The organism is Paenarthrobacter sp. YIM B13468 (assembly GCF_042788025.1).
In the GTDB taxonomy this organism is placed as follows: domain Bacteria; phylum Actinomycetota; class Actinomycetes; order Actinomycetales; family Micrococcaceae; genus Arthrobacter; species Arthrobacter aromaticivorans.
The window spans coordinates 171,155-228,825 of sequence record NZ_JBHZPI010000001.1 but is presented as its reverse complement, the minus strand read 5'-3'; the positions used below and the strand labels follow the sequence as shown (position 1 = coordinate 228,825).

54 protein-coding genes, 1 tRNA gene, 1 other RNA gene and 1 riboswitch (2 of these 57 running past the window's edge) are annotated in these 57,671 nt (G+C 61.5%); of the genes, 23 read left to right on the top strand and 33 right to left on the bottom strand.

The window, feature by feature from the left end:
* The 16 genes from atpE to argS all read right to left on the bottom strand — a co-directional run.
* Positions 1-27, bottom strand: partial view of an ATP synthase F0 subunit C gene (atpE, locus tag ACFX4T_RS01035; RefSeq protein WP_009356484.1) — the beginning only. The gene continues 177 nt to the left of window position 1, outside the view; the window shows 27 of its 204 coding nt (coding positions 1-27); its start codon is at positions 25-27; its stop codon lies off the left edge, out of view.
* A gap of 77 nt (positions 28-104) precedes the next feature.
* Entirely contained in the window at positions 105-905 is an 801-nt protein-coding gene (atpB, locus tag ACFX4T_RS01030; protein WP_216923956.1) for a F0F1 ATP synthase subunit A, read from the bottom strand.
* Between the two features lie 81 nt (positions 906-986).
* A complete protein-coding gene (locus ACFX4T_RS01025; RefSeq protein WP_377650510.1) occupies positions 987-1,322 on the bottom strand; it encodes a hypothetical protein in 336 nt (111 codons plus the stop codon).
* Positions 1,309-1,800 carry a hypothetical protein gene (locus ACFX4T_RS01020; protein WP_216923958.1) on the bottom strand — a complete coding sequence of 164 codons (492 nt, stop codon included), beginning with the start codon at positions 1,798-1,800 and terminating at the stop codon, positions 1,309-1,311. The genes ACFX4T_RS01025 and ACFX4T_RS01020 overlap by 14 nt, the downstream gene beginning before the upstream one ends.
* A gap of 113 nt (positions 1,801-1,913) precedes the next feature.
* On the bottom strand, positions 1,914-3,032 hold the full coding sequence (locus ACFX4T_RS01015; RefSeq protein ID WP_216923959.1) for an MraY family glycosyltransferase: 1,119 nt from the start codon (positions 3,030-3,032) through the stop codon (positions 1,914-1,916).
* 282 nt (positions 3,033-3,314) lie between these two features.
* Positions 3,315-4,271, bottom strand: a complete 957-nt coding sequence (locus ACFX4T_RS01010; RefSeq protein WP_377650509.1) for a glycosyltransferase — start codon at positions 4,269-4,271, stop codon at positions 3,315-3,317.
* A complete protein-coding gene (locus ACFX4T_RS01005; protein WP_377650508.1) occupies positions 4,272-5,057 on the bottom strand; it encodes a WecB/TagA/CpsF family glycosyltransferase in 786 nt (261 codons plus the stop codon).
* Entirely contained in the window at positions 5,054-5,896 is an 843-nt protein-coding gene (locus ACFX4T_RS01000; protein ID WP_377650507.1) for an L-threonylcarbamoyladenylate synthase, read from the bottom strand. Before ACFX4T_RS01000 ends, ACFX4T_RS01005 begins: the two co-directional genes overlap by 4 nt.
* Positions 5,897-5,908: 12 nt before the next feature.
* Positions 5,909-6,781 carry a peptide chain release factor N(5)-glutamine methyltransferase gene (gene prmC, locus ACFX4T_RS00995; protein WP_377650506.1) on the bottom strand — a complete coding sequence of 291 codons (873 nt, stop codon included), beginning with the start codon at positions 6,779-6,781 and terminating at the stop codon, positions 5,909-5,911.
* A gap of 59 nt (positions 6,782-6,840) precedes the next feature.
* Entirely contained in the window at positions 6,841-7,914 is a 1,074-nt protein-coding gene (prfA, locus tag ACFX4T_RS00990) for a peptide chain release factor 1 (protein WP_216923964.1), read from the bottom strand.
* Positions 7,915-8,152: 238 nt separating this feature from the next.
* Positions 8,153-10,342, bottom strand: coding sequence for a transcription termination factor Rho (rho, locus tag ACFX4T_RS00985; protein ID WP_377650505.1), 2,190 nt, complete (start codon positions 10,340-10,342; stop codon positions 8,153-8,155).
* Between the two features lie 307 nt (positions 10,343-10,649).
* Complete coding sequence (thrB, locus tag ACFX4T_RS00980; RefSeq protein WP_216923966.1) at positions 10,650-11,624, bottom strand: homoserine kinase; 975 nt, start codon at positions 11,622-11,624, stop codon at positions 10,650-10,652.
* Positions 11,625-11,626: 2 nt separating this feature from the next.
* A complete protein-coding gene (thrC, locus tag ACFX4T_RS00975; protein ID WP_216923967.1) occupies positions 11,627-12,730 on the bottom strand; it encodes a threonine synthase in 1,104 nt (367 codons plus the stop codon).
* A complete protein-coding gene (locus ACFX4T_RS00970) occupies positions 12,731-14,047 on the bottom strand; it encodes a homoserine dehydrogenase (protein ID WP_216923968.1) in 1,317 nt (438 codons plus the stop codon).
* Entirely contained in the window at positions 14,040-15,524 is a 1,485-nt protein-coding gene (lysA, locus tag ACFX4T_RS00965; RefSeq protein ID WP_377650504.1) for a diaminopimelate decarboxylase, read from the bottom strand. The genes ACFX4T_RS00970 and lysA overlap by 8 nt, the downstream gene beginning before the upstream one ends.
* 4 nt (positions 15,525-15,528) lie before the next feature.
* Positions 15,529-17,178 carry an arginine--tRNA ligase gene (gene argS / locus ACFX4T_RS00960; RefSeq protein ID WP_377650503.1) on the bottom strand — a complete coding sequence of 550 codons (1,650 nt, stop codon included), beginning with the start codon at positions 17,176-17,178 and terminating at the stop codon, positions 15,529-15,531.
* Between the two features lie 229 nt (positions 17,179-17,407).
* Between argS and ACFX4T_RS00955 the strand changes: the two genes are divergently transcribed.
* The 6 genes from ACFX4T_RS00955 to ACFX4T_RS00930 all read left to right on the top strand — a co-directional run bounded on the left by ACFX4T_RS00955 (position 17,408) and on the right by ACFX4T_RS00930 (position 22,064).
* Entirely contained in the window at positions 17,408-17,884 is a 477-nt protein-coding gene (locus ACFX4T_RS00955) for a hypothetical protein (RefSeq protein WP_377650502.1), read from the top strand.
* A 5-nt stretch (positions 17,885-17,889) separates the two neighbouring features.
* A complete protein-coding gene (locus ACFX4T_RS00950; protein WP_377650501.1) occupies positions 17,890-18,762 on the top strand; it encodes an FAD:protein FMN transferase in 873 nt (290 codons plus the stop codon).
* Positions 18,759-20,261, top strand: coding sequence for an FAD-dependent oxidoreductase (locus tag ACFX4T_RS00945; RefSeq protein WP_223946382.1), 1,503 nt, complete (start codon positions 18,759-18,761; stop codon positions 20,259-20,261). The genes ACFX4T_RS00950 and ACFX4T_RS00945 overlap by 4 nt, the downstream gene beginning before the upstream one ends.
* Positions 20,262-20,381: 120 nt before the next feature.
* A tRNA-Arg gene (locus ACFX4T_RS00940) sits at positions 20,382-20,454 on the top strand.
* Between the two features lie 207 nt (positions 20,455-20,661).
* Complete coding sequence (locus ACFX4T_RS00935; RefSeq protein ID WP_377650622.1) at positions 20,662-21,678, top strand: M4 family metallopeptidase; 1,017 nt, start codon at positions 20,662-20,664, stop codon at positions 21,676-21,678.
* 83 nt (positions 21,679-21,761) lie between these two features.
* Positions 21,762-22,064, top strand: coding sequence for a protealysin inhibitor emfourin (locus ACFX4T_RS00930; protein WP_216923975.1), 303 nt, complete (start codon positions 21,762-21,764; stop codon positions 22,062-22,064).
* Here ACFX4T_RS00930 and ACFX4T_RS00925 read toward each other — a convergent pair.
* On the bottom strand, positions 22,061-23,029 hold the full coding sequence (locus tag ACFX4T_RS00925; protein WP_377650500.1) for a GlxA family transcriptional regulator: 969 nt from the start codon (positions 23,027-23,029) through the stop codon (positions 22,061-22,063). The genes ACFX4T_RS00930 and ACFX4T_RS00925 overlap by 4 nt on opposite strands.
* Positions 23,030-23,110: 81 nt before the next feature.
* Here ACFX4T_RS00925 and ACFX4T_RS00920 point away from each other — a divergent pair, with 81 nt between their 5' ends.
* A complete protein-coding gene (locus tag ACFX4T_RS00920) occupies positions 23,111-23,281 on the top strand; it encodes a hypothetical protein (RefSeq protein ID WP_223946385.1) in 171 nt (56 codons plus the stop codon).
* Positions 23,282-23,516: 235 nt separating this feature from the next.
* Positions 23,517-27,512, top strand: a complete 3,996-nt coding sequence (gene hrpA / locus ACFX4T_RS00915; protein WP_377650499.1) for an ATP-dependent RNA helicase HrpA — start codon at positions 23,517-23,519, stop codon at positions 27,510-27,512.
* Positions 27,513-27,515: 3 nt separating this feature from the next.
* On the opposite strand, the gene ACFX4T_RS00910 is transcribed toward hrpA, so the two are convergent.
* Genes ACFX4T_RS00910 through ACFX4T_RS00900 form a run of 3 tightly spaced genes read right to left on the bottom strand, consistent with a single transcriptional unit; the run spans position 27,516 to position 30,087 of the window.
* Positions 27,516-27,944 (bottom strand): HIT family protein, encoded by a 429-nt coding sequence (locus tag ACFX4T_RS00910; protein WP_377650498.1) that lies wholly within the window; start codon positions 27,942-27,944, stop codon positions 27,516-27,518.
* A complete protein-coding gene (locus ACFX4T_RS00905) occupies positions 27,941-29,161 on the bottom strand; it encodes an NAD(P)-dependent alcohol dehydrogenase (protein ID WP_377650497.1) in 1,221 nt (406 codons plus the stop codon). Before ACFX4T_RS00905 ends, ACFX4T_RS00910 begins: the two co-directional genes overlap by 4 nt.
* The gene (locus ACFX4T_RS00900; RefSeq protein WP_377650496.1) at positions 29,158-30,087 is read right to left on the bottom strand and encodes a sulfurtransferase; all 930 of its coding nucleotides are present in this window, start codon (positions 30,085-30,087) and stop codon (positions 29,158-29,160) included. The genes ACFX4T_RS00905 and ACFX4T_RS00900 overlap by 4 nt, the downstream gene beginning before the upstream one ends.
* Before the next feature lie 97 nt (positions 30,088-30,184).
* Between ACFX4T_RS00900 and ACFX4T_RS00895 the strand changes: the two genes are divergently transcribed.
* Complete coding sequence (locus ACFX4T_RS00895; RefSeq protein WP_377650495.1) at positions 30,185-31,267, top strand: PLP-dependent cysteine synthase family protein; 1,083 nt, start codon at positions 30,185-30,187, stop codon at positions 31,265-31,267.
* Here the strand turns inward: ACFX4T_RS00895 and ACFX4T_RS00890 are convergent.
* Positions 31,264-31,941 carry an MBL fold metallo-hydrolase gene (locus tag ACFX4T_RS00890; protein WP_216923982.1) on the bottom strand — a complete coding sequence of 226 codons (678 nt, stop codon included), beginning with the start codon at positions 31,939-31,941 and terminating at the stop codon, positions 31,264-31,266. The two genes, ACFX4T_RS00895 and ACFX4T_RS00890, sit on opposite strands and share 4 nt — an antisense overlap.
* A gap of 94 nt (positions 31,942-32,035) precedes the next feature.
* Here ACFX4T_RS00890 and ACFX4T_RS00885 point away from each other — a divergent pair, with 94 nt between their 5' ends.
* The gene (locus ACFX4T_RS00885; protein ID WP_216923983.1) at positions 32,036-32,503 is read left to right on the top strand and encodes a Fur family transcriptional regulator; all 468 of its coding nucleotides are present in this window, start codon (positions 32,036-32,038) and stop codon (positions 32,501-32,503) included.
* Here ACFX4T_RS00885 and ACFX4T_RS00880 read toward each other — a convergent pair.
* The 5 genes from ACFX4T_RS00880 to ACFX4T_RS00860 all read right to left on the bottom strand — a co-directional run bounded on the left by ACFX4T_RS00880 (position 32,500) and on the right by ACFX4T_RS00860 (position 37,917).
* Complete coding sequence (locus ACFX4T_RS00880) at positions 32,500-33,390, bottom strand: metal ABC transporter permease (protein ID WP_216923984.1); 891 nt, start codon at positions 33,388-33,390, stop codon at positions 32,500-32,502. The genes ACFX4T_RS00885 and ACFX4T_RS00880 overlap by 4 nt on opposite strands.
* Positions 33,391-34,224 carry an ABC transporter ATP-binding protein gene (locus ACFX4T_RS00875; protein ID WP_216923985.1) on the bottom strand — a complete coding sequence of 278 codons (834 nt, stop codon included), beginning with the start codon at positions 34,222-34,224 and terminating at the stop codon, positions 33,391-33,393.
* Positions 34,225-34,388: 164 nt separating this feature from the next.
* Positions 34,389-35,339 (bottom strand): metal ABC transporter solute-binding protein, Zn/Mn family, encoded by a 951-nt coding sequence (locus ACFX4T_RS00870; RefSeq protein WP_377650621.1) that lies wholly within the window; start codon positions 35,337-35,339, stop codon positions 34,389-34,391.
* 155 nt (positions 35,340-35,494) lie between these two features.
* Positions 35,495-36,568 (bottom strand): hemolysin family protein, encoded by a 1,074-nt coding sequence (locus ACFX4T_RS00865; protein ID WP_216923986.1) that lies wholly within the window; start codon positions 36,566-36,568, stop codon positions 35,495-35,497.
* Entirely contained in the window at positions 36,565-37,917 is a 1,353-nt protein-coding gene (locus ACFX4T_RS00860) for a hemolysin family protein (protein WP_377650494.1), read from the bottom strand. Before ACFX4T_RS00860 ends, ACFX4T_RS00865 begins: the two co-directional genes overlap by 4 nt.
* Positions 37,918-38,403: 486 nt before the next feature.
* On the opposite strand from ACFX4T_RS00860, the gene ACFX4T_RS00855 reads away from it, so the two are divergent.
* The 5 genes from ACFX4T_RS00855 (at position 38,404) to ACFX4T_RS00835 (ending at position 44,675) form a co-directional block, all read left to right on the top strand.
* Entirely contained in the window at positions 38,404-42,222 is a 3,819-nt protein-coding gene (locus tag ACFX4T_RS00855; protein WP_216923988.1) for a multifunctional oxoglutarate decarboxylase/oxoglutarate dehydrogenase thiamine pyrophosphate-binding subunit/dihydrolipoyllysine-residue succinyltransferase subunit, read from the top strand.
* A 141-nt stretch (positions 42,223-42,363) separates the two neighbouring features.
* Positions 42,364-42,963 (top strand): GDSL-type esterase/lipase family protein, encoded by a 600-nt coding sequence (locus ACFX4T_RS00850; RefSeq protein WP_216923989.1) that lies wholly within the window; start codon positions 42,364-42,366, stop codon positions 42,961-42,963.
* Positions 42,964-43,046: 83 nt separating this feature from the next.
* A complete protein-coding gene (locus tag ACFX4T_RS00845) occupies positions 43,047-43,895 on the top strand; it encodes a DUF4097 domain-containing protein (RefSeq protein WP_377650493.1) in 849 nt (282 codons plus the stop codon).
* Complete coding sequence (locus tag ACFX4T_RS00840; RefSeq protein WP_377650492.1) at positions 43,895-44,509, top strand: PadR family transcriptional regulator; 615 nt, start codon at positions 43,895-43,897, stop codon at positions 44,507-44,509. Before ACFX4T_RS00845 ends, ACFX4T_RS00840 begins: the two co-directional genes overlap by 1 nt.
* Before the next feature lie 91 nt (positions 44,510-44,600).
* A complete protein-coding gene (locus tag ACFX4T_RS00835; RefSeq protein WP_369299106.1) occupies positions 44,601-44,675 on the top strand; it encodes a 50S ribosomal protein bL37 in 75 nt (24 codons plus the stop codon).
* A gap of 115 nt (positions 44,676-44,790) precedes the next feature.
* Here the strand turns inward: ACFX4T_RS00835 and rsrA are convergent, their stop codons facing one another.
* Positions 44,791-45,051, bottom strand: coding sequence for a mycothiol system anti-sigma-R factor (gene rsrA, locus ACFX4T_RS00830; RefSeq protein ID WP_216923992.1), 261 nt, complete (start codon positions 45,049-45,051; stop codon positions 44,791-44,793).
* Complete coding sequence (locus ACFX4T_RS00825; RefSeq protein ID WP_377650491.1) at positions 45,048-45,860, bottom strand: sigma-70 family RNA polymerase sigma factor; 813 nt, start codon at positions 45,858-45,860, stop codon at positions 45,048-45,050. Before ACFX4T_RS00825 ends, rsrA begins: the two co-directional genes overlap by 4 nt.
* A gap of 192 nt (positions 45,861-46,052) precedes the next feature.
* On the opposite strand from ACFX4T_RS00825, the gene ACFX4T_RS00820 reads away from it, so the two are divergent.
* From ACFX4T_RS00820 to ACFX4T_RS00790, 7 genes are all read left to right on the top strand, one after another.
* Positions 46,053-46,568, top strand: a complete 516-nt coding sequence (locus tag ACFX4T_RS00820) for a DoxX family membrane protein (RefSeq protein WP_216923993.1) — start codon at positions 46,053-46,055, stop codon at positions 46,566-46,568.
* A gap of 6 nt (positions 46,569-46,574) precedes the next feature.
* The gene (aroA, locus tag ACFX4T_RS00815; protein WP_377650490.1) at positions 46,575-47,963 is read left to right on the top strand and encodes a 3-phosphoshikimate 1-carboxyvinyltransferase; all 1,389 of its coding nucleotides are present in this window, start codon (positions 46,575-46,577) and stop codon (positions 47,961-47,963) included.
* A gap of 2 nt (positions 47,964-47,965) precedes the next feature.
* Positions 47,966-49,081 carry a ribosome small subunit-dependent GTPase A gene (rsgA, locus tag ACFX4T_RS00810; RefSeq protein ID WP_377650489.1) on the top strand — a complete coding sequence of 372 codons (1,116 nt, stop codon included), beginning with the start codon at positions 47,966-47,968 and terminating at the stop codon, positions 49,079-49,081.
* Positions 49,082-49,135: 54 nt separating this feature from the next.
* The gene (gene hisN / locus ACFX4T_RS00805; protein ID WP_216923996.1) at positions 49,136-49,948 is read left to right on the top strand and encodes a histidinol-phosphatase; all 813 of its coding nucleotides are present in this window, start codon (positions 49,136-49,138) and stop codon (positions 49,946-49,948) included.
* A 181-nt stretch (positions 49,949-50,129) separates the two neighbouring features.
* Positions 50,130-50,243: riboswitch (SAM riboswitch) on the top strand.
* A 31-nt stretch (positions 50,244-50,274) separates the two neighbouring features.
* On the top strand, positions 50,275-51,684 hold the full coding sequence (locus tag ACFX4T_RS00800) for an aminotransferase class V-fold PLP-dependent enzyme (protein WP_377650488.1): 1,410 nt from the start codon (positions 50,275-50,277) through the stop codon (positions 51,682-51,684).
* 196 nt (positions 51,685-51,880) lie between these two features.
* Entirely contained in the window at positions 51,881-52,636 is a 756-nt protein-coding gene (locus ACFX4T_RS00795; protein ID WP_377650620.1) for a class I SAM-dependent methyltransferase, read from the top strand.
* A 9-nt stretch (positions 52,637-52,645) separates the two neighbouring features.
* Entirely contained in the window at positions 52,646-53,359 is a 714-nt protein-coding gene (locus ACFX4T_RS00790) for a metal-dependent transcriptional regulator (RefSeq protein WP_216923998.1), read from the top strand.
* A 46-nt stretch (positions 53,360-53,405) separates the two neighbouring features.
* Here ACFX4T_RS00790 and ACFX4T_RS00785 read toward each other — a convergent pair whose 3' ends face one another.
* Complete coding sequence (locus ACFX4T_RS00785) at positions 53,406-54,854, bottom strand: MFS transporter (protein ID WP_377650487.1); 1,449 nt, start codon at positions 54,852-54,854, stop codon at positions 53,406-53,408.
* A gap of 94 nt (positions 54,855-54,948) precedes the next feature.
* Between ACFX4T_RS00785 and ACFX4T_RS00780 the strand changes: the two genes are divergently transcribed.
* Positions 54,949-55,278 carry a hypothetical protein gene (locus tag ACFX4T_RS00780; RefSeq protein WP_216924171.1) on the top strand — a complete coding sequence of 110 codons (330 nt, stop codon included), beginning with the start codon at positions 54,949-54,951 and terminating at the stop codon, positions 55,276-55,278.
* Positions 55,279-55,302: 24 nt separating this feature from the next.
* Here the strand turns inward: ACFX4T_RS00780 and ACFX4T_RS00775 are convergent, their stop codons facing one another.
* The 4 genes from ACFX4T_RS00775 to ACFX4T_RS00760 form a co-directional block, all read right to left on the bottom strand.
* Positions 55,303-56,316, bottom strand: coding sequence for a S1C family serine protease (locus tag ACFX4T_RS00775; RefSeq protein ID WP_377650486.1), 1,014 nt, complete (start codon positions 56,314-56,316; stop codon positions 55,303-55,305).
* A 178-nt stretch (positions 56,317-56,494) separates the two neighbouring features.
* Positions 56,495-56,863: a transfer-messenger RNA gene (ssrA, locus tag ACFX4T_RS00770) on the bottom strand.
* A gap of 126 nt (positions 56,864-56,989) precedes the next feature.
* Positions 56,990-57,460, bottom strand: a complete 471-nt coding sequence (smpB, locus tag ACFX4T_RS00765) for an SsrA-binding protein SmpB (RefSeq protein WP_026540087.1) — start codon at positions 57,458-57,460, stop codon at positions 56,990-56,992.
* 85 nt (positions 57,461-57,545) lie between these two features.
* Positions 57,546-57,671, bottom strand: partial view of a peptidoglycan DD-metalloendopeptidase family protein gene (locus ACFX4T_RS00760; RefSeq protein ID WP_377650619.1) — the 3' end only. The gene runs 1,290 nt beyond the window's last position; 126 of the gene's 1,416 nt are visible here — the last part of the coding sequence; its start codon lies off the right edge, out of view — the gene reads right to left on this strand; the stop codon is at positions 57,546-57,548.

Here is a 57,671-nt window from a genome sequence, read left to right as displayed (position 1 = left end):
ACCTACGAGGTTGAGATTGCCTTCCATTTTTTTCCTTTCAAGATGCCACCCATGTGGCAGGTTGTTTGGTTTACTTCAATCCCCTCAAGGGGAAGTTTTTGAGCCTAGTGGCTGTCGGCGTGCAGGGCGCCTTCAATGTAGATCGCGGTCAGCAAGGTGAACACGTAGGCCTGCAGGGCCATGATCAGGGCCTCGAGCATGTACATGGCAATAGCGCCAACAAGGACGAGAACCGAGGTGCCCTTCAAAAGGACGTTCTCCTGCATGATCAGGAACTCAATACCGGAGCCGGCGAGCATGACGATCAGGTGGCCGGCCAGCATGGTCGCGAACAGACGGAGGCTGTGCGTAACGGGGCGGACCAGGAAGTTGGAGATGATTTCGATCGGAACAACGATCGGCAGGATGTACCACGGGACACCGGAGGGAACGGTTGCGAGCTTGAAATACTTCAGCCCGTTCTTCTTGATGCCGATGATGATCCAGGTGAAGTACACGATGCCGGCCAGCACGTACGCGCCGCCAACGTGGGAGAAGCTCGGGAGCTGGATCACGGGGATAGCGCCGTAGATGTTGTTCACCAGAATAAAGAAGAACAAGCTGAACAACAGCGGGACGTACTTGATGAAGTCCTTGCCGCCGATGATGTCCTTGGCGATGCTGTTGCGGACGAAGCCATAGGCCATTTCGCCTGCGAACTGCAGCTTGCCGGGAACCAGCTGCTGCTTACGCGCAGCGAGGATGAAGAATGTAGCGATAATGACGACCGAAAGGATCACCAGCAGCATCTGCTTGGAGAAGCCATCGTGCGCACCCCAAGGCAGGATTGCCGGCAGGTGCATTTCGTCGATTCCGGGTGGGGTGAATGACCCCGAATCCTGGGCGGGGAGCGCAAGCGCGATCAACGCGTTTCCTCTCTGCTGTGTCCATCATTGGGCATTGGTTGGAAGCCGGACGCGCTCGACGCATCCATATTCCGTGTGAAATTATTTGGCATCACTGTCCCCGTCCGTGGACGGACCGCTGTCTGCGTTGCTCTCGCCAGAAGAAGAGCTTTGCCTGGTGAGGCCGTGCATATGGGAAAGATAGAACCCTCCTGCGGCTCCCAGCAGAGCGCCAAGGAGCACAATCCAGCGGGTCCCCCACAGATTATCCAAACCCCAGCCTATCAAACTCCAGACAATGATCCCGCCAACGATGTAGCTGAAGACGGCGATGCCGGCGTTGTATCCACCGTCGTTTCCGGCGTCGGCAGAATCGTTGGCGGCACCTTGGGATGGAGTGTGGCTCGACAGCTGGGAATTACGCTTACGCAGAGACATCCGTACCGCCCTTCTCATCCGCAGGATCGTTGTAGATCTGCAGGCGGGCTTTGCTGAAACCGTAAATCTCCGCAGCCTGCCAAAGGACGACGGCCACAACTGCGCCGATGATGAACCATCGGCCGTGCAACCAGGCGGGAGTACCGATAACAAAGAGGACCACTGCAAATCCGACGACTTTTACGAAGTACGTCGCTACGAACAGGCCGACAGCGCCGGAAGGATTATTGCGGCCAACAAAATGACCGATCAGAAGGCTGATCGCAAAGAAGAGCATGACCAGCGCGGCACCGAATGCTGCTGAAAGCGCGCCTAGGCCACCATTCAGGAACGCTGCGACGATACTCGTCACGATCAATCCGGCCAAGGCAGCTGCGGAGCTCAAGAGCAGCAAGCGGAGCCACAGGTTGGATGTCTCCCCGGAAACTCCAACAACACGTTTACCGGACGGGCGTCCGGAATCGGCGTTGGATGTCATGGGGATACCAATCCTCGTGGCACGGGTGCCATATTCTCAAAGTGGGGTTACGGGCGAGTGACTGTCCGCAGAAAGAATTCTACATGAGATAGAACTGTGACCATAACCGAAAGTCATGAGCGCTCCCCCGGCCCCGCCGTGTTCCGCGTGAAGTACGGCCATGCCGTAACGGCGGCCATGACGAGAGCAGCTACGACCACCACGATCAACACAATCTGCCAAGGGAACACCGCGAACGCCACACCGCCGAACGCCAGGATGCACGTCCAGACATAAAGCATGACGACGGCGGTGCGGTGCGAGTAGCCGAGGTCCACCAGCTTGTGGTGGAGGTGCCCACGGTCTGCGGACCAAGGAGACTGTCCCCGGGCGGTCCTGCGAACCACAGCCATCCCGAAATCCAGGAGCGGAAGGGAGAGGACGGCGAAGGGCAGGAGGATCGGAATGATCGTCGGAATGCCGTTGGCGCGGTCGTAGAGCCCAGACCCGATTTGCCCCGTGGCCACTACGCCGGCTGAAGCCATGAGGAGACCGATGAGCATGGCACCGGAGTCCCCCATGAAGATCTTGGCTGGAAACCAGTTATGCGGCAGGAATCCGATGCAGCCACCCACCAGGATCGCCATCAGGAGTGTCGCAAGGTCTGAATTGTCCGTGGATGGGTTGTTCCGGTGCACCCAGTACGCCGTGAGGAAGAACGCACCGCCTCCGATGGTGGCTACACCTGCAGCCAGTCCATCCAGCCCATCAATGAAATTGACGGCGTTCATGGTGGTAACAATCAGCCCTGCTGTCAGGACAATCTGGACGAGTTCGGAGTCAATCAGGATCGGTTCGGGGATGAACGGAACCACAGACATCCTCACGCCCCAAATGGCGACGATGAAAGCCGCTGCTGCCTGTCCCAGGAGCTTGATCCACCAGCGGATGTCCAGGATGTCGTCCGCGACTCCCACTGCGACGATCACTACTGCACCGGCCAATATGCCCCACGGAGCATCGTTATGCCTGAAAATGTCCTTGACGAAGAACGAGTTGCTTGCCACGACAAGTGCAACAAAAAAGCCTGCAAAGATGCCAAGCCCGCCCAGTTTTGAGATGAGTGCGGAGTGCATGTCCCTGCTGCGGATGGGACGGTAAAGCCGTAATTTGTTCCCGAGTACGCGGGCTCCCCATGTTCCGGCATAGGACACCAATGCAGCGGTGAGCGCCATCAGCAGGTACATAATCATGACGCGGCTCCTGAAAGCAGCGCAATGCCGGAATCAGCTACACGGACCAAGGGATGCAGCCGGTGCATCGCTGAAAAGCCGTGTAGTTCCGGGCAGGTCAAGGTGTGGATTTCTGTCTGTCGATAAATGGAACTACTCCGTCGCCATGCCTGCACCGGCTGTGCCAAATGATGCTGGGATTTCTGTGGACTCTAGTCACGATACTAATGCCAACGGTCGTGACCACCGGCGTGACGCAGCCGCAAAGCTACAGCTGATGTGCTGCAGCCAAGCGGCTGCCTTCTACTTGGCAGGCTCCTGGACGTTTCGCAGGGCGTAGATCCCCTTGAGCACTTCGGCGTTGGACCGGGGCGCCTTCAAACTGTGGCGCAGGCCCTTGAACAAGCCCTCCAGCAGGATTTTGCGGTTTGACGACGCAGCAATGGTCTTGGCCCAATTACGCAGCGAAGCTCCGGTAAAGAGGACCTTCTCCCAAGGGGCCAAGGCGTTGGATCTGGTGTAAACCCAGAGCTTGTTACGAACTTCGTAGTAGAAACGAGGGCCGGGGTCCGCCCCTGCATCTCCAAACACTTTCGTGTGATGATTGGCTACCGACGCACTGGTAGCCAGGGCAGTTCCCCGGCGCGAAACCCTTGCCGTGTATTCGAGGTCATCGTTCCAGATGAAGTAGTCGGCTATGGGCAGTCCGTGACGCCGGATCTCCTCAGCGCGAATCAGGACAGAGACGAAGGATGCGCTGCGGATCTGAACCGCCCCGATCCTGGCAGCGGTGCTGCGCGCCGCCTCACTGGCACCGATACGTGGACGCATGCGATTCATGGGGTGGTCGCGCCCATCCGTCCACACTACCCGGCTGGCGATGAACGCAGGAGCTTCCCCGGTCTCCTGTTCATAAGCCTCGGACACATCCAGCGCCTCACGAAGTGCCCCAGGCTGCGGTTCGGTGTCGTCGTCCATGATCCAGACGTGGTCGGCACCGTGGTCCAGGACTGCACGCTCCATACCCACAACGAATCCCCCGGCGCCGCCCACGTTTGCATTGAGCGTCACAACGTCCGTGGGAACAGCGCCCCGATAGGTCCTGAGGAATTCCGCAGTTTCGTCTGTGGACGCATTGTCCACGACGACGACGGCGTCCGGCACCTCGGTCCCGGCGGTAATGCCGGCCAGGGTGGTCTCAAGGAGTTCACGCCGGTTAAAGGTCACCACAACGGCGACCACAACGGGTTTGGACGTCATTTACTTGCCTTTGGTCTGGGATGGCTGGAAGTGGCGCCGAACCAGCAGGCCCGCCAGCTTCCACGGTTCAACAAAAACTCTGTAGGCAACACGGCCGGGATGGAGAACCAGGCGCCACGCCCATTCGAGCCCAAGGCGCCCGAGCCAACGCGGCGCAAGCTTCTGGACGCCGGCCACCTGTTCAATGGCACCGCCAACGGCACAATACACGGCGGGTGGAAACTGGGTGAGTCGTCGATGCAGGACCGTCTCCTGGAGCGGCATGCCAAGGCCCAGCAGCACCAGCTGAGGACGGAAGCGGTCCAACCACTCCACGACAGCCATTTCCAACGCCTCGTCCCATCCTTCGCCGGGCATACCATCTACCGTTGCATCCGGAATAATCGTGCGCAGCCGGGCCACCGCTTGCGTATTTGCAGCCCGTCCGGCACCGATCACGGCCACCCGTTCCAGCCCCTTCACCCCTCCAAGAGCCGGGATCCAGTCCATGGATCCAAGCCGGTAGGCCATGGGGCCTTGTCCCAGGGGCTTCAGTTGCCGTTTGTGGGCCAATCCCCAAAGCATGGCTACAGGAGCGCCGTCAAGGAGGACGATCGAGCTTTGATCGTAAAGTGAACGGAAATCTGCACACGAGTGGAACAGCGTAATGCTGTGAAGATTGTGGCCGAGCACAGTACGCGTGGTTCCGGCGGAGATGAGTCCGTCCAGGGCATCGATCAGTTCATTGACGCGCAGCGGAGTCGCGTCGACGTCTAGGACGGGGACGCGCTGGCGGTCCGGAATCATTCGGGTTTGGCTTCACGTGGGGCGTCGGGTGCCGATGCTGGTACAGCAGGCGCCGGATCCTCGACGGCGGGTGCTTCCGTTACTTCGATGGGTGCGTCTTGCGCCGCGGCCACTTCGGAGACAGGGTTTTCCTGTGCTGCTGCTTCGGTTTCTGCTGCCGGAGCAACGGAAGGTGCAGTCTCGCCAACGCCAAGGACGGAAGGAACAATTTCACGCAAGCGTTCCAGGGAGATGGCCCCCTGACGAACCACCCGGAAGGGTTCGGAGGTTGCATCCACGATGGTAGAAGGCAGTGCAGCAGTACCCTTCAGAGGCCGGAAGCCGCCTTCAAGGTAAACCTCCACGGAATCTGCCAGCTGGAGCCGCGCCTCGGACGCGGTCTGCGCTGCTTCCTGGCCCGTGCGGTTGGCCGATGACACAGCCAGCGGCCCGGTAAGGCCCAGAAGCTCCAGTGCGAGTTCGTCGTCAGGCATCCGCAGGGCCACAGTGCCCTTGGTATCACCCAGATCCCAATCCAAAGACGGCTGGGCGTGGAGGATGAGCGTCAAGCCACCGGGCCAGAACGCCTGTGCCAAGGCCCTGGCGTCGGAGGATACATCGCTCGCGAGTCCGTCCAGGGCGTTGATGCGCGGAATCAGGACCGGTGGGGGCATTTGCCGGCTACGTCCCTTGGAAGCCAACAACATTGTCACGGCCAAGGGGGAAAACGCGTCAGCTGCAATCCCGTACACGGTGTCCGTCGGCAGCACGATGCACTTCTTTTCGCTGATGGCACGCTGCGCGTGTCGAAGTCCTTCAGCCCGCTGGTCATCGGAAGTGCAATTGTAGGTTGTGGTCACAGCGCTATTCTTTCACTCATCAGGAGCCTTGTTTGCCAGCACAGCGCTCGTGGCCCGTTCCTTGCCGTTGAGGTCAAAGTGCGTGGTGATGTCCTGCCAACGTCCTGCTCGACGCAGCATGCCGCTGATCCAGTCCGCCTGGACTTCTGCGTGTTCCATCACGAAGTAGCCGCCAGGTTTCAGGAGACGGCCCGCAGTGGCTGCTGCCGCCGTCGGGAGTTCCATGCCATCCGCTCCCCCGCCGTACAGTGCTTCGGGCGGATCATGCAGCGCAACTTCCGGCTCGTTCGGGATTGCTTCTGCGGGGATGTACGGAGGATTGGACACCACAACGTCAAAGGAGCCGTTGTGTTCGGGCAAGGCATCCCTAAGATCACCCTGGATCAGCAAGACGCCCAGCGGTTCAAGGTTCCTGATCGCCCAGGCATGGGCGAGAGTGCTGAACTCCACGGCATGGACTTCAGCTCCGGGAACCTCGTGGGCGATTGAACCGGCAATGGCCCCGGAACCGGTACCGAGGTCCACGATCTTGGGGTGGGACATGCCGGCCACGTGGTCGATGACAAGCTGGACAACGGATTCCGTCTCGGGCCTGGGAATGAATACGCCGGGCCCCACCCGCAGTTCAAGATGGCGGAAATACGCGACGCCGGTGATGTGCTGAAGCGGTACGCGCCCGGCACGCTCAGCCACCAGTTCGGCGTAGCCTTCAGGGGCGGGCGAATCACCAAGGAGCATAGCCCGCAACCGGCCCAGCCCCACGCCCAACAGGTGCTCCGCAAGAAGTTCGGCATCGACGCGCGGGGTAGGGACTCCGGCGTCGGATAGAACCGCGGTGGCCTCGCGAACGGCGTCCGCGAGGCTTTGGCCTGGGAAAATCGTCATATCTGTACCCCGAATTCTGTACCCCGATAGCTGGAAATCGGCAGGCTTGTGGGGCCCTGCTATTCGCCCAGAGCGTCCAGACGCGACTGCTCGTCGGCTTCAATTGCCGACTGGATGACGGGTTCCAGATCACCATTCATGACGGCGTCGAGGTTGTACGCCTTATACCCGGTGCGGTGGTCCGCAATGCGGTTTTCCGGGAAGTTGTAGGTGCGGATGCGCTCCGAGCGGTCCATCGTACGGATCTGCGACTTGCGCTGTTCGGAGTTGGCGGCGTCGATCTGTTCCTGCTGGTGGGCCAGGAGCCGGGCACGAAGCACGCGCATACCGGCTTCGCGGTTCTGCAGCTGCGACTTTTCGTTCTGCATGGCCACCACGATGCCCGTAGGCAAGTGGGTGATGCGAACGGCGGAGTCGGTGGTGTTCACGGACTGGCCACCGGGACCGGAGGAACGGTAGACGTCGATCTTGAGGTCGTTCTGGTTGATTTCAAGTTCTTCGGGTTCATCCACTTCGGGAAGCACCAGGACGCCGGCCGCGGATGTGTGGATACGGCCCTGCGACTCTGTCACCGGAACGCGTTGTACCCGGTGCACGCCGCCTTCGAACTTCAACCGCGCAAAGACGCCCTCTGCGGGGTCGTTCGAGTTGCCCTTGATGGCCACCGATACGTCCTTGTAGCCACCCAAGTCAGACTCCGTGGCGGAAATCATCTCGGTCTTCCAACCCCGGGATTCGGCGTAACGCATGTACATGCGCAGAAGGTCACCGGCGAACAACGCAGCTTCGTCGCCACCTTCGCCACCCTTGACCTCAAGGATGACGTTGCGGGCATCGTCAGGATCACGGGGAATCAGCAGACGGCGCAACTTCTCCTGGGCAGCAGGAATCTGCTCCTGCAGCACTTCTACCTCTGCGGCGAAATCGGGATCCTCGGCAGCCATTTCCTTGGCGGCTTCGAGGTCGTCATTGAGTGCGCGCCACTTGTTGTACGCCTCCACAATGCCCTGGAGCTGGGCAGAACGCCGCCCCAATTTCCGGGCAGCAGACTGATCGGCATAAACAGCAGGATCACTCAACTGCGCCTGGATAGCAGCATGCTCATCAAGCAATCCCTGTACGGACTCAAACATTTTCAAACAACCTTTCAACGCTGCGCACAAGTTTAGTGGCGCAAACAGCGGAAGGTGACACGACCGCCGTCGGGTAATTTTGCCAGCCCGCGAAGGCGAGCCGAAAACGGAACGAGCCGCTGATTCTGCTGCCCCGGGAGTGGCTTCGGGCCTGCCGGAGCGTGGTGGTCAAGTCCGAAGGGACTTGGCCGCCACGCGTAGGGGCGGGGGCAGCAGAATCAGCGGCTCAGTAAAGCAGCTATTTGTCGTTGTCCGACTTCGCTCCAAGGGTTGTCTTCTGAACCTGCATGAGGAACTCGACGTTGCTTTGCGTCTCCCGGATCTTGTTCGTCAGCAGCTCAAGGCTCTGCTGCTGCTCAAGGCCTGAAAGGACCCTGCGCAGCTTCCACATGATCTTGACTTCTTCCGGCGAGAGCAGGTTCTCTTCGCGACGTGTGCCGGACGCGTTGACGTCCACGGCCGGGAAGATTCGCTTGTCTGCCAACTGGCGGGACAGGCGGAGCTCCATGTTGCCGGTGCCCTTGAACTCCTCGAAGATAACCTCGTCCATCTTGGAGCCGGTCTCGACGAGCGCCGTTGCCAGGATGGTGAGCGAGCCACCGTTTTCGATGTTGCGGGCAGCACCGAAGAAGCGCTTCGGCGGGTAGAGCGCTGCGGAGTCCACACCACCGGACAGGATGCGGCCGGAGGCCGGTGCTGCCAGGTTGTAGGCGCGGCCCAGGCGGGTCATGGAGTCCAGGAGGACCACCACGTCCATGCCCATTTCAACGAGGCGCTTGGCGCGTTCGATAGAGAGCTCGGCAACCGTGGTGTGGTCGTCTGCGGGACGGTCGAAGGTGGAGGCGATGACCTCACCCTTGACGGTGCGCTGCATGTCCGTGACTTCTTCGGGACGTTCGTCAACCAACACCATCATGAGGTGGACCTCAGGATTGTTGGTGGTGATCGCGTTCGCAATGGACTGCAGAATGAGCGTCTTTCCGGCCTTGGGCGGGGAGACGATCAGGCCACGCTGGCCCTTGCCGATCGGAGCCACGAGGTCGATGACACGCGGACCGATCTTCTTGGGGTCGGTTTCCAGGCGCAGGCGCTCAGACGGGTACAGCGGCACGAGTTTGGCGAACTCGACGCGGTCCTTCAGCTCTTCAGGAGTCTTGCCGTTGACTGAAGTCACACGAACAAGGGCGTTGAACTTCTGGCGCGAAGACTGCTGATTGCGGTCTTCACCTTCGCGTGGTGCACGGATGGCGCCAACGACGGCGTCTCCCTTGCGGAGGTTGTACTTCTTGACCTGTGCCAGCGAAACGTAGACGTCGTTCGCACCGGGGAGGTAGCCGGAAGTCCGGATGAATGCGTAGTTCTCCAGGACGTCCAGGATGCCCGCTACGGGGAGCAGGACGTCATCTTCGGTAACCTCGATGTCGTCAACATCCGGCCCCTGCGCACGGCCACGGCGGCGTTCATTGCGGTCGCGGAAGCGGTCGCTGCGGGTGTTGCCGTCCCGGCTGTCCTGGCCGCCACGACGGTCGCTGCGCTCGTTCTGATCGTTGCGATCACGGCGGTTCCTGCGGTTGCGGCGATTGCCCGTATCTTCGAGGTCGTTGTTGTCCTCGCGGCGGCCGCGTGAGTCACGACGTTCACGCGTCTGATCGCCGGACTCGGCCTGATCGCGCTGTTCAGTACGCTGTTCAGTGCGTTCGCCGCGCTGTTCACGCTGTTCGGTACGCTCGGCACGCTGTTCAGTGCGTTCGCCGCGCTGCTCACGCTGCTCAGTCCGCTCGCCGCGCTGCTCAGTCCGCTCGGCGCGCTGCTCACGCTGCTCAGTCCGCTCGGCGCGCTGTTCACGCTGCTCGGCGGCCGGTGCTTCTACGCTTTCGTCCGGAGTTGCAGCAGTCTCGCTGCGACGACGGTTACGGGTGCGGGGCTGGCGACGCTCGGTGGCGGCTTCGCTGCCTTCCGGCGCTGCCTCGGGCTCTGCAACCGGCGCAGCGGGTGCTTCGGCAGGTGCAGCGGCCTCTGCGGCGGCCACAACACCATCGCTGGTGGCGCGGCGGCTACGGCCACGTCCACGTCCACGAGGGGCTTCCTGGGCCGGCGCTTCAGTGCTTTCTTCAGTGGCAGGAGCGCTCTTCTCCGCAACCTTGACCTCGGCAGCAGGCGCTGCCTTCGGCGCGGTGGCAGCCTTCGTCGATGCCTTGGCCGGGGCCTTGGCGGTAGAAGTCCCGGCACGATGGGCGGAAATGGCTGTAACCAAGTCCCCCTTACGCATACGGGACCCACCGGAGATCCCCAGCTGGCTGGCAAGAGCCTGGAGCTGGGCGAGCTTAAGGCCTGCAAGGCCGCTGCTCTTGGTGGTTGCTGCTGTTGACGACTCAGCAGCAGAAGTTGTTGTGTCCACAGCTGAAGCCAGCTCAGTGGTTTCTGTCACGAAGGATCCTTCCCCCTCGACGGCGTCCAGAGCGAGAGCTGGACGCGATGATTTGTTCTGGGCTGCAGTTCAGATCTGCAGCCGGTGATTTCGGCCGTGCCTGATGGATTGTGGCCAACAGGGCCGGATACTGATCGTCTTCACTGAACCCAGTTGCCCGGACAGCCGACTGAATTTTCAGGGAACAGAGAGAGTTCTGCGGCACCTGAGACAGGCCGGAAGGAGACGGCACCGCCAGACGTTGGCGCAGTTGACGAAAGGAACAGCGAAACCGCCAAGATCCAAAATCAGGGAACTGCCCGCGGCTTTACCGCCGGTGCACTTCCACTCTAGCACCTTCAACGTCCACAGCCAGCGTCATCACACGCCAACCGACGTTGGGTGTGTTGGCGGCAGTAAACGCCTCGATGAATTCGGCAACAGTTGCTGCTTCGCCGGGTCCGTTGGCGAGGACCATGACAGTAGGACCGGCACCGGAAACCACGGCAGCGTGACCGGCCGTCCGTAGGGCCGCAATAAGGTCCGCGCTGGGCCGCATCGCTTCGGCCCGGTAGCTCTGGTGCAGGTAGTCTTCGGTACCGGGCAGCAAAAACTCCGGCTGCGTGGTCAGCGCGTGGATCAGCAACGCTGCACGTCCGGAGTTCATCGCGGCAGCATGGTGACCCACAGACGCGGGCAAGAGTCCGCGGGCAGTTTCGGTGGAGAGTTCATAGTCTGGAACCGCCACCACAGGAACGACGGATTGGGCTACTTCAGCACGCGTACTGCTGTACTGCTCGCTGTCCTGCCATGACAGCGCCAGCCCGCCGAAAATGGCGGGGGCGACGTTGTCCGGGTGGCCTTCCATTTCGCTGGTCAGCTGCAGGATCCAGTCGAGATCCTGCTGCGCCTCTTTGGGAACCAAGGAATTAGCTGCAGTGACGGCTGCGACAACTGCGGAGGCTGAGGAGCCTAGCCCCCGTCCATGCGGATTAACGTTATCGGCCGTGATCCTTAGGCCGGAGTGCCGGAAACCCAAACGTTCCAGGGCAAGGTCGATCGCGCGCACCACCAAGTGGCTGGAGTCGCGCGGAAGGGTATCGGCGCCCTCACCGGAGAGCTCGAATTCGAGCTCTCCGGTGGTGAGCGTTTCCACCGTCAAGGTGTCATAAATGGATAGGGCCAAGCCGAGGCTGTCGTAGCCGGGACCCAGGTTGGCGCTCGTACCGGGGACCTTGACGGTCAGCCGCTGGCCTGCCGCGACGAGTTGACGATCGGTCGCGGTGGGCTGCGTTTGTTCCACTCTTACTTTTCTTCCAGTCCCAGTTCCGCGGCAACGGTCACGACGTCATTGGAAACCTTGACCGGCTGGACATCGCTACCGTCCTCCGTGCGGAGGGCCCACTGCGGGTCTTTCAGTCCGTGGCCGGTAACGGTGATGACGATGGTCTTGCCGGACGGAACCTCACCAGCAGCGTGCTTCTTGATCAGGCCTGCCACGCCAGCAGCAGAGCCGGGCTCGACGAAGACGCCTTCCTTGGACGAGAGCCAACGGTGGGCGTCCAGGATTTCCTCATCAGTGACGGCTTCAATCAGCCCACCGGATTCGTCGCGGGCAGCGACGGCTGTGTCCCATGATGCCGGGTTGCCGATGCGGATGGCAGTGGCAATGGTGTCCGGTTCAGTGATCGGGTGCCCTGCAACGAACGGCGCTGCACCCGCAGCCTGGAAACCCCACATGATGGGCGTCTTGGTGGAGACGGCCGGCAGTGTGCCGTTGGCGGTCTCGAAGGGAGCGGCGTACTCCTTGTATCCCTTCCAGTAGGCAGTGATGTTGCCGGCGTTACCAACAGGGAGAACGTGGATGTCCGGGGCATCGCCCAGGGAATCCACAACTTCGAAGGCACCGGTCTTCTGGCCCTGGATACGGGCAGGGTTGACCGAGTTCACCAGGAAGACCGGGTAGGACTCGCCCAGCTTGCGGGCAATGTCCAGGCAATTGTCGAAGTTGCCGTCCACCTGCAGCAGCGTGGCGCCGTGCGCGATCGCCTGGCTGAGCTTGCCCATGGAGATCTTGCCTTCGGGGACGAGCACAGCGCATTTGAGGCCTGCGGCCGTTGCGTAGGCCGCGGCCGAGGCCGAGGTGTTGCCGGTGGACGCACATACAACAGCTTTGGCGCCGGCTTCGACGGCTGCCGTCATGGCCATGGTCATGCCACGGTCCTTGAAGGAACCCGTGGGGTTCATGCCCTCGACCTTCAGGTACACCTGCGAGCCGGTCAGCTCGGAAAGCTTCTGTGCGTGGACGAGCGGGGTGCCGCCCTCGCCGAGGGTGATGACCTTGGTGGCTTCCGTTACAGGCAAACGATCAGCGTATTCGCGGATTACTCCGCGCCATTGGTGAGCCACTTAGACCCCTTCTACCCGCAGTACGGATGTCACAGAATTGATAACGTCCAGGCCCTTGACGGCCTCGACGGTTGCTGCGAGTGCAGCTTCGGATGCACGGTGCGTCACGATTTTCAGCTCAGCCGACTCAACGTTCGAGGCAGAGTCGCGGTGGATCGTTTGACGCATGATCTCGATGGATACGCCGTTCTCCGCAAAAATGTGGGCGATGCGAGCCAACACACCTGCTTGGTCTGCTACATCCAGGCCGATGTAGTAGCTGGTGTTGGAGGCATCAATAGGCAGTGCCGGAACATGCCCGGTAGTTGTTTCCGTGCGGCCGGGACCGCCAAGGACCAGGCGCCTGGCAGCGGAGACGAGGTCACCCAACACAGCAGAGGCAGTGGGAGTCCCGCCTGCACCCTGGCCATAGAACATCAGCTCACCAGCGTTTTCGGCTTCGATGAAGACGGCGTTGAACGCGCCACGGACGGCCGCCAGCGGGTGTTCGCGTGGCAGGAGGGTGGGGTGCACGCGCACCGAGATTCCGCTGCCGTTCTCTGAGGCTTCGATTTTCTCGGCGATGGCCAAAAGCTTGATGACGAAGCCGGCTTCCTTGGCCGAAGCGATGTCCGCAGCGCTGACCTTGGTGATCCCTTCGCAGTAGACGTCATCCAAGGAGAACCTTGTATGGAAGGACAACGATGCCAGGATGGCGGCCTTGGCAGCTGCGTCATGGCCCTCGACGTCGGCAGTGGGGTCAGCTTCGGCGTAACCGAGGCGCTGTGCTTCGGCAAGGGCGTCCGCAAACTGGGCGCCAGTGGTGTCCATCTGGTCAAGGATGAAGTTGGTGGTCCCGTTCACGATCCCGAGAACCCGCGTAATGCGATCGCCGGAGAGGCTGTCGCGGATCGGGCGCAGGATGGGAATAGCACCGGCAACGGCAGCTTCGTAGGACAGCTGAACGCCGGCCTTGTCCGCCTCTTCGTAGAGAGTGGGGCCGTCCTGCGCGAGCAGTGCCTTGTTGCCGGTGACGACGCAGGCGCCATTCTGGATGGCGGTAACGATGAGCGTACGTGCGGGTTCAATGCCGCCCATGAGCTCGATGACGAGGTCTGCGTCCTTGACGAGGGTCTCGGCGTCCGTGGTGAAGAGTTCACGCGGCAGTTCGACGTCGCGCGGCGAGTCGAGGTTGCGCACGGCAATACCGGACAGCTCGAGGCGCGCGCCACTGCGGGCGGCCAGTGCCTCGGCGTCGTCAATAAGAATGCGCGCGACCTGGGCCCCTACATTGCCACAGCCCAGCAGGGCCACCTTCAGGGTTCGCACTTCAGACATTCGCCACTCCCATGTCGCGGTTCAAGAGATCTTCTTCGGTTTCCCCGCGGACAATGAGCCTGGCGGCTCCGTCGCGGACAGCGACAACGCCAGGCCGGGCCAGGTAGTTGTAGTTGCTGGAGAGGGCCCAGCAATAGGCGCCGGTACCCGGTACTGCGAGCAAATCACCGGCTGCCACATCCGCGGGCAGATATACATCTCTAACAACTATGTCGCCGCTCTCGCAATGTTTGCCCACTACTCGGGACAGTTGCGGAGCTGCATCGGAGTCGCGGGAAGCCAAAACCGCCGAATAATCCGCGTCGTAAAGCACCGGACGGGCGTTGTCGCTCATTCCACCGTCCACCGACACATACCGACGCGGATACGTAACGTTCTCTAGACCTTTTTCCGTGCCCGGAACATCCACGCGAACAGTTTTAAGCGTGCCTACCTCATACAAGGTGAACGTGGTGCTCCCGACGATCGCGCGTCCGGGTTCGATGGAAACGCGGGGCGCTTCGATGCCGAGTTCCGCGCACTTTGAACGCACGACGGCGGCCATCGCCTGCGCGATTTCCGCTGCAGGGCGGGGCGTGTCCACTGGCGTATAGGCGATACCGTAGCCGCCCCCGAGGTCCAGTTCCGGCAGAATGACGGAGTATTTGGCCTGCATCGCTGCCTGAAAGCCGAGGAGCTTTTCAGCAGCCAGCGCGAATCCGTCCGCCTCGAAGATCTGGGAACCGATGTGGCAGTGCAACCCCAGGAGTTCCACGCTCGGGTACGACGTCGCGGCGGCAACGGCTTCCTCAGCGGCGGACAGGCCGGCTTCCTCGGTGGAGTCCTCAGCCATGGAGAGGCCAAACTTCTGGTCCTCGTGCGCTGTGGCGATGAATTCGTGGGTGTGGGCGTGCACACCCGGTGTGAGGCGCAGCATGACCTTGGCAATTTCGCCGCGACTGGAAGCAATCTTGGCGACTCGTTCCAATTCGTCAAGGCTGTCCACCACGATCCTGCCGACCTTCATGTCCAGCGCCCGGTTGATCTCGGCGTCGGACTTGTTGTTGCCGTGCAGGCCCAGGTTGGCCCCCGGGATTCCGGCGCGGGCGGCAACAGCCAGTTCGCCTCCGGAACAGGTGTCCAGGCGCAGGCCTTCCTCAGCTACCCACTGTGCCACTGTCGTGCACAGGAAGGACTTGCCCGCGTAATAGACGTCCACTCCCCCGCAGATGTCGGCAAAGGCGTCGTCGAAAGCGTCCTTGAAGGCACGGGCACGGGATCGGAAGTCAGATTCGCTCATCACGAACAAAGGCGTGCCGAACTGTTCCTTGAGGTCGCTGACTGAAATCCCGTCAATGGTGACCTCACCGGCGTCGTTCTTCTCCACACCGGCTGCCCACATCGGTGCCTGAAGGACGTTAAGGTCCTCCGGGACGGCCAGCCATTCAGGGGCAAGCGGAGAGGCCTGGGGTGAATTTGGTGCGGTGTTTGTGGTCATGGCCTTACATCCGTTCCGGCGCGGAAACGCCCAGCAGTCCGAGTCCGTTGGCCAGCACCTGGCTGGTGGCGTCGTTCAGCCACAGCCGGGTCCGGTTCACGTCCAACACCGGATCCTCACCCTGCGGGGAGACACGGCAGGCGTCGTACCAGCGGTGGTAGGCACCGGCGATGACCTCAAGATGGCGGGCTACGCGGTGCGGTTCGCGGAGCTCGGCTGCTTTGGCCACGATGGAGGGGTAGCTGCCCAAATAGGAGAGAAGCTCGTTCTCCGTGGCGTGATCCAGCAGCGATGCGTCGAACACAGAGCGATCGACCCCGGCTTCGGCGGCGTTGCGCGCGGTTCCCCTGGAGCGGGCATGGGCGTACTGCACATAGAACACGGGGTTCTCGTTGCTGTTCTTCTTGAGCAGTTCCGGGTCCAGTGTCAGCGGCGAGTCCGCAGGGAACCGGGCAAGGGAGTAGCGCACTGCGTCCTTGCCCAACCAGGAAATGAGGTCCTTGAGTTCGATGATGTTGCCCGCGCGCTTGGACAACTTGGCGCCGTTGACGGACACCAACTGTCCAATGAGAACCTCAATGTTTACTTCGGGGTCGTCGCCCGCGCACGCTGCAATAGCCTTGAGGCGATTGATATAGCCGTGGTGGTCTGCGCCAAGAAGGTAGATCTTCTCGGTGAATCCGCGGTCCTTCTTGGAGAGGTAGTACGCGGCATCGGCGGCGAAATATGTCGGCTCTCCGTTCGCGCGGATCATGACGCGGTCTTTGTCATCGCCGAAGTCAGTGGTGCGCAGCCAGACGGCGCCGCCGTCGTCGAAGACATGGCCCTGTTCACGGAGCCGGGCAACGGCAGATTCAATGGCACCGGCGTCGTGCAGTTCCTTCTCGGAGAAGAAGACGTCGAATTCCACGCCGAAATCTGCCAGCGTTGCTTTGATATCCGCCATCTGTGCCTCGTAGGCAGCAGCACGGATAACCGGCAGGGCAGCCTCGTCCGTGAGTTCACGGATATCCGGGTGCGCTTTGAGTACTTCATCGCCGAGTTCGCGAATGTACTCACCGGGGTAGCCGCCCTCAGGGACGCCCCGGCCGTGGAGCCGGGAAAGTACTGAGTTGGCGAATACGTTCATCTGCGAACCGGCGTCGTTGATGTAGTACTCAGCTGTGACGTCGGCTCCCGAAGCCCGCAGCACGCGCGCGATCGCGTCGCCAAGGGCGGCCCACCGGGTATGGCCAATATGAAGAGGCCCCGTGGGGTTGGCCGAAACGAATTCCATGTTCACAACATGTCCTGCGAGCGCCTGGTTGGTCCCGTAGGTGGAACCCGCCTCAACGATTGCCTTGGCAAGCGCGCCTGCCGTAGCAGCATCAACGGTGATGTTCAGGAAGCCGGGACCTGCGATTTCGACTCCGGTCACGCCGGCGATTTCCTGCAGGCGATGGCTGAGGATTCCCGCGAACTCGCGCGGATTCGTGCCAGCCTGCTTAGCCAATTGCAGGGCAATATTGGTGGCCCAGTCTCCATGGTCCCTGTTCTTGGGGCGCTCCACCCGGACGTCGTCGGGGACAGCGGATTCCGCCAAGGCGATTTCGCCGGCAGAGACGGCATCCTTAAGGCAGGTGGATATGGCAGCAGAGAGTTCTTCGGGAGTCACCCATCCAGCCTACCGGGGGCCCGCGAACTCGAGGAATTAAGGCTCGTTTATGTGGATATCTTGGACACAGCACTTATACATAAACCGCTGGCGGCACTCACAGACTGAACCATTACGCTGATTTCGACGTTGTGAAGACGTAAGAGGTGGCTCTAACGGTCATCCAGAGACCGAAACCATCCGTTGACCGCATGTTGATCACATCTTGTCCAGTTGAAACGAGCAGAACATGACTACGCCACTCCGCAAGAGCCTCTACGTCGGGTTCGCCAGCGTTTCCATTATCGGGACCGCAGCTGCCTGTGCCCCCACAACGCAAGCCCCTTCAACGCAGACACCCGCCACCCAGAATGGTGGCCAGGCTTCTACCGGCAGTCCTTCTTCCTCCGATTCGGCTGGAAAGGGTAACTCCACGTACAAGGACGGCACGTACAGCGCCGATGGAACGTATACGTCGCCGAACGGCCAGGAGACCGTTGGCGTTGAGCTAAAGCTGGCCGGGGACAAGGTGGAAGCAGTGAATATCACCGTCCACCCCTCCAACCCCAATACCAAGAAGTTCCAGGGCGAGTTTGCCAGCGGTATCGCGTCACAGATAGTTGGCAAGGACATCGACGAACTGAACGTTTCCAAGGTGGCCGGTTCCTCCTTGACCTCCGGGGGCTTCAACGATGCCGTGGAGCAGATCAAGTCCCAGGCAAAGTAGCAGCCATGCCGCATCCGGGCTGGAGCCGATTTAGCTTCGAAGGGATCGGTACGCACTGGGAGATTTCGACGTCGTCGATCCTTGCGCTGGAAGTGCAGCGCCAACTGCTTGGAACAGTGGCGGATTACGACCACACCTATTCACGGTTCAGGCCGGATTCCCTGGTGTCCGCTCTGCAGCGCGGTCCCGGCAGCATTTCATTGCCCGGGCACTCTGTGGCCCTCCGCGACCTCTACGAGGCGCTGTACCGGATAAGTGGCGGCTCCATGACACCCCTGATCGGCAATAGCTTGAACCGTCTTGGTTATGATGCCGGCTACACCTTGGTTCCTTCAGGCGCTCCCGAGGGTGCAGTTAAGTGGGAAGACGTCCTTGAATGGTCGGGAACCACGGTTTCGGGCAAGGTCCCGCTGGTGTTGGATGTTGGCGCCGCAGGAAAAGGACAGCTCGTGGACCTGCTAGGTGAAGTCCTCCGTTCAGCTGGCTACCTGGACTTCCTGGTGGATGGCAGCGGGGACATGCTGCATTCCGGAAGCCTGCCCGTCACTGTGGCGTTGGAGCATCCTTACAACCCAAAGCAGGCAATCGGCACCGTGGAATTGGACAATTCAGCCCTCTGCGCCTCCGCGTCCAACCGCCGGGCGTGGGGCGACGGCCTGCACCATGTACTGGACGGAATCACTGGGCAACCTGTCCAGACCACAGTTGCCACCTGGACCATGGCCGCGAGCGCGATGGTGGCCGATGCCCTGGCCACGGCACTCTTCATGGTGGAACCTGCCGCACTTGAGGTTGAATTCGATTTTTCCTGGCTGCGGGTGTTTTCGAATGGGACTGCCACATTTTCGGCTGGTTTTGAAGGGAGACTGTTCACATGAATGCCATGAAGTCGCGACTGGACACCTGGTTGGGCCGCTTCACGATGTACCGCTGGATTTTGTGGGTTCTCGGGGTGCTGGTGGCCTACAGCCTGCTTCTGAACGTCTTGGGGTGGCTGACGTTCGGCCTGCCACAGATGCTGGTTCACTTGTGCCTGTGCCTGGGGCTTACCTATGGATCGAACCGCCTGCTGGCCTTGCTTTTCCGGACCACGCCACATTCGGAGTCTTCACTCATTACTGGCCTGCTCCTCTATTTCCTGTTCTGGCCCACATTCGTCCCCACTGACATGCTGGGTGTTGCACTGGCCTGTGTCCTGGCCAGCGCTTCGAAGTATGCTTTGGCTTTCCGTGGGCGCCACATTTTCAACCCGGCGGCTGCGGGGGCTTTTATCACGGGCTTAACCGGACTGAACATAGCCACGTGGTGGGCCGCAACGCCCGCCATGCTGTGGCTCCTTGTTCCTGGCGTCCTGGCGGTCCTGTACCGCACACGGAAAATGCTGATGGCTTCCGTTTTCCTGCTAGTGGCCACCAGTATCGTTTGTGTCGAATTGTTGGGCCGCGGCATGACCTTCGGCCAGGCCCTGTGGCAGCCGTTGGCCCAGCGCCCCCTGCTCTTCTTCGTCGGCTTCATGCTTACCGAGCCTCTCACGCTCCCCCCACGCCGTTGGCAGCAGTTGGCGCTTGCCGGCGTCGTGGGCGTTGTCTTTGCGGTTCCTTACAACTTGGGCTTCGTAGCCAATTCCCCTGAACTCGCGCTTCTGGTGGGGAACCTCATCGCTTTCTTCCTGGGCCAGCGGGGCCGCGTGCAACTGACATTCAAGGGATCCCGGGCCCTAACGCCGGGGACCAGGGAGTTCCGCTTCGAGCCTCGGCGCCCCGTTCGGCATGCGGCCGGTCAATTCATGGAACTGAACCTTCCGCATTCAGGGTCCGACGGCAAGGGCCGCCGCCGTGTCTTCAGCATCACCAGCCCCCCGGGTGCTCCAGAAGTGACCTTCGGCGTTGGAACTGCCGAACCCTTGTCCACCGCGAAGAAGACGTTGTTGGCGCTAAGGCCTGGTGACATGATTTCCGCCACGGCGGTTGGCGGAGACTTCGTGCTCCCCCGCGACGCCGGTAGGCCGGTCCTGCTGATTGCCGCAGGTATTGGCATCACGCCTTTTCTTTCCCACCTTGCGTCCGATACTGCAGCCCGTGACACCGTGGTCCTTTACCTTGCCCACGGGCGCGATGAACTCGCCGCCTGTGAGCAATTGGCGGCATCCGGCGCAAAGGTAATCGCCCGGCTCGCGGACGGCTCCACTCCCCCCGATTTCATGCACGACGCCGGAACCTCCAGGATCGATGCACGGCGCCTGAAGGAGCTGGTACCGGACATCGCGGCCCGCGAGGTTTATGTCTCCGGTTCCCCGGCGAGCGTGGATTCCCTGCGGGCCGCCGCGCGCGGTGCAGGTGCGCGGCGGGTACACGTTGACTCGTTTGCGGGGTACTAAGCTGTGGGTACAGCAGCGCCGTGGGGTGCAGGGCGCTAAAGATCATGCCGCGTTTTCTTTTGGGGCTCGGTGGCTGCTAAGCTCTAGGACGTCCCACCGGCAACGGAGGGAACCCTGGATGCCCTCGTAGCTCAGGGGATAGAGCGTCTGCCTCCGGAGCAGAAGGCCGTAGGTTCGAATCCTATCGAGGGCACACACGATACCCCGCCAGTCCAACTGGCGGGGTATTTTTGCATTCCAGACCGCACTCCGGCCGCCTCAACCCGGGTCGCCGCAATCAGTTCAGGGCTTGCCGGGCGAACACCCCAAAATTGTCAGCCCCCGCTCCTAGGCTGATCACAGTTGCCAGTCGCCAAGAGCCAGAGGGGTTGCCGTGCTTTGTTCAATCGTTCCGCCTTACATGCTTCGAAGGATTGCCGCCCAGAGCGAACCACGGCTTTGGGCTGTCGCCCGCGCCGCAAAGGAATCGCTCCTGCACATCAAGGACCTCCAGGCGGTTCGTGCCGCCCCGGCGCCCTCTACTCCCCCCAGTGCCGTGGCGGCAAAGCCCGGCCCACCAAAGCGCACCATCTACGATGCCGACACCTCGGAAAACCTGCCCGGCCGGGTAGTCCGCAAGGAAGGCGCTGCGCCTATTGGGGATGCCGCTGCCGATGAGGCCTATGACGGTTTGGGCAGTACGCACCGACTTTATGCCGAGATTTTCGGCCGGGATTCCATCGATGGGGCCGGCTTGGCCCTGGACGCTACCGTTCACTACGGCAATCTGTACGACAACGCCTTTTGGGATGGTAACCAGATGGTTTTTGGGGATGGCGACGGGGAGATTTTCCAGCGTTTCACCAAGTCAGTGAGCGTCATCGGCCACGAACTGGCTCATGGGGTCACGCAATTTACGGCAGGGCTCAATTACCGCAACCAGGCAGGCGCCCTGAACGAGTCCATGTCAGATGTCTTCGGTGTACTCGTGGAGCAATACCTGAAGAAGGAAACTACCGAGCAAGCCAGCTGGCTGATCGGCGAGGGCCTTTTTACCGACAAGGTCCAAGGTGCGGCCTTGCGCTCGATGAAGGCCCCCGGCACCGCCTACGACGACGACATCCTGGGCAAGGACCCGCAGCCGGACTCCATGGACACGTATGTTCGGACCAGCGCAGACAACGGCGGAGTGCACATCAATTCGGGCATCCCGAACAGGGCGTTCTACCTTGTCGCCTCCGAGCTGGGCGGCAATGCATGGGGTGCGCCAGGGCAGATCTGGTATGGGACACTCACCAGCGGGTCGCTGCCGCCAGCTTGCACATTTGGCAAGTTCGCCAAGTCGACTGCGGCTACCGCGGAAGAACTTTTTGGCGTTGGCTCAGTAGAGCATGACGCCGTCCTGAAGGCGTGGGAGACTGTGAAGGTCAAGGTTTAGACCAGCCGGCGGGACCGTCCGGCCCCGGGCAGTCCCGCCGTCGTTGGCTTGCCGCCAATACGTCAAACGAGAAGTAGCCGGTCATGAAAATCATCGTCCAGCGCAGTGGGGGCCTAGCCGCGATGACACGCGTCTGGAGCGTGGAGGCAGTGTCTGACGATGACAAAGAGCGCTGGATGCCGATCGTTGAGGCATGTCCCTGGGACGAGGCGAAGAGCCAAGCCAGGACTGTGACCGAACCGGACAGGTTCATCTACTCCATCAGGGCAGGCCAACGGCGGGCGACGCTACCCGAGCGCGCAGTCACGGGGCCCTGGCAGGATTTGGTGGAGTGCGCCAAGGCTGAAGGTTCCGAGTCCCGGGGCCGCCTGGGCGCCCGCCGCTAGATTACCTCGGCCAGCTGCCCGCGGAAGGCCCTTCGGTAGCTCTGGGGACTCGTATCCAACACCTTCGTGAAGTGGTGGCGAAGCAGAACGGAATGCCCGAACCCTGCTTCCCGCGCGATTTCATCGATATTCAGCTCCGTGGACTCCAGGAGTTCCTGAGCCCGCAGGACCCGCTGGGAGTTCAACCAAGCCGCAGGTGTAGTCCCCGTTTCCGCCCTGAAGCGGCGTGCGAACGTTCTGGGCGACATATGCAGGCGCGCAGCCAACTCGTTCACACTGTGTTCTTCGTCGAGGTGTTCAACCATCCATCGCAGGAGTTCCTCCATGGGCGCTGAACCACACCGGGGCATCGGCCGGTCAATGAACTGCGCTTGGCCGCCGTCGCGATGGGGTGGGACTACCATGTCACGCGCGATCGCGGCAGCTACGTTGGCGCCCAGCTCTACACGCACAAGATGGAGGCATGCATCGATACCGGCAGCAGTTCCTGCGCTGGTGATGATGGTTCCGTCCTGCACATAGAGGACGTTCTCATCCACCACTGCTGCAGGGTACCGATTCGCCAGATCCTGCGAGTAGTGCCAATGCGTGGTGCACCGGCGCCCGTCAAGCAGGCCTGCCCGCGCCAAGGCGTAAGCGCCGGAGCAAATGGACATCACCCAAGCGCCCCGGGCATGAGCCGCCCGGAGTGCTTCAAGGACAGGCTCCGGGACCTCCTTGTCCCTCCCGAAGGGCGCCATGATCACCAGGTCCGCATCGGCCGCAGCTTCCAGGCCCTGGTTGACATGCAGCGAGAGCCCGGACTTCATCCGGATGTCTCCCGGCTCCGGTGCGCACACCCTGAAGTCGAAAGCAGGTACGCCTGCACCGCGGTCGGACCTGTCAATGCCGAAGACCTCAAAAGCGGTGCCGAACTCGAAGATCGAGAAGTCGGGAACAACTATGACGGCTACTGATTTCAACATATCTCCAGTGTGGCAGAAAATTGTCTAAATGGGGCATTTCTGCCACTGTTTCTTGGCTGCCGCCAAGAGAAGACTGAAGGCATGGAAATCTTCGGAATCATCCTCTTCATCGTCCTCATCACCGCCGTCGCAGCCACCGTTACCGCCCTCCTGAAGGACGGACGCGGCCACAACCCACCCATCAACTCCAAGGAACCCTGGAGCGCCTTTGATGCTCCAAGTACTCCGTACTGGAATCCCCGCATCTACTAGCCGCCCGCCAGCCCACTGGCAGCGTCCAGCCAAGATTTGTCCACCCGACGCCCGTCCTTCACGGAATTCACCAGGATTTCCTGAACGACGGGCGTCTCTGTGCGCGGCTTGCAGTAGTTCATCTGGGGGACAGCGGCGATACTGCGGACATATGAGCTGGAGGACGCGCGCGCTGGCGGACATGTGAATGCGACAGCGGACGTTGACGCGAAGCCACAGTAGACTGGCAGCAGCCATGACACTTCATATTTCCTACCCCGCTGAGCTGCCGGTATCCGAGCGCCGCGAGGATCTGATGGCGGCGATCGCCGCAAACCAGGTGACCATCATTGCCGGCGAAACCGGCTCGGGCAAAACTACCCAGATCCCCAAGATGTGCTTGGAACTGGGCCTGGCCGACAAAGGCCTGATCGGGCACACACAGCCACGCCGGCTGGCGGCCAGGACTGTGGCAGAGCGCATAGCGTCCGAGTTGGACGTCGAGATCGGCCAGGAAGTTGGCTTCCAGGTCCGGTTCACTGGCGAGGTCAGTGCATCGACCAAGATCAAGCTCATGACCGATGGCATCCTCCTGGCAGAGATCCAACGGGACAAACTCCTGCGCAAGTACAGCACCATCATCATTGACGAGGCCCACGAGCGCAGCCTCAACATCGACTTCATCCTGGGCTATCTGAAGCGGGTTCTCCCCCAGCGCCCGGACCTGAAAATAATCATCACCTCGGCAACGATCGATCCTGAACGCTTCGCCAAGCACTTTGGTACGGAGGAGTCCCCCGCCCCCATCATCGAGGTTTCCGGCCGCACCTACCCAGTAGAGATCCGGTACCGGCCCTTGTCGCAGCCTTCCGGGGCCGACGAGGACGGTTCCGATGACGAACTGGAAGAGGACCGGGACCCGCTGGATGCGGTCTGTGACGCGGTAGACGAACTGGCCAAGGAGGCACCGGGCGACATCCTCGTGTTCTTCTCCGGCGAGCGGGAAATCCGCGACGCTGCCGAGGCAATCAATGGCCGCATCCAGACCAACCGGCGCCTGGCAGGTACGGAAGTACTCCCCCTCTTTGCCAGGTTGAGCCTTCAGGAGCAGCACCGCGTGTTCAATCCAGGTGGAAAGCGACGCATCATCCTCGCCACCAACGTGGCGGAAACCTCGCTGACTGTCCCCGGCATCAAATACGTGATCGACACCGGCACGGCCCGCATCTCGCGGTATTCGCACCGGACCAAGGTCCAGCGCCTTCCCATCGAACGTGTATCCCAGGCCTCAGCCAACCAGCGATCCGGACGGTGTGGCCGCGTTTCCGAGGGCATCGCCATCCGTCTCTACTCCGAAGAAGACTTTGAGTCCCGTCCGCAGTTCACGGACCCGGAAATCCTGCGGACCAACCTGGCCGCCGTCATTCTGCAGATGACGGCCATGGGCGTTGCCCGCGGTCCCAAGGATGTTGAGAACTTCCCGTTCGTGGAACCGCCTGATTCACGCGCCATTAACGACGGCGTCACCCTCCTTCGCGAACTCGGCGCCCTCAGCCCGGCGACTTCGAACACGCCTGGGTCCAAGGATCCCCGCGCTAACCGTCGGAGCGGCAGTGGCCTGACCGCCGTCGGGCAGAAGCTGGCCCAGCTGCCGGTCGACCCGAGACTCGGCCGCATGATTGTCGAAGCCGGCAAACGCGGTTGTGTCCGCGAAGTGATGATTCTGGCCGCAGCCCTCACGATCCAGGATCCGCGCGAACGGCCAACCGACAAACAGCAACTCGCTTCTGAGAAGCATGCACGGTTCCGCGATGAGAACTCGGACTTCACTGGCTTCCTCAACCTCTGGAACTACATCCAGGAAAAGCAACGCGAGCTGTCATCAACGCAGTTCCGCCGGCTGTGCCGCAACGAATTCATCAACTATCTCCGCGTCCGGGAGTGGCAGGACCTTTTCACCCAACTCCGACAACTTGCCAAGCCCTTGGGTATCACGCTGGACAATAAGCGTGAAGCAGATCCCGTAGGCAACCACGAGGGTATTCACATCAGCCTGCTGTCAGGGTTGCTGAGCCACATCGGCCTCCTTGATGAGCGCAAGCGCGAATACGCCGGCGCCCGCGGCAGCCGCTTCGCAATCTTCCCCGGTTCTGCCCTGTTCAAGAAATCGCCTGCATTCGTCATGGCCGCCGAGTTAGTGGAAACCAACCGCTTGTGGGCACGGGTCGCAGCAAGGTTCGATCCTTTGTGGGTGGAACAGGTAGCCCCGGACCTCGTGAAGCGCTCCTACAGCGAGCCCCATTGGTCCTCCCGGCAAGGGGCCGTCATGGCCCACGAGAAAGTCACGCTGTACGGCGTGCCCATCATCCCGAACCGTCGGATCAACTACGGCCGCATCGATCCGGAACTGTCCCGTGAACTCTTCATCCGCCACGCGCTGGTGGAAGGCGAGTGGAAGACCCATCACAAGTTCTTCCACCGCAACCGCGCACTCCTGCAGGAGATCGAGGAGCTTGAAACCAGGATGCGCCGGCGCGACATCCTGGTGGATGACCAGACCCTCTTCGAGTTCTATGACGCCCGGGTGGGCAAGGATGTCGTGTCTGAACGGCATTTTGATAAATGGTGGAAGGAGGCCCGCCAAGCCGATCCAGCGCTGCTGGATTTTGACCAGTCGCTGCTGATGAGCGAGGACGCCGAGGCCCTCGATGACTCGGCCTACCCCAAAACTTGGCTGCACAAGGGCTTCGAACTTCCACTTAGCTACGAGTTCCACCCCGTGGCTCCTGGATCTGCTCCGAATCCTTCGGACGGTGTCACCGCCGAAGTTCCGGTGTTGTTCCTGAACCAACTCGACGACGCTCCGTTCCGCTGGCAGATTCCGGGACAACGCGTAGAACTGATCACAGCGCTTATCAAATCCCTCCCCAAACAGGTTCGGAAGAACTTCGTGCCTGCCCCTGACGTCGCCCGGCAGGCTACGGAGGCGTTGGAAAGAGACTTCGATCCCGTCACTGACGAGCTCGAGCCCTCCTTGGAACTGGTTCTTCGCCGGCTCCGCGGACACGTCATCCCACCGGGATCATGGAACTGGGAAGCCGTGCCTCCTCACCTTCGCGTCAGCTTTAAGGTGGTGGACAGCAAGGGCAAGGTCCTCGACGAAGGCAAGGACCTCGCACAACTACAGGAAAAACTGGCCCCGGCCACACGTCGGGCAATCGCCGAATCGCTCGGTGCTACACCAGCGACGACGGCCCCCGGCAAGGCTGGCACAAGAGCCGGAGCGCCGGGCGCCTCAAACGGCAAGACCGCCGGTTCCGCGGCCGGGACCGGCAGCAGTCCTGATGTGCGTGCCGTCGCCCAGCCTGCCCAAGGAGCGGTGGCCGAACGCACTGGTATCACCGAATGGGACTTCGGGACCGTGCAACGCCAGGTAACCCGAACGGTCAAGGGCCACGCTGTCACCGGCTTCCCGGCGATCGTGGATGAGGGCACCTCTGTAGCCCTCAGAGTCTTCCAAACCCGCCAGGAACAGGAAGCGGCAATGCGTGGCGGGGTGATCCGGCTTCTCGCTCTTCGGATCCCTGCCCCGGACAGGTACGTGCTGGAGCACCTCAGCAATACCGAGAAGCTCACCTTTAGCCAAAATCCGCACGGCTCCGTCAGTGCCCTGATCGCTGACTGCGCCCTCGCTGCCGTCGACAAACTGACGCCAGAGGCCCTGCCCTGGGACAGGGAAGCCTTCGATGCGTTGTATGAAGTAGTCCGCGCTGAGCTGATCGATACCGTATTTACGGTGACGGCCGTCGTCGAACGCATCCTGGCGAGCACCCGCCGGATCCAAAAACAGCTGAAGTCCAGTGCGAGCCTGCCGCTCATCAGCGCGCTCAATGACATGAAAAGCCAGCTGGAACAGTTGGTCTTTCCGGGCTTTGTGGCACAGACGGGCTACGCGCAGCTGAGCCAGCTTCCGCGGTACCTGCAGGCGATCGAGAAGCGGCTGGAGAAGCTTCCTGGCAACGTTCAGCGCGACGGACTGAATATGGCGGTCGTCCAGGCGCTGGAGGATGACTACGACGACGCCGTATCCGCGTTGCTCCCCGGACGCAGGGCCGGCACGGATTTAACCCGGGTGCGCTGGATGATCGAGGAGCTGCGTGTAAGCCTCTTCGCCGTCGAGTTGGGCACGGCCTACTCTGTCTCCGAGAAGCGCATCCGAACGGTGCTGAACCAGGCGTTGGCGCCAGCCTGACGGTTAGTCTTCAGGTACGCAGTCCCCGTGGCCGGCAGCCCGCAAGGCCCCGCGGAGCTTCACAGCCGTGGCATCCATGACGACAGGGTCCGGATTATGGTCCACGTTGTGTACCTCAAAGTCCGCCATCGAATAGGCCGGCCAGATGTGGACGTGCAAGTGGTCCACCTCGAAGCCTTCCATCAGGACACCCACGCGTTTGGCGCTGAAAAGATCTTCCTGGACCTTCCCGATCCTCTGGGCAACGTCCATGACCTTGGCTAAAAGCTCCGGGCTGGCGTGCGTCCAGGAATCCACTTCCTCACGAGGCACCACCAGTGTATGTCCCGGCGTTATCGGAGCGATTGTCAGAAACGCCACAACGTCCTCGTCCTTCCACACAAAACGGCCCGGGATTTCCCCGTTGATGATCCTGGTGAACAGCGTGCTCATGCATCTGCCCTTTCTGAGGGTTCCTGAAGTGTTGCGGTGTCCAGCACGAATCGGTACTTCACGTCTCCGGCCACCATACGGTCGTAGGCTTCGTTGAGGTGGTCGGCGCCTACGATCTCGACGTCGCTGGCAACTCCATGCTCGGCGCAGAAGTCGAGCATCTCCTGGGTTTCCTCGATCCCGCCAATCAGCGAACCTGCATAGGCCAACCGACGGCGTATAAGCAGTCCCGGGCTGACAGGCGGCATGTCTTCGGCCGGGAGCCCAAGCTGGAAAAGTGCCCCATCAAGCCGCAGCGTCCGGAAGTAGGGGTTGAGGTCATGCGGCGCAGCAACGGTGTCAATGATGACGTCGAGGCTCCGGTTCGCGCCGGCCATGGCCTCTTCATCCCTGGACAACACCACGTGGTCCGCTCCCAATTCCCGTGCGGCGTCGAACTTCGCTTCAGAGGTGGTGAACACGGTAACCTCCGCGCCCATGGCCTTGGCGATCTTGACGGCCATGTGGCCCAAGCCTCCCAACCCCACAACTCCCACCGAGTCTCCCTCTTCGACGTCGAAGTACCTCAAGGGCGAATATGTGGTGATTCCCGCGCACAACAGAGGGGCGGCTGCCGCAGGGTCCAGGGCTTCAGGGATGCGTAGCACGAAGCGCCGGTCAACCACCACCGACGTCGAATATCCTCCTTGGGTGATTGCGCTGCCATTGCGCGGGTCCGGAACTCCGTACGTGCCAACATTGCCCCGCTCGCAGTACTGCTCCAGCCCGTCCAAGCAGCTCTCGCACTCGCGGCAGGAATCCACGAGGCAGCCAACGCCTACGCGGTCACCCGGAGCGAAATCCTGTACAGCAGCACCCACCCGCGTCACCCGGCCGACGATCTCATGGCCCGGAACCAGCGGATAAGGTGGCAAACGCCATTCGCCACGGGTCGCATGAACATCGGAGTGGCAAAGACCGCAGAACTCGATCGCGATCTCCACATCGTCTTCCTGGGGCGCACGGCGCGCGATAGTCAGCGGTACCAACCCACTGTCCGGGGAGGTGGCGCCAAACGCCGCCGCGAGCGTGGACCCTGCCGGATCCGACGACTGCGCAGGAACAGCATTCGCTGTGTCCATCGGAATTGGCTTCGCTGTGTCTAAGGGGATTGGCTTTGCTGTATCCATCGGAATTGGCTTTGCCAAGGGCGGGGGCACGGGACGTCCAGGGGTCATGATCCGACGCTACTCCCGGCAGGGGCGCTCGTGCCACTTTGGCCGCGGGAGCTGGGAGAATCCCCGGCGTCCCGTACATATCCATCCTCGAATGGTTCACTGCCAACGGCCACGGGATTCGCGGCGTTGTTTGACCATTGCGAGAACGATCCCGGGAAGAGTGCCGCAGCGTGTCCGGCAATTTCGAGGGCGGCAACCTGGTGCGCAGCCGTAACGCCGGACCCGCAATAGACGGCGACGTTGCCCGGGACATCAGCTCCCAATCCAGCGAAGCGCCTGCGCAGTTCCTCCGCTGGCAGGAACGTGCCTTCCGCGGTGAGGTTTTCGGTAGTTGGTGCGCTGACAGCGCCCGGAATGTGTCCGGCGCGGGGGTCAATAGGTTCGATTTCGCCCCTGTAACGTTCCCCGGCGCGCGCATCCAGCAGTACGCCCCGCTCATGCCAGTGCGCGGCTTCCTCCTCGGTGATAGTGGGCATTTTGCCGTCGGCCAGGGTGACATTCCCGACGGCGGGCGTCACCTCGCCTGCCTCCGCAGGGTGACCTGCCGCACGCCAGGCGGCCAGTCCGCCGTCGAGCAGGTAGACGGTTTCCACGCCTGCATTCCGCAGCATCCACCAGGCGCGGGCCGCGGCCATACTGCCACTGTTGTCATAAGCGACCACGGTGTCGCCGCCGTTGATCCCCCAGCGTCGCGCGGCAAGCTGGAAGCGTTCGCTGGAGGGAAGGGGGTGCCGGCCCAGGGCAGGTTGTGCGTGGTCCGCGAGTTCGCTGGGCAGGTCCACGAAAACCGCCCCTGGCAGGTGGCCTTCCAGATATTGGCTGTGCCCATCCGTCCTGCCCAGAACCCAACGCACGTCCAGGAGCACGGTACGCTCCCCCGCCGTGAGTCGCCGGTGTACTTCGGACGCCTCCATCAGAATGGTCATCTGCTCTCCTTCAGCTAAGCCTGCGTGGGCGCTGTGCTACCTATGCCCGTCTTCCAGCCTAGTCTTGTGTTCTACGCCCCGCCGGTACGCTTGTCCGGTGAGCAATTCGTGCATTCAGGACAGGGTTTGGGCCAGCGAGGCCATCCGCAAGATCGAAGCCGAGAACAACCGTTCGGCAGATACGCACCTCTACGCAGTCCCACTGCCTGAACATTGGGGAGTCCACCTCTACCTCAAGGACGAGTCGACGCACCGATCAGGCAGCCTCAAACATCGCCTGGCCCGTTCGCTGTTCCTCTACGGACTGGTTAATGGCTGGATCACGGAGGGCACTACTATCGTGGAAGCCTCCAGCGGCAGCACGGCGGTCTCAGAAGCGTACTTCGCCCGGCTCATTGGTTTGCCCTTCATCGCTGTCATGACCAAGACCACCAGCCCTGAAAAGATCGCCCTTATCGAGGAGTTCGGGGGCGCCTGCCTCTTGGTGGATCACCCTTCAGAGGTATACGCCGTGGCGGAGGAGACCGCGAAAACGTCCGGCGGCTACTACATGGACCAGTTCACCTTCGCCGAGCGCGCCACGGACTGGAGGGGCAACAACAACATCGCTGAATCAATCTTCCAGCAGCTCTCCCGTGAAGAGCATCCGGTTCCCGCATGGATCGTGGTGGGCGCAGGAACCGGCGGCACGAGCGCGACCATTGGTCGCTACCTGCGATACAACAGGCACAACACCTGCCTTGCAGTGGTGGACCCGGAGAACTCTGCGTTCTACCCGGCATGGCGTGATGGCGATGCCGCCGCCGCCACGGGTTTGCCGTCCCGCATCGAAGGCATCGGCCGTCCCCGCGCGGAGCCGAGCTTCGTCCCGGCTGTCATTGATCACATGATCCAAGTCCCGGACGCAGCCTCTGTGGCGGCCATGCGACACCTGCGTAGGCTCACCGGATTGCATGCAGGGCCCTCTACGGGCACCAACCTTTGGGGCGTCTGGCAACTCGTGGCGCAGATGGTCTCGGAAGGGCGAAAGGGAAGCATCGTCTCGCTCATGTGCGACGGCGGCGACCGCTATGTCGGCAGTTATTACGACGCCGGGTGGCTGGCCAGCAAAGGACTGGACCCGGCACCGTATGAAGCGGTGTTGGAGCGATTCCACGAAACCGGTGTGTGGACCGGTTAAACCTCTACTGACTCACGAGGTGCGAGTCGGGTGTAGGTGGTTCCGTAACGGGCACCGATCCGCGTGACGTGGCCTTCCACTATCCCGCGACCCAGTTCGTTAAGCAGACCGTCATGGACGGGGAACGCTTTGGGCGCGCGCACAGAGATAACAAAATCCACCACTTCCCCCACTTTGGACCATGGCGCATGGATGGGCACCAGGAGGGTTTGGACGTTGATACCGTCCGGAACCACGAATGAATCCCCAGGGTGGAAGACGTTCCCATCCACCAGGTAGCCGATGTTTGACACCACGGGAATCTGGGCATGGATGACTGCATGCTGGCCACCGAAGGTCCGCACCGGGAACCCCGCAGCCTCAAAATCGGACCCCGGCTCGACCGTATGGATGCGATCGGCCAACGCTTCGGATCCGGTTCCGTCCACCCCTGCAGCCTCGGTGAGGGACTTTGCAACACCTGCCGGCGCATAGACCTCAAGCGAAGAGTTGCTGCGCAGGGCAGCCAGCACGGCGGGCCGATCAATATGGTCGTTGTGCTCATGCGTTACAAGGACAGCGTGCGCACCTGCCAACGCTTCTTCGGACTCAGAGAAGGTGCCGGGATCGATGACCAGGACCCGCCGGTCCTTCTCCAGCCGGATACAGGCATGCGTGAACTTGGTGAGCTTCATGGTGACAGCCTAGGGGCGGCCGCCGACAGTTTCCAAGCCTCCCCTGCTGGTAAAATTGGGGTTTGCCAGCGTTTCCAGGGAAGTGAGTCTTTCAATGCCACAAGGCACCAATTCCGCCACCACCGGCCCAGTTTCGCCTGTGGTAACAGGCGTCAAGGAGCAGCGCGTCACCAAGCAACGCCTGGCCGTCAGCGCGGCGCTGGATGAATTGGACGACTTCGTCAGCACCCAGGAACTGTACCGCCTGCTGCAGAACAAGGGCATCTCCGTATCCCTTGCCACGGCCTACCGCATCCTGCAGTCACTTGCCGACGACGGACTCATTGATGTCCTGCGCAACGGGGAGGGCGAAGCCGTCTACCGCCGCTGCACCGTCACTGGACACCACCACCATTTGCTCTGCAGGAACTGCGGCAAGGCAGTGGAAGTTGAGGCCCCCGCGGTTGAGACCTGGGCGGCCCGAACAGCCGCTGAGCATGGTTTCACCGAGGTGGCGCACACCGTGGAGATCTTTGGACTGTGCCCTGAATGCACAGCCAGGAAGGCCGCCGGAAAGCTCTAGAGAGCGCCGGCAGGCTGGTCCCGCGATACTCGGCCGTTGAGGCCACGGTTGGCCCGCACCCGCCCGATGACACGGCACACTACGTAAATAAGGAATGACAACGTGGTGACATAGGGGCTGATGGGAATCCGGCTGCCAAGGGCAAGCAGAATTCCACCCACCGTGGCGGCGGTCGCGAACACAACACTCAAAAGCACCACCAGGCGTGGTGAAGTGGTAACCCGCAGTGCGGCAGCGGCCGGTGTGATGAGCAGCGCCAAAACCAGCAGTGCGCCCACAATCTGGATGGACAAAGCCACACTGACCCCCAGCAGCACCATGAAGCCGATCGCCAGGCCCCGAACGGGAACACCACGGGCTTCCGCCATTTCAGGGTCCACGCTGGCAAAACTGAGCGGGCGCCAGATTGCCCCGAGGGCAATCATCACCAGGACCGCCGTTCCCGCGAGTGCCTGGAGCTGGACAGTGTCCACGGAAACGATCTGTCCGGTGAGCAGGCCGAATTTGTTGGCGGCCCGGCCCTCATACAGGGCAAGGAACAAGATGCCCAGGCCAAGCCCGAACGGCATGATCACGCCGATGATCGAGTTCTTGTCCCGGGCCCTCACCCCCATGAGTCCCAGCAGCAGTGCCGCAGCCACTGAGCCGATCAGCGAGCCGAAAATGATATCGGCACCGATCAGCAGGGCAAAAGCCGCACCTGCAAACGACAGTTCAGAGATGCCATGGACGGCGAACGCCAGGTCCCGCTTCATCACGAACGTGCCGACGAGTCCGCCAAGAAGTCCAAGGACAGCGCCGGCCCAAATGGAGTTTTGAACCAGTGCCAGCAATTCGCCATAGTTCTCAAAGTTGAAGATGGTCTGCAGGATGCCATTGAGGTCCACTTAGAACTCCTGCCCAGCCGTGGCGTGCGCGTCGTCATGGAAGTGCGTGGTCGCGTCCGGAAGCCCGACGACGACGATCCTTCCGTTGGTGTGGATGACTTCCACGTGGCTGTTGTACAGCTCGGACAAGACTTCGGTGGTCATCACTTCCTGTGGCGTCCCTATACGGAAATGGCCGCCGGCCAGGTAGAGCACGCGGTCAACGTAGTCGATCACGGGATTGATTTCGTGCGTCACGAAAACGACGGCACTGTTCCGGGCATGGCATTGTTCGTTGATGAGTGAACTGACGCCCTGCTGATGATGCAGGTCCAAGGACAGCAAGGGTTCATCACAAAGGAGTACCTGTGGTTCCGTAGCCAGGGCTTGGGCCACCCGAAGTCGTTGTTGCTCTCCACCAGACAACTGCCCCACCGGCACTTTCGCGTAGTCCGAGGCTCCCACCAGCTCCAGCAGTTCGTCGATCCGCTGGTTTACCTTCCTTGAAGCCACCCGCATACCCCACCGGTGGCCGTCAATGCCCAGCCCTACCAGGTCACGTGCGCGCAAAGGCGTGTCCGGCGCGAAGGACTTTTGTTGGGGAATGTAACCAATCCGTTTGCTGCCTCGCTCCACAGGATGCCCGCCCAAGGCAACCGTTCCTGACTTCAGTTCCTGAAGCCCCAGGAGAACCTTCAGGAAGCTGGTCTTACCGCTTCCGTTGGGCCCGAGGACGGCAAAGAACTCCCCTGGATGTATGTCGAGATCAAGATCGCGCCAGAGTGTCCTCTTGCCGAACTGAAGGCTCGCTCCGCGGAGGCTCACTACGGGTGTCAAAAGTTGTCCTCGATTCATGCGTTGCCGGCGAACGGCTGGCGAACGCAACTGGTGGTTGCACCTTACAGTGGCGCCTGTGCTGGTACAGGTTTCTGTGCTGGTGAGAGACAGAGGGCCCCGCAGCCATCCTGAATATCTTAGGACGCCGACGGAGCCCCCACCGCAATGGGATGTCAGGAAATCTACTTCTTGAGCGCGGCCGTGATGGATTCCACGTTGTCTGCCATCCACTGCACGTAGCCCTTGCCCTCCGGCAGGGTTTCGGTGAAGTTCACTACAGGCACGCCCGCCGTCTCGGCAGCCCGCTTTACGGACTCGGTCTGCGGCCCTTCCGTCTGTTCGTTGTACGCCAGCAGCCGGACACCTCCGGATCCCACCAGGTCTGTGGTTTCCTTCAGGACCGACGCCGGAACATCGGTTCCCTCTTCAATCGCTGCACTGTAGGCCTCCGGCGTCTTGTTCTCCAGTCCGGCCGCCGCCAGCAGGTACAAAGGAACGGGTTCGGTGATCGCCACAGGAGTGTGGTCGTTGCCTTCCTTCAGGGCAGCAAGCTTCCCGTTGAGCTCGGTCAGCTTCGCCTTGAACGTGTTGGCGTTGGCGGTGAAGGTCGAAGCAGATGCAGCGTCCAGGCTGCTGAGTTTGCCGGCAACCGCGTCAGCCAATTTGCCCATCGTGTCCAGGCTGTACCAGACGTGCTCGTTGAACTCGCCGTGGTCATGGTTGTGGCCCTCCTCGGAGGACGCAGCTTCGCTGTGGCTTTCCTCTTCCGGAGCCAACCCCGAGACCTCAACTGCGCTGATCATATTTTCGTGGCCAACGTTGGTCTCATCGGCGATTTTGTGGAGGAATTCGTCATAGCCTCCGCCGTTCTCCACCACGAGCTTGGCTTTGGAGATGACCAGCTTGTCTTGGGCACTGGCTTCGTAAGAATGTGGGTCCTGGCTCGTCTTGGTGATGATCGCGTTCACGTTGACTTTGTCTCCGCCGATGGCCTTCACGACATCCCCGTAAACATTCGTGGAGGTCACCACTTCAATGGCTCCCGACGATGACGATGGGGCTCCCGCCCCGGCGCTACCGGCACAGGATGAAAGCAACAGGGCGGCAAGGCCGGCAGAAGCGGCCAATGACATGCGGGCGACAGAACGACGCACGGAAACCTCGGATCTACTCAAATGAGAATCAAAAACATTTACTGGTCGGGTTCAGTTTAGTCCTAAATGGGAATGATTCCTATTTAGCAGTGCTGGCACCGACCCGGGAGGTCGGCGCCAGCCACAATTTCCCGCTATTGCTGGGTCTGCGGACCACCAAGACGGCGGATACCCGTCGCCTGGGTAGCATCGCGGATCTCGCCCACCAACTGCTCGATCACGTCCTCAAGGAACAACACGCCCTGTGTCGCGCCTCCAGGTCCAACCACACGGGCCAGATGCGATCCGGTGCGCTGCATCACAGACATCGCCTGCTCAATCTCATCCTCAGGGGACAGGTTCGCCAGGGAACGGATCCGCCCCTCGGCAATCGGATGGCGGCGACCCTCCTCAGGTATGGAGAGGATGTCCTTGACGTGCAGGTATCCGGCAAGTTCGCCGTCGTCGTCCACCATGGGGAACCGTGAGAAGCCCGTACGGCTGACCGCCTTTTCCAACTCGACGGGAGTCGACGCTGTCCTCAGGACCACCAGCTTGTCCAACGGAACCATGATGTGCGACGCCGTGTGTTCAGAGAACTCCAGGGCACCGCTGAGCAAGCCGGCGTCATCGTCCACCAGGCCATGCCGCGTGGATTCCTGCACAATCGACTGGACTTCCTCAAGGGTGAACGAAGACGACACTTCATCCTTGGGCTCGATCTTCATCAATCGGAGGATGTGGTTTGCAAGCCAGTTGAGGGTCCAGATCACCGGTTTGACCATGCGGCCGATAAACACCAACGGCGGCGCCAACAGCAGTGCCGCCTTGTCCGCCACGGATACCGAGATGTTCTTGGGGACCATCTCTCCGAACGTCACATGCAGGAACGTGACAAAGAGGAGGGCAATGGCAAAGGCGATAACATCCGCCAGCTCCATCGGGACGCCAACCATTTCAAGGGGCTCCGCCAACAGGTGATGGATGGCGGGCTCGGCAACCTGAAGAATCAAGAGCGAGCATACTGTGATGCCCAACTGCGCGCAGGCCAGCATCAGGGAGACACTTTCCATGGCCCGCAGCGTAGTCTGCGCCCGCTTTGATCCAGCTTGCGCCAAAGGCTCAATCTGGCTGCGGCGTGCGGACATGACCGCGAATTCTGCACCCACGAAGAAAGCATTGCCGATCAAAAGAACCACGAGCCAGGCAATTCCCGCCCAGTCACTCATACGGCACCTGCTTCGTGGCGGTCATTCTGCGTGTCCTCAGGCGTCGCTTCATCTTCTTCAATGTGGTGGAAGCAGATCCGGTCAATTCTCCGACCGTCCATCCGGGTCACGGTCAGCGTGCCGCCGCCGGCCTCCACCACATCACCAACTTTCGCGATGCGCCCAAGCTTGCTCATCACATAACCGCCAACGGTTTCGTAGGCGGCCTCATCGGGAACAGTGAGGTTGGGGATTTGTTCGGACACCTCATCCGGCCTCAGCAGGCCAGGGAAGTACCAGTCGCCGGATGCGCTCTGCAAAAGGCCGGGCCGGACCTTGTCGTGTTCATCGGAAACCTCCCCCACGATTTCCTCAACCAGATCTTCCAGGGTTGCTATCCCTGCAGTGCCACCATATTCATCCAGAACGACAGCCAGTTGCAGGTTTCCTTCGCGCAGTTCGGAGAGTAGGGCATCCAAATGGATGGTCTCGGGAACGCGAAGTACGTCCGTCATGATCGCCCCGGCCTGAAGCTTCGCCCGACGATCGGCAGGCACAGCCACTGCTTTCTTGATGTGGACCACGCCGCGGATGTCGTCAGCCGAATCACCAATCACCGGGAAACGGGAGTATCCGGTTCGCCGCGCGGCGTCGAGGATGTCGCTCACAGGCTGGTCGGCATCAATCGTTTCCATCCGGATGCGCGGCGTCATGACGTCCGCTGCAGTGCGGCCCGAGAAATTCAAGGTTCTCGCCACAAAGTTTGCTGTGCCTGCGTCCAGTGTGCCGAGCTCCGCGGAACGCCGGACCAGTGAAGCCAGCTCGGCGGGAGTCCGGGCTCCCGAGATTTCCTCTTTCGCTTCAAGCCCAAACAAGTTCAGTACCTTGTTGGAGAAGCCGTTCAGCACCACGATGGCCGGCTTGAAGACCGCCGTGAAAATCAGTTGTGGCCTGGCAAGCTTCCTGCCCAGCGGGAATGCAAGGGCGATGGCCATATTCTTGGGCACCAGCTCGCCCAGGAGCATCGACAACAAAGTGGCGAAGGCCATTGCGAGAACAAGGGCTATGGAATGTGCGACCTCCGGACTGAGGCCCAGCAGGCCCAGCGGCCCCACCAGGAGCTGCCCCACAGATGGCTCCATAACGAAACCCGTCAAGAGCGTGGTCAGCGTGATGCCAAGTTGGCAGCTGGAAAGTTGGGTGGACAGGGACTTCAAGCATTTCAGCAGCGGAGCTGCGCCGTGGTCGCCGTTGTCAACTGCGCGCTGAACGCTCGCCTGATCCAGGGCAACGAGGGAAAACTCAACTGCTACAAAAAAGCCGGTGCCAAGAATCAGGGCAAAGCCGGCAAGGAGGAGAAACCATTCCACTTAGCGCTTCCCTCCAAGGGCAGGCGCTTGCAGTGCGGAACTTGCCCCCAAGGGGGAGATTCGCCCCGGCGGAGGCTGATCTGGTGCCGCAGACGCATGGTCCGTGGCACCACCGGCTTGGAAAGCCGGCGCGTGATGGGCATGTGAACGGGTGTTGCCGGCTCGAGGGGCGCGCTGTGCGGAGTTGCCTGATCGGCTCCCCCGACAGTTCCCAGGCCGGCACCTAGATTTACTGTCCATAAGGGTTTCAGTCTACAGGGCAGGTACTGCGGGCCCATGCAGGGGTGACGCGCTGAAGGAAAAATGGGCGCCTGGGCATTACGTCGGCCTCAACATGATTTAGGTCACCACTATTGGCAGTTAACCAACGATCCTAACTAGACTGACAAAGGTCTGAGTTCGCGGGACCCGGACCCTGGTGCATTGTTGCGGAAAAGCAACCTTGGCCAGCGGGAAATCAAAACTCATGGAAGAGGCGTATTTCAAGTGCCAGAGCAGCCCAGCCACCGTCTACCAGAGGAATTTGGCGGAAACGAGTGGCTCGTTGACGAACTGTACGAGCGGTACCAGCAGGACAAGAATTCGGTCGACGCCAAGTGGTGGCCGCTCTTCGAATCCTTCGATACCGGTGACGGCACTTCTTCCAACGGAACCTCCGCAGCCACAGCCGCTGCCAATCCCCCCACCCAAGTTCTTCCCGTCGTAGCTCCGGCTGAAGCGGCACCGGCACCGGCGCCGGCCGCCCCCGAAGCTGCCCCGGCCACCACCCCTGCAACCGCTGCCCCTGCTGAAGCAGCAGCCCCGGCTCCGGCGAAGAAAGCCCCCGCCACGGTTGCCAAGGACGGAGCAAAGAAGCCCGTCGGCGGCAATGCCGCACAGCCGATTCCTGCCCAGCTGCCCAAGAGCACCAAGGCTCCCACCGCTCCCGAGGAAGACGTCGTTTCCGTCCTCCGCGGACCGGCCAAGGCCATCGCTACCAACATGGTGACCAGCCTTGAGGTGCCTACGGCCACGAGTGTCCGGGCAGTTCCTGCCAAGCTGCTGATCGACAACCGCGTTGTCATCAACTCCAACCTTGCACGTGCCCGCGGCGGCAAGGTGTCCTTCACCCACCTCATTGGCTACGCGGTTGTCCGCGCGCTCTCCCAGTTCCCGTCAATGAACGTCTACTACGACGAAATTGATGGCAAGCCGAGCGCTGTCCAGCCCGCCCATGTCAACTTTGGCATCGCCATTGACATGCCCAAGCCCGATGGCACCCGCCTCCTGATGGTTCCCAACATCAAGAAGGCCGAGACCATGGACTTTGCCGAGTTCTGGCACACCTACGAGGACCTCATCAAGCGGGCCCGCAACGGCAAGCTCACGGCGGATGACCACGCCGGCACCACGGTCTCCCTGACCAACCCCGGCGGCATCGGCACGGTTCACTCAGTACCACGTCTCTCCAAGGGACAGGCAGCCATCATCGGCGTCGGCGCCCTTGACTACCCGGCCGAGTTCCAGGGTGCCAGCGAGAAGATCATCGCCCAGAACGCCATCAGCAAGATCCTCACGCTGACATCCACCTACGACCACCGGGTCATCCAGGGCGCAGGCAGCGGCGAGTTCCTCAAGCTGGTCCACCAGCTCCTCCTTGGTGCGCAGAACTTCTACGACGAAATCTTTGAAGCCCTCCGCATTCCGTATGAACCCGTCCGTTGGAGCCCTGACCTCCAGGTTGACCCTGCAGATGAGATCAATAAGGTTGCCCGCATCCAGCAGCTCATCCACTCCTACCGTGTGCGTGGCCACCTCATGGCAGACACGGATCCCCTGGAATACGTACAGCGCAAGCACCCTGACCTTGATGTTCTGACCTACGGCCTCACGCTCTGGGACCTGGACCGCGAATGGCCCACAGGTGGCTTCGGCGGCAAGCCGCAGCTGAAGTTCCGCGACATCCTTGGTGTACTGCGGGATGCCTACTGCCGCACCACAGGCATCGAGTACATGCACATCCAGGAGCCTGCGGAGCGTAAGTGGTTCCAGGACCAGCTGGAGCACCCGTACTCCAAGCCGAGTCGGGAAGAGCAGCTGCGCATCGTTTCAAAACTCAATGCAGCCGAGGCTTTCGAGACCTTCCTCCAGACCAAGTTCGTCGGGCAGAAGCGCTTCTCCCTCGAAGGAGGCGAGTCACTTATTCCGCTCCTTGACGCTGTCATCTCGGACGCTGCCGACGACGGCCTGGACGAAGTCGCGATCGGCATGGCCCACCGTGGCCGCCTGAACGTGCTCACCAACATCGCAGGCAAGACCTACGCACAGGTGTTCCGTGAATTCGAAGGCACGCAGGACCCGCGCTCTGTCCAGGGGTCCGGCGATGTGAAGTACCACCTCGGTACTGAAGGCACCTTTACCTCGGACAACGGCAAGCAGACGAAGGTCTACCTCGCCGCCAACCCGTCCCACCTTGAAGCAGTCGACTCCGTGCTCGAGGGCATCGTCCGCGCCAAGCAGGACCGCCTGGACCAAGGGGAGTCCTTCCCGGTCCTGCCGATCATGGTTCACGGTGACGCTGCCTTCGCAGGCCAAGGTGTTGTTGCTGAGACCCTCAACCTTTCCCAGCTGCGTGGTTACCGCACGGGTGGCACCATCCACGTGATCGTGAACAACCAGGTTGGCTTCACCACGGCACCGTCCTCTTCGCGTTCGTCCACGTACTCCACGGATGTTGCCAAGATGATCCAGGCCCCCGTGTTCCACGTGAATGGCGATGACCCCGAAGCCGTGGTGCGTGTTGCGCAGCTCGCCTACGAGTTCCGCCAGCGCTTCCACAAGGACGTTGTCATCGACATGGTGTGCTACCGCCGCCGTGGTCACAACGAGGGTGATGACCCCTCGATGACGCAGCCGCTGATGTACAACCTGATCGAAGCCAAGCGTTCGGTCCGCAAGCTGTACACCGAATCGCTGATCGGCCGTGGCGACATCACCGAGGAAGAAGCCGAGCAGCTGCTCCGCGACTACCAGGAACGCCTTGAGCGGGTCTTTGCTGAGACGCATGCAGCGCAGACCTCCCCCATCCCGATCATCACGGCTGACTCTGCTGCTGTCTCGGACATCGAGCGCCCGATTGCCCAGCAGGCGGACTTCGGAACCAACTCACCGGCTTCCACGGCCATCTCCCCCGAGACCCTTGCCCGCATCGGCAAGGCCCACCTGGAGATCCCGGAGGGCTTCACGGTTCACTCCAAGCTCAAGCAGCTCCTGGAGAAGCGTGAGCAAATGTCCCGTGAAGGCGGCATTGACTGGGGCTTTGGCGAGATCGCGGCCTTCGGGTCGCTGATCATGGAGGGCGTCCCCGTCCGGCTGGCCGGCCAGGACTCGCGCCGCGGTACCTTCGTGCAGCGTCACGCAGTGTTCCACGACCGCGCGAATGGCAATGAGTGGCTGCCCCTGGGCAACCTCTCGGACAACCAGGCCAAGCTGTGGATCTATGACTCCCTGCTGTCCGAATATGCGGCCATGGGCTTTGAATACGGATACTCGGTGGAGCGCCCCGACGCCCTCGTGCTGTGGGAAGCCCAGTTCGGTGACTTCGTCAACGGTGCGCAGACCATCATCGACGAATTCATTTCCTCCGCTGAGCAGAAGTGGGGACAGCGTTCCTCGCTCGTGCTGATGCTGCCGCACGGCTACGAAGGCCAAGGTCCTGACCACTCATCTGCACGCATCGAGCGGTTCCTGCAGCTCTGTGCAGAGGACAACATGATCGTCGCCAACCCCACCACGGCAGCGTCCCACTTCCACCTGCTGCGTCGCCAGGCTTACAGCCGTCCCCGCAAGCCGTTGATCATCTTCACGCCGAAGCAGTTGCTGCGCCTCAAGGGCGCCGCGTCCGCCGTCGAGGACTTCACTACCGGCGGGTTCAGGCCAGTCATCAGCGATCCCGAGGTAGAGGCTGCAAACGTGGACCGGGTCATCCTGGTCTCCGGCCGCCTGTACTACGACCTCCTGTCCAACCGACAGAAATCCGGGGACACCTCGACTGCCATCATCCGCGTGGAGCAGCTGTACCCGCTGCCGAAGGCCGAAATTGATGCAGAGCTCGCCAAGTACCCGAACGCTGACATCGTCTGGGCCCAGGACGAGCCCGCCAACCAGGGTCCGTGGCCGTTCATGGGCCTGAACCTGGCACCGGAGCTGGATCGCAAACTCCGCCTCGTGTCGCGTCCGGCATCTGCGTCCACCGCCGCAGGCTCCATGAAGCGTCACGCTGCTGAGCAGGATGCCTTGATCAAGCAGGCGTTCGAACGCAAGTAGCCAAGAAACTGCCCGGCTGGAGGTGCTGTCAATGCACTTCCGGCCGGGCAGTTCTGTTTAATGGGACAGGTACCCGGTTCATCAAGCCGGCCGCAGATCCAAAAGCCGTGCAAGGACCGTAACGAGTGTGAAGAGGTAACCGTGGAAGACAGGAAGCTGCGTATCGCGGCTGTAGGAGATGAATTGCTCGCCGGCTTGGGTGACCCCCGCGCCTTGGGCTGGCTCGGAAGAGTGCTGGCCCGCACGCCCCAGGATACCGTCGTGGTGGAAAGCTTCTCACTCCCCTGCCCCATGGAAGGCACCGAGGGACTCGCCTCGCGATGGCAGGACGAAGCCGGCCGCCGTTTCAGCGACTCGCACGAGAACCGATTGGTCATAGGACTCTCCGGCCGTGACCTGGAGTTCGGGCTTTCCACGGCGCGCAGCCGGTTGAACCTGGCCAATATTCTTGACGGGGCCTCGCACAGTGGCGTTGAAGTGTTCGTGGTGGGCCCGCCACCCACTCTCGATCCCGCGCGCAACAAACGCCTGGCCGATTTGAACACAGCATTTGCCGATGTCACCACCCGCCGCAACCACCACTACGTTGACACTTTCTCTCCATTGCTGAACCACGAGCAATGGAGGACGGACCTCGCAGCCAATGGAGGGACACCCGGGCAGGCTGGCTACGGATTGATCGCGTGGCTCGTGCTGCACCGCGGCTGGTTCCAGTGGCTTAACATCGCCCAGCCGGAGTAGCCCTCCCAGCAAACCATTGCGTTTCCCCTATTCGCGATATATCGTGTTTTCATCAACGCGATATATCGCAATTTGGAGGGATCATGTCTGACGAGCTTTGGACCGTGACGGGCCCACAAACTATTGATGTGGACGATGTCCACTCGCTCAAACTTGGAATAGTCAAGGGACGGTTCGACGTCGTCAGCCACGACGAACCCTTCGTCCGGATCGAGGTCAGCGAAATCAGCGGCGACCCCCTGGCCGTCACGCTGGTGAACGGCCGCCTGGAGGTACGCCATCAACTCCAAGGACCACAAGGTTGGTTTCGAAACCTGATGGGTACCGTCAACAACACCAGCACCAACTCCGTTGTAGTCGGGATCGCGCTTCCGCACGGAGTGGACGTCGAAGCGGGAACAGTAAACGGCGATGGCATGGTCTCCGGCGTCAAGGGACGGATTCGGCTCAACACAGTTTCGGGCTCGGTCATGGCCGACGACACCAGCGGTGAATTGCACGTCAACACCGTCAGTGGCGAAGTCATAGCCAGAAACCACGACGGCGTCCTGACCGCCAAGAGCGTTTCAGGTGAAGTCACCGCCTCGGGCAAGTTCAAGAACGTCAGGGCAAGCACCGTGAGCGGTGACCTCAGCTTCGACCTCCACGACTACACCAACGACCTCGGAGCCAATTCGGTGTCAGGGGACCTCACCATCCGGCTGCCGCACGACGTCGGCCTGGACATCGTTGCCAAGTCCGCCAGCGGCACCGTCATCATTGATGACCAGATGTATGCCCAGCCCGGAAGCAAGGTGCAGACCATCGTCGGTCCGGATGAGAGGCTCATGCTCGTGCGGACCAACACAGTCTCCGGCAAGACTTACATCATGCATGGCACAGCGCCAGCCTCGGGAAATGACCACCCGGTGCCTGGGGAGGCGGGTCTCTGATGCCTCCTGTTTTTGCGCATGGCGCCCTGCGCTTGTACCTTCTGGCGCTGCTTGAGTCAGGACCCAAGCACGGATACGAGCTGATCAAGGCCCTGGGTGACCGGTTCGGCGGCACCTACTCCCCCAGCGCCGGGACGATCTATCCTCGTCTTGGGAAACTGGAGGAGGAAGGCCTTGTAGCTACAGAGACCGAGGGCCGCCGCACCAAGTACTTCATCACCGAAACAGGACTGGCGGAGTTGAACCGACGGCGGCAGGAGCTTGCCGACGTCGAGGATAATATCTCAGCCTCCGTGCGTCGACTGGCCGACAACCTTCGGGAAGACATTAGAACCAACATGCGTGGCCTGAAGGCGGATCTCGCCGCTACGGCTGAGGCCGCGCGCAGCACTGCGACGGCCGCCACCTTCCAAAGCAGGACGGCGGGCTTTTCCCCTGAGGGTGACCGAATGCTCAAAGAGGCCGAGCTCCTGGTCCAATCATTCCGCGATGACATCCGCGTGGAGTTGCGTCAACACAGCGCCTCGCACCCGCTGAATCCCGTAACCCTTGAGACAGTGCGCGCAGTGTTGGACCAAGCCCGCATCTCAATCAGGAATTCGCTGCGGAGCTGACAGTCGTCCAACCCGGTTCGCGAGCGAACGCCCGGATGTGCGAAACTGGAGGGCAGCTCTATTGAGTATCAATCATCGAAGGAGGCCAGCTATGAGCAAGCGTGCACGTAAGCGTCGTGACCGTAAGCGCGGCGGCGCGAACCACGGCAAGCGTCCCAACACCTAAGCCATCGGCTTAGCGTCAAGGCTTAACAGCAAGGGCCCCGGAAACCATACGGTTTCCGGGGCCCTTGGCGTTTGGGCGCTTTACCTGGCCCCATTGCTGGAACAGCGGCGTTGGATCAGGCCTCCACCGGCTTGATGGAGTGGATCCGGTCAAGTATTGAGTTCTTGAGGTTCTCCGGCGCGGACTCCGTGCACGAGCGCTTGACCATGGTGCGGATCAGGCACTCAAGGTCATACTGCTCAGCACATTCCTCGCAGGTGTCCAAGTGCTGCTTGATCTCTGTGAGGTCCTCGCGCGTCAATGCGCCGTCGAGGTACTCATAGATCCGCTGCATCCGTGTATCGTCGCAATCGCCCAATCCCTGGCAGTCGCTCATTGCTCTTTCTCCTGATTGTTGCTCCCGGCCGCAGCCTGGTCTTCGGTGTGGGCCTTGAAGCCCCGTTCTGCGGCGTAATCCGCCAGCATGTCCCTCAGCATCTTGCGGCCGCGGTGCAACCGCGACATGACTGTGCCGATCGGGGTGTTCATGATTTCGGAAATCTGCTTGTAGGCATATCCCTCGACGTCGGCGAAGTACACAGCCAACCGGAATTCCTCCGGAATGGCCTGCAACGCGCTCTTGACGTCGGAATCGGGCAGGTGGTCCAAGGCTTCAGCCTCTGCGGATCGCAACCCGGACGAGGTGTGCGACTCAGCTTTTGCCAACTGCCAATCCTCAATCGTGTCCGAGTTGGACTGCAGCGGTTCGCGCTGCCGCTTCCGATAGAGGTTGATGTAGGTATTCGTCAGGATCCGGTATAGCCAGGCCTTGAGGTTGGTCCCCGGCTTGTACTGGTGGAAAGCCGAAAACGCCTTGGTGTAAGCCTCTTGGACGAGGTCTTCGGCATCGGAGGGATTCCGCGCCATCCTCATTGCCGCTGAATACAGCTGGTCCACGTACTGCATGGCGTCGCGCTCGAAGCGCTCCCGCCGCTGTTCGGGAGTTTCCGTGGCGAGATCGACGTCGGCCGGTGCCGATGCGTCTGCTGCGCCGTCCTCCGCGGACGGATCGGCTGCTTCGTACATGGCCGCTGCGGCCGGTTCAATGGTGCTCATCGTTGCCAAGTCTACTGTCAGCTTCCGGGAATCCGGCTGCGCAGGATACCCGGGCTCCAGGAGACCCACACGGTCCCTAACCAAGGTCAAAAAACCAACTCCGTTCAGCGAAGCGGCAACGCCTTGCCGCGGCCCGGTCTTCACCGTTCCTCTTGTTCACAACGGCAGCCGCTGGGTAAATATTCCGCAAAGATGCAAGACTAGAGCAGACTGCACCCCTTGAACACAGCACGTATTGAATATCGTCATGAATATCGTGGCAAGCCATCCAGGAGGCAAGACATGTCTGTTATCCGTTTTCTCGCGCGGCCGATGCTCGCGTCCAGCTTCGTCATTGCAGGTCTGGACAAGCTCAAGAACGCGGACGACACTGCGAAGCAACTGTCGCCGGTCCTTCGCCGTGCATCGGAGTCACTGCCCTTCCCGACAGATGAGAAGGTCCTTGCCCGCGTTATCGGCGGCGCACAACTGGGTGCAGGCGCCCTGCTCGGCCTCGGCAAGTTCTCCCGCTTCGCGGCAACGGTTCTGGCATTGACGTCGGCACTGAACTCCTACGTGGAGTGGCGCTCAGCCGACATCAGCACCAAGGACGGCCGGAGCGCACGCCGGGCCCAACTCCTGAAGAACATTTCCCTTACCGGCGGCGTTTTGTTGGCCTCTGTCGATACTGAAGGCCGCCCCAGCCTCGCATGGCGGGCCGAACACCTGGCTGCCGACGCCAGGAAGGTCACGGGCAAGCAGCTCAAGCGGGCAGACAAAGCAGTACGCAAGGCCGTTGACAACGCAGTTGGAGCATAAGGAAGCATGACAGGTACCACCGCATCAAACACGGGTCCAACACACTCAGTCGACACCCTGCCCCTTTGGGCGGCTCCGTACGCCACCAAGCCAGTGGATGCCACAGTGACGGTGCCGGGCTCAAAATCGCTCACCAACCGTTTCCTGGTCCTTGCAGCATTGGCCGACGGCCCTTCCCGGCTGCGAGCCCCCCTTCATTCCCGCGATTCCGTGCTGATGATTCAGGCGCTCAGGCAACTGGGCGCCACCGTTACCGAGGTACCCGGCGACGGCGATTATGGACCGGACCTTGAGATCACGCCCATGGATCCTTCAGCTTCGGGTGCGGCGACTTCCATCGATTGCGGCCTTGCCGGTACGGTCATGCGCTTCGTTCCACCTTTAGCTGCGCTACGCAATGGTCCAACCATGTTCGACGGCGATCCCCATGCCCGGAAGCGGCCCATGGGGACCATCATCGAAGCACTGCTCGCTCTCGGAGTTCCTGTCGCCACCGAAGGCGGCAGGACGCCGTCGGCCCTTCCCTTCTCGGTGGATGGCACTGGCGAGGTTCGGGGTGGCCACCTGGTGATCGATGCCAGCGCATCGTCCCAGTTCGTCTCGGCCTTGCTGCTGGTGGGCGCCCGGTTCACCGAAGGCCTTCATCTGGAACACGTCGGCAAGCCGGTTCCCAGCCTGGACCACATCAATATGACCGTGGCCGTCCTTCGTGGAGTCGGCGTCAAGGTGGACGATTCGGTGCCCAACCACTGGCGAGTGGCGCCTGGCCCCATTCATGCCTTCGATCAGCGGATCGAACAGGACCTTTCCAACGCCGGCCCGTTCCTTGCCGCAGCCCTCGCAACCCACGGTACCGTCCGGATCCCCAACTGGCCCACCGAAACCACCCAGGTGGGTGACCTGTGGCGTACCATCCTGGTTGAGATGGGTGCCACCGTGACGCTCGAAAACGGTACGCTCACGGTGAAGGGTGGCCCGGAAATCCGAGGCGCCGACTTCGACGAAACCAGTGAGCTCGCGCCCACGGTCGCTGCGCTGTGCGCACTGGCTACAGGTCCTTCACGGCTGACCGGCATCGCGCACCTTCGTGGCCACGAAACCGATCGACTCGCCGCGCTGGCCGCTGAAATCAATCGGCTCGGCGGAGACGCGGAAGAAACAGCTGACGGCCTGATTATCCGCCCTGCCACCCTGCATCCAGGCGTCGTCCACAGCTACGCCGACCACCGCATGGCTACAGCGGGCGCTATCTTGGGGCTCGCCGTTCAGGGCGTTCAGGTGGAGGATATCGCCACCACGTCCAAGACGATGCCCGAATTTCCCCAGATGTGGGAGGCCATGCTGCAGCAGGGCACAGGCGACGATGAAACCGTCACCAGTGAGGCCAGCAACTGACCATGGGCCGCGACGCAAGCTCCTGGGACGAATCCGACGTCCGGATCCGTCCGAACAAAAAAGGATCAAGGCCCCGCACCAAGGACCGCCCCAGTCATGATGACGCGGTCATCGGCCGGATCATCACGGTGGACCGCGGGCGATACACCGCCATCGTTGGGGAAGACTCCTCTGATGAACGCATTATCATCGCTGCACGCGCGCGTGAACTCCGACGAAACCCTGTTGTTCCCGGCGATTTTGTCGCTTTGGTGGGCGATGTATCGGGAGAGCCGGATACCCTTGCCCGACTGGTCCGCATACAGGAGCGCAGGACGCTGCTCCGGCGCAGCGCTGATGATACCGACCCCATCGAAAGAGTGGTGGTGGCCAACGCAGACCAACTTGTGGTGGTGGTCGCCGCGGCCAATCCGGAGCCCCGAACCGGCTTTATCGATCGCGCCTTGGTTGCAGCCTACGACGCCGGTATCGAGCCCCTGCTGCTCGTCACCAAAGCAGACGTCAAGGACCCTGCCGAGCTGTTGTCCAACTATCTCAGCCTGGACTTTCCCATCATCATCAGCCGTACGGCAGACGATGAAGCGTCCGGCATTGACGCCCGCTCTGACGACGGACTGTCAGCGCGGCTGGACAGCCGCGCCGTTGCCGAATTGCGGGCCCACCTTGATGGAAAAGTGACTGTCATGCTGGGCCATTCGGGCGTCGGCAAGTCCACCATGGTTAATGCCCTCACAGGAGCCGAGCGTGCTACCGGTGGTGTCAACGCCGTCACCGGGCGGGGCCGGCACACGTCGTCGTCGGCGTTGGCCCTGAAGCTGGCAGACGCACCTCCCGGTAGCTGGATCATCGATACACCCGGTATCCGCTCCTTCGGCCTGGCACACGTGGACCCCGACCGCATCCTGCATTCCTTCCCCGATTTGGAACCTGGCACCGAAACTTGCGACCGCGGTTGCAAGCACGATGCCAGCGCCATTAATTGCGGACTTGACGGGTGGGTGAACGAGGGACATGCCGGTCCTTCCGGAGTGGCCCGCTTGTCTTCGCTCCGGCGACTGCTGGGCGCGGACCCGCGGTTGGAAGCGAAAGAGACCAAGGAACTCGGTACCGTCAACTAAGTGTCGGTGCACCACGATCCAACTGCAGGGAACGTTTCACGATAGTTTGGTGGCATGACCCAACCCGTTTCCAGCTACAACGACGACCTGCGACTGGCCCACGTGCTGGCGGATTCCGTGGACGCCCAAACCATGGACCGCTTCAAGGCCTTGGATCTGCAGATCGAGACCAAGCCTGACCTCACGCCCGTGACGGATGCCGACAAGGCTGCGGAAGAAGCCATCCGTGGCCAATTGTCGCGTTCCCGCCCCCGTGACGCCGTCCTCGGCGAGGAGTTCGGCAGCAGCGGCCACGGCTCCCGGCGTTGGATCATCGACCCCATCGACGGAACCAAGAACTTCGTTCGGGGCGTTCCCGTGTGGGCCACCCTGATTGCACTCGTTGACGAAGGCGAGCCGGTCGTTGGGGTTGTCAGCGCTCCCGCGCTGGGCAAGCGTTGGTGGGCAGCAAAGGACATGGGCGCCTATATGGGCCGCTCACTGGCTTCAGCCACCCGGCTCAAGGTGTCAAACGTGTCGCGGTTGGCGGATGCCTCAATGTCATATTCCAGCCTCTCCGGTTGGAAGGAACGCGGCAATCTGGACGAATTCCTGGGGCTGACGGAAGACATCTGGCGCACGCGCGCCTACGGCGACTTCTGGTCCTATTGCCTGGTTGCCGAGGGGGCTGTGGATATCGCCTGCGAGCCAGAGTTGAATCTTTACGATATGGCAGCACTCGTTCCCATTGTGACGGAAGCCGGCGGCCGGTTCACCTCGTTGGAAGGCGAGGACGGCCCCTTCGGCGGCAACGCCCTGGCCACCAACTCCATCCTGCATTCAGAGGTCCTCAAGCGGCTCAACCCTGCCCTGGATGACCTCCTCTGACCCAGCAGCACCAACAAGCAAACAGGCTTTGCACAGAATTTTCGACGGCGGGTGCCTCCTTTTCGGGGCATCCGCCGACTTTTCTTCGCCCAAAGCCCAGTTTGAAGACCCTTCGTAACAATGTGCTTAACAAAGCGGGCGACTTTGGAACAGGCCAGAGGCGTGACCTAACCTCTTTACAGGTCACGAGTGCCAGCGCTAAACCCCGGTTTGCTGGCCGGCAACCCTCCATTCGCGGTGGGGTGCCCCGGGTGACGACCCGGCCGGTCCGGAACGGATGCGGCAAGCGCGGATCCCCGTAGGGGGTCCCTCCTGAGTGAGGTCCCATGAGCACTGCTACGTTCAACTCCACCGATCTGACGTCCCTTGTGGTCGAAGAAGCAAGGCACGAAGCCGCTGCAGGCAGGCCCCTGGCCGCCGTCACAGGTGCAGAGCTGCAAGCTCCCCTGATCCAGGGTGGCCACGTCCGCTACGCCAACCTTGACTACGGAGCATCCGCTCCAGCCTTGACAATCGTTTCTGCGTATCTCAACGAGATCCTCCCCTACTACGCCAGTGTCCACCGCGGCGCGGGCTACGCTTCCCAGATCAGCACCTCGGTCTACGAGAATTCCCGCGACATCGTCCGGGAGTTCGTTGGTGGCCGTCCCGACGATTCCGTGATCTTCACCCGGAACACCACGGACTCACTGAACCTGTTGGCGGGCTGCCTCCCTCAGCTGGACGGAAAGCCAACGGGCGAGGTCCTTTACCTGGACATCGAGCACCATGCCAATCTCCTCCCCTGGCAGGGTGTCCCTCACCGCAGTGTCGTAGCTGCTTCGACACTGACAGCTACCGTGGCCAAGCTCCGCGAGGAACTCAGCCAAGGCGGCGTGTCACTGCTGGCGGTCACGGGGGCCTCGAACGTGACCGGTGAAATCCTGCCGATCGCGGAGCTCGCGGCACTTGCGCACGAATACGGAGCCCGGATTGTGGTGGACGCCGCTCAGCTTGCCCCCCACCGCCGCATCGACATCGCCGCAGCAGACGTCGACTACATCGTGTTCTCCGGGCACAAGCTCTACGCTCCGTTCGGCGCCGGTGTTGTTGTGGGTCGTCCTGACTGGCTTGACGCCGGCACTCCCCACCTTGCTGGCGGTGGCGCCGTTCGTGAAGCCCGCTTGGACTCGGTCAGCTGGGCTTCCGGTCCTGCACGCCATGAGGGCGGCTCCCCCAACGTCCTCGGCGCGGCAACACTGGCCCGTGCGACGCAGGTGCTCGCCGACTTGGATCAAGAGGCCTGGCACGCCCATGAAGCTGCCATCCGCTCATACCTCGTACAGGGACTTGAAGCAATCGACGGCGTGACCGTTCACCGGATCTTCAGCGACTCCGAGGACACCATCGGCGTGGTCAACTTCTCCGTGGAAGGATTCGACGCCGGGCTGGTCGCCGCCTACCTCGCCGCCGAACACGGCGTAGGACTTCGTGACGGGCGCTTCTGCGCCCATCCCCTCCTCAAGCGGCTCGGCCTCCCTTCGGGCTCTCTGCGAGCCAGCTTCGGCGTAGGCTCGCGTCTGGAGGATGCCACACGACTGCTCGCTGGTATCGAAGAACTCAAGCGCACGGGTCTCGGTTGGGACTATGTAGTGGATGAGGGCCGATGGGTACCGGCCAATGACCACCGCACCTATCCGGAATGGGCACCAAACACCCCGGGCACCGCAGGGGCTGCACCCTGCACGATCGACTAAACACTGCCACAGTTTGGTCAGCGGTGCCTTGGCCCAGGCCGGGATCATCATTGTCGCCCGTGCGGTAAATTCGTAGGGTAAATGGCGTTCGCGGTAAAGGAGTCAGTGCGTGGCCGTGCGTTCCCCTCGGGATTCCGGCGGAAGTGTTTCCGGCAGCCTTCTTTCCAGCAGCGCTGGCAGGCCGGGTGGTCCCAAGCTGCATGCCACGCGACGCCACGAACTGGGCCAGAGCTTCCAGGACGGCGGCGAACACTACGATCGGGTTCGGCCCGGATATCCCACAGACTCAGTGGATTGGCTTCTTCCTCCTGGAGCGAAATCCGCAGCTGATATTGGTGCAGGCACAGGAAAATTCACGGCGTTGCTCGTGGAACGCGGCCTGCAAGTGGTCGCCGTCGATCCTTCCACAGACATGCTGGAGCAACTTCGAAAGTCCTATCCCGGCGTTGAGGTGTTGGAGGGTACAGCCGAGGCCACGGGGCTGGGGGACTCAGCATTCGACGTCGTCAGCGTTGCCCAAGCATGGCATTGGTGTGACCCGATGAAAGCCAGCAAAGAGATTGCCCGGATCCTCCGTCCCTATGGAGTCCTTGGCCTCATTTGGAACCAGCTGGACACTTCCGTGCCCTGGGTTCACAGGTTGTCACGAATCATGCACGCCGGAGATGTGCACAAGCCCGGTTTCCGGCCAGTTATCGGACCGGAATTCACGGACTTGGAGAGCCATCTCACCAGCTGGGAGGACGCGGTGTCACCGGAGGACATCATGGAGCTCACAAAATCGCGCAGCTACTACCTCCGCGCAAATGAAGCCACCCGCGCAAAGGTCATGGGAAACCTGGAGTGGTACCTCTACGATCATCTCGGCCATACCCCAGGCCAACTAGTTGGGTTGCCGTACCTAACGACCACCTGGCGGGCACGCAAGATCCACGGCGTCCCGCCACGGTAGGCTTGGTGTGTGAAGACCAGTACGCCCTCCTCCTCGATCGAGGACTACGTTAAGGTCATCTACTCCTATACGGAGTGGCAGGACAAACCCATTACGTCCTCGCAGCTTGCCCTGCGGCTTGGCGTTGCCAATTCCTCGGTGTCTGAAATGGTCCGCAAACTCAAGGACCAAGGCTTGGTGGACCACCAACCCTACAGTGCCATCAGGCTGACTCCGGAGGGCATGCGACTGGCGCTGTCCATGGTCCGGCGGCACCGCCTGATTGAGACTTACCTCGTTGACGAACTCGGTTACAGCTGGGACGAAGTCCATGATGAAGCTGAGATGTTGGAACACGCGGTGTCCGATACCTTCATCGAGCGCATGGCCGCCAAGCTTGGCCATCCCCTCCGGGATCCTCACGGCGACCCGATTCCCTCGGCTGACGGATCGGTGGAACTCCCTCACGCGTACCGCATGATCGAGTTGGACGAAGGCCACTCAGGCCGCATCACCCGAATCAGCGACGAAAATCCAGATCTTCTTCGCTATCTCGCGTCGGAAGAGATCACCTTGGATGCTCCTGTGGAGGTGGTGGGGCGCAAACCATTCGGCGGAGCCTTGGTGGTCCGGATTGGCAGCGGACCCCAGCGGCGCGAATTCGATCTCGCGGACGAAGTTACAGCGGCACTTTGGGTCCAAAGCGCCGAAGTCCACGAAGGCTGCGTGCTTCCCGCGCGCTGACTGTGCTGCGCTGACTGTGCCGCGTTGACTATGCACAGTGCATCGGCTAGCTGTGCTGGTCGGCCGACCCGCCGTCGTCGGACGCGGTATCCGGGGCGCTGTCAGCGGTAACTGCCGCTTCGGTAAGCGGGTTACGGATCCCGACGGCGGACGCCACGCCCCCGACAACGAACAGGGCCGCTGTGACAATCAAGGCGTTGTACAAGCCCTCCCGTGTAAACACCGGACCAACGATCAGGCCGGCAAAGGCAATGCAGATCAGACCTGCGATACGTGCCACGGCATTGTTTACCGCGGAGCTGATCCCTGCCTCCTCTTGCGGTACCGCGCCTAGAATTGCGGCGGTGAGTGGCGCAACGAGAGTGGTAAGTCCCACGCCGAAGACGATCTGCCCCGGCAACACTTGGGTCCAGTAATTCAGAGGCTCCTGGATGGAGAGGGACATCAGAAAGCCCACACCGCATAACAGCGGCCCCACTGTCATGAACCATCGAGGACCATACTTTCCAGCCAGCCCACCGAAGTAGGACGCAGTCAGCATCAGGATGACGGTCGCCGGAAGCAGGGCGATTCCCGCTATGGTAGCCCCCATGCCCCCAACCTGCTGGAGATAGATGCCCAGGACAAAGAATCCTAGCGATATCCCACCGTAAATCGCGAGCGTTGCAAGGTTGCCCCAACCAAAGTTCCTTATGGCAAACAGCCTCAACGGCAACATCGGCTCCCTGGTCCTGGCCTCGTGGACCAGGAACAACACCATCGCCATGGCACCGACTAGGAGCGGCAGCCATACCTGGACGCTCATCCAACCCATCCGGCCCTGTTCAATGAATGCATAGACGGGACCACCTAGCCCAATCATGGCCAGCACGGCACCGAGGTAGTCGATTCGCTTGCTCTTGTCCCTGGCCGCATCCGAGGCGCGAAGACCTGCGAGCATGGGCCAGATAGCGACAGCAGGTATGACGTTGATGAAGAAAATAACCCGCCACGACAGCAGGTCCACGGAGACTCCGCCAATCAGTGGTGCCACGATGGCAGCGGCGCTCGTCCATCCGGACCATTGGCCTATGGCTTTGGACTGGGAGGGGCCAGAAAACGACGTAATGATCATGGCCAACGAACTGGGCACAAGGAGGGCGCCTGCGATACCTTGAAGCGCACGGGATACCACCAGGACCTCCCCGTTCCATGCCAGGCCGCACATCACCGAGGTCAGCGCAAAGCCCGCCAGCCCCCATTGGAGGATCCGCGCCCGCCCAAAATGGTCCGACAATGAACCGGCCACAAGGATGAGGGCCCCGAGGGTCAACAGATAGGCATCCACCACCCATTGCTGGATGACCAGGCCACCGCCGAGTTCGCGCCCGATGGCCGGCAATGCGAGGTTCACCACGAAGCCGTCCAGGATGGCGATAAAGGAAGCCACAATAGCCACCACGAGCACGCGCTTTTGAAGGGGCGTTCTCGGCAGCAAGGCCGCTGCGTCCGTCATGTGGACAGCTTACGCGGCATTCGTCCATGGCGAAGTCCCGTATCGTTAAACAGTGATTAGTAGACGTGACGCAGCATTGGCCCTTGATATCTCCATGGAAATGGCCCAGCGCCACGGCATCCCGTCACGGCTGTCAGAAGCGGAACTTCGTAGCCTCCAGGACAATCCACCAGCCTGGCTGGTCCAGTCACGTGCCAACCGGACGGGCAAACGGCCAGTTTGGGTGCATCTGACCTGCGCAGTGTGCGGGTACTCAGAGGCGGTGCGGCCCAAAAAGTGGTGGCCCAACTTCTCGTTCGTCTTTTGTGGGCACCATAAGAACAGTGAACTGCCGGAACTGTTCCTTGGTGACGTGCGCAGCGAATATGAAGGCGTCGGCAGCCGCTTTGTGGGCGTGGTCGATGTCCGCGAGGATCAGGCCTAGGCTCGGCTCATTGTTGCTGGCTCGTCATTGCTGGCTCATCTCCGAGGGAACGGCCATCAGCTGTACCGTTTTGCCGTCCCGCAGCACGGTCAAGGGGAATGGTTCGCCTATGGCCTCGGCAAAAAGCAACTTCTGCAGACTCTCTGCACTTGATACAGCCCTGCCCTGGGCCCGAAGCACCAGGTCCCCTGGCTGGAGCCCCGATAATTCCGCAGGCGAGCCGGCGATGACCTCCACCACACGGAGGCCCTCTTTCTGGCCAGTCCGCACCACCGCACTGGCATCGAGCGGGATCGGCGTACTCACCAAACCCAAGTAGGCGCGGCGCACCCTCCCATCCTTGAGCAGGGAGGCGATAATCCGTTGGGTTGTCCTATTAATAGGTACGGCGAGTCCAAGGCCCAGTCCAGCAATGGCCGTGTTGATGCCCACGATGCGGCCACGGGTGTCGGCCAGCGCACCACCGGAGTTGCCCGGATTAAGGGCAGCGTCAGTCTGGATGACATCCTCAATCACCCGCCGGTGCTCCCCTGCACGGACAGGGATGGATCGTCCCAGGCCGCTGACCACGCCGGCAGTCACGGATCCCGCAAGGCCCAGCGGGTTGCCCACCGCGATCACCAGTTGGCCAACCCGTAACGAATCGGCGTTACCCAAAATGGCGGGTGGCGGCGTGGGTTTGAGGCCTCGTACCACCGCAAGGTCAGACAACGGGTCCGCCCCCACGAGCTCTACGTCGGTCTGCTTGCCGTTCGCAAACACCGCTCTTCCAGACTGGATACCCGCCACCACATGGGCATTGGTGAGCATGTACCCGTCACCGGTGAAGACCACAGCCGATCCGCTGCCCACACGCAACTGCCCGTTCCGGCGCGCACTCGTCATCTCAATAGCGGCGACGTGCGGCGTGACAGAGTCCGCAACCCGAATGACGATCTGTGAGTACGCATCCAAGGCCGCGTCGTCGTCCTGCTCTGTAGGAAGTTCTGCATCCCGGCCGTCATCCGGAATTTCAAACTCTGGCTCGGTACTCATCACATGCCTCCTGCTACCGCGGTGCCGTGCACGTCCTGTCCAGTACAGTTCAGTGCCTACCCTGTACAACGGCCAGGTTAGGGCAGCTAGTCCACGTTCCCCTACGCCGTGGGTGAACGGTATGTGCGATCAGGTTCAGGCAAAGAAAAAGCCCCCGGATCACTAGGATCCGAGGGCTTTCCGGTGGAGATGGGGGGAATTGAACCCCCGTCCGATGTCGTTTTGTCAGGGCTTCTCCGGGCGCAGTTCGCGTCGGATTTTCTCGGCCCCAGCCATCCTGCGAACAGGTGGCTGATCCGGGCCCAGTCATCTAAAAGTCCCGTTTACCTCAATGACGAAGGCAAACAGCAGTGGCTATCTAAATGACGCCAGGAACCGGGGCGATAGCAACCCCGGGCTGACGGACTGTCTTACTGCTTAGGCAGCGAGAGCGAAGTCAGTGCGCTTAGATTCGGCACTTATTGGTTTGCAGACAGCGTTTACGAGATAATTCTGCATCCTCGGCCCGCTTCACCTGTCGCGACTAACATCGTCGAAACCGATCATCCCCGTATTCTGTTACCAAACCGGCAAGGCATTCATCAAGCGATCCCTACCGGACTATCCATCATAACGCATCCACCCGGAAGATCATTCCCGCGACACAAGTCCTGGGCGGGTGCATCTACGTTCGAACCTAGCGGCGGTTGCGCTCCCGCAGTTCGCGCAACGATTCGCGCTTATCCTGCTGCTCACGAAGCGTTTGGCGCTTGTCGTAGTCCTTTTTACCTCGTGCTATGGCTATTTCAACCTTCGCGCGGCCGTCCAGGAAGTAAAGCTGCAAGGGCACCACGGTGAAGCCGGATTCTCGGATCTTTTGGGAGATCTTGTCCAGTTCTTCGCGGTGAAGCAAAAGCTTACGACGGCGGCGCGCGGCATGGTTGGTCCAGCTCCCCTGGTGATACTCAGGGATATGGATGCCCTCCATCCACAGTTCGTCATTGTAGAAGGTGCAGAAGCCGTCCACCATGGAGGCGTGGCCTTCACGGAGGGATTTCACTTCGGTACCCATCAGCGCAATGCCGGCCTCGTAGGTATCCAGGACATGGTAGTTATGCCGGGCCTTCCGATTGGTGGCCACTACCTTACGGCCACTTTCCTTGGGCACGGTAGAACTCCTTGTTAGATGCGGATTTCAACTAGTGTACGCCAGAGCCCGCGGGCCCCCTGTTCCCTGACGAAGGGACGGGCCACTAGAGGAGGGTCATTGGATCCACTGCAGCGCCATTCAGCCAGGTTTCGAAGTGTGCGTGGCACCCCGTCGAGTTACCTGTGCTTCCCGAGTAGGCAATGAGCTGCCCCTGCGATACTTGCTGCCC

Bases quoted from the DNA above. Each gene is read 5' to 3' on its own strand.
- ACFX4T_RS01025 (WP_377650510.1), bottom strand. From the start codon at position 1,322: ATGTCTCTGCGTAAGCGTAATTCCCAGCTGTCGAGCCACACTCCATCC.
- ACFX4T_RS01020 (WP_216923958.1), bottom strand. From the start codon at position 1,800: ATGACATCCAACGCCGATTCCGGACGCCCGTCCGGTAAACGTGTTGTT.
- ACFX4T_RS01015 (WP_216923959.1), bottom strand. From the start codon at position 3,032: ATGATTATGTACCTGCTGATGGCGCTCACCGCTGCATTGGTGTCCTAT.
- ACFX4T_RS01010 (WP_377650509.1), bottom strand. From the start codon at position 4,271: ATGACGTCCAAACCCGTTGTGGTCGCCGTTGTGGTGACCTTTAACCGG.
- ACFX4T_RS01005 (WP_377650508.1), bottom strand. From the start codon at position 5,057: ATGATTCCGGACCGCCAGCGCGTCCCCGTCCTAGACGTCGACGCGACT.
- prmC (WP_377650506.1), bottom strand. From the start codon at position 6,781: ATGACGATTTTCCCAGGCCAAAGCCTCGCGGACGCCGTTCGCGAGGCC.
- prfA (WP_216923964.1), bottom strand. From the start codon at position 7,914: ATGTTTGAGTCCGTACAGGGATTGCTTGATGAGCATGCTGCTATCCAG.
- ACFX4T_RS00970 (WP_216923968.1), bottom strand. From the start codon at position 14,047: ATGTCTGAAGTGCGAACCCTGAAGGTGGCCCTGCTGGGCTGTGGCAAT.
- lysA (WP_377650504.1), bottom strand. From the start codon at position 15,524: ATGACCACAAACACCGCACCAAATTCACCCCAGGCCTCTCCGCTTGCC.
- ACFX4T_RS00955 (WP_377650502.1), top strand. From the start codon at position 17,408: ATGACTACGCCACTCCGCAAGAGCCTCTACGTCGGGTTCGCCAGCGTT.
- ACFX4T_RS00950 (WP_377650501.1), top strand. From the start codon at position 17,890: ATGCCGCATCCGGGCTGGAGCCGATTTAGCTTCGAAGGGATCGGTACG.
- ACFX4T_RS00945 (WP_223946382.1), top strand. From the start codon at position 18,759: ATGAATGCCATGAAGTCGCGACTGGACACCTGGTTGGGCCGCTTCACG.
- ACFX4T_RS00935 (WP_377650622.1), top strand. From the start codon at position 20,662: ATGCTTCGAAGGATTGCCGCCCAGAGCGAACCACGGCTTTGGGCTGTC.
- ACFX4T_RS00930 (WP_216923975.1), top strand. From the start codon at position 21,762: ATGAAAATCATCGTCCAGCGCAGTGGGGGCCTAGCCGCGATGACACGC.
- ACFX4T_RS00925 (WP_377650500.1), bottom strand. From the start codon at position 23,029: ATGTTGAAATCAGTAGCCGTCATAGTTGTTCCCGACTTCTCGATCTTC.
- ACFX4T_RS00920 (WP_223946385.1), top strand. From the start codon at position 23,111: ATGGAAATCTTCGGAATCATCCTCTTCATCGTCCTCATCACCGCCGTC.
- hrpA (WP_377650499.1), top strand. From the start codon at position 23,517: ATGACACTTCATATTTCCTACCCCGCTGAGCTGCCGGTATCCGAGCGC.
- ACFX4T_RS00910 (WP_377650498.1), bottom strand. From the start codon at position 27,944: ATGAGCACGCTGTTCACCAGGATCATCAACGGGGAAATCCCGGGCCGT.
- ACFX4T_RS00905 (WP_377650497.1), bottom strand. From the start codon at position 29,161: ATGACCCCTGGACGTCCCGTGCCCCCGCCCTTGGCAAAGCCAATTCCG.
- ACFX4T_RS00900 (WP_377650496.1), bottom strand. From the start codon at position 30,087: ATGACCATTCTGATGGAGGCGTCCGAAGTACACCGGCGACTCACGGCG.
- ACFX4T_RS00890 (WP_216923982.1), bottom strand. From the start codon at position 31,941: ATGAAGCTCACCAAGTTCACGCATGCCTGTATCCGGCTGGAGAAGGAC.
- ACFX4T_RS00885 (WP_216923983.1), top strand. From the start codon at position 32,036: ATGCCACAAGGCACCAATTCCGCCACCACCGGCCCAGTTTCGCCTGTG.
- ACFX4T_RS00875 (WP_216923985.1), bottom strand. From the start codon at position 34,224: ATGAATCGAGGACAACTTTTGACACCCGTAGTGAGCCTCCGCGGAGCG.
- ACFX4T_RS00870 (WP_377650621.1), bottom strand. From the start codon at position 35,339: ATGTCATTGGCCGCTTCTGCCGGCCTTGCCGCCCTGTTGCTTTCATCC.
- ACFX4T_RS00865 (WP_216923986.1), bottom strand. From the start codon at position 36,568: ATGAGTGACTGGGCGGGAATTGCCTGGCTCGTGGTTCTTTTGATCGGC.
- ACFX4T_RS00845 (WP_377650493.1), top strand. From the start codon at position 43,047: ATGTCTGACGAGCTTTGGACCGTGACGGGCCCACAAACTATTGATGTG.
- ACFX4T_RS00840 (WP_377650492.1), top strand. From the start codon at position 43,895: ATGCCTCCTGTTTTTGCGCATGGCGCCCTGCGCTTGTACCTTCTGGCG.
- rsrA (WP_216923992.1), bottom strand. From the start codon at position 45,051: ATGAGCGACTGCCAGGGATTGGGCGATTGCGACGATACACGGATGCAG.
- ACFX4T_RS00820 (WP_216923993.1), top strand. From the start codon at position 46,053: ATGTCTGTTATCCGTTTTCTCGCGCGGCCGATGCTCGCGTCCAGCTTC.
- aroA (WP_377650490.1), top strand. From the start codon at position 46,575: ATGACAGGTACCACCGCATCAAACACGGGTCCAACACACTCAGTCGAC.
- rsgA (WP_377650489.1), top strand. From the start codon at position 47,966: ATGGGCCGCGACGCAAGCTCCTGGGACGAATCCGACGTCCGGATCCGT.
- hisN (WP_216923996.1), top strand. From the start codon at position 49,136: ATGACCCAACCCGTTTCCAGCTACAACGACGACCTGCGACTGGCCCAC.
- ACFX4T_RS00800 (WP_377650488.1), top strand. From the start codon at position 50,275: ATGAGCACTGCTACGTTCAACTCCACCGATCTGACGTCCCTTGTGGTC.
- ACFX4T_RS00785 (WP_377650487.1), bottom strand. From the start codon at position 54,854: ATGACGGACGCAGCGGCCTTGCTGCCGAGAACGCCCCTTCAAAAGCGC.
- ACFX4T_RS00780 (WP_216924171.1), top strand. From the start codon at position 54,949: ATGGAAATGGCCCAGCGCCACGGCATCCCGTCACGGCTGTCAGAAGCG.